Annotated in this window: 45 protein-coding genes (2 of these 45 only partly in view); 26 read left to right on the top strand and 19 right to left on the bottom strand. The window is 62.4% G+C overall.

What is annotated here, in order from left to right; genetic code table 11:
• The 3 genes from H5P29_RS02215 to hisC all read right to left on the bottom strand — a co-directional run.
• Positions 1-67 carry the 5' end (the start) of a LuxR family transcriptional regulator gene (locus tag H5P29_RS02215; RefSeq protein WP_154385816.1) on the bottom strand. 635 nt of this gene lie to the left of the window's left edge, so only the first 67 of its 702 coding nucleotides appear in the window; it begins with the start codon at positions 65-67; its stop codon lies off the left edge, out of view.
• A 310-nt stretch (positions 68-377) separates the two neighbouring features.
• A complete protein-coding gene (locus tag H5P29_RS02210; protein ID WP_182575125.1) occupies positions 378-1,115 on the bottom strand; it encodes a TetR/AcrR family transcriptional regulator in 738 nt (245 codons plus the stop codon).
• A complete protein-coding gene (gene hisC / locus H5P29_RS02205) occupies positions 1,108-2,283 on the bottom strand; it encodes a histidinol-phosphate transaminase (RefSeq protein WP_154385818.1) in 1,176 nt (391 codons plus the stop codon). Before hisC ends, H5P29_RS02210 begins: the two co-directional genes overlap by 8 nt.
• Positions 2,284-2,656: 373 nt before the next feature.
• On the opposite strand from hisC, the gene H5P29_RS02200 reads away from it, so the two are divergent.
• The 7 genes from H5P29_RS02200 to H5P29_RS02170 all read left to right on the top strand — a co-directional run bounded on the left by H5P29_RS02200 (position 2,657) and on the right by H5P29_RS02170 (position 10,440).
• Entirely contained in the window at positions 2,657-4,297 is a 1,641-nt protein-coding gene (locus tag H5P29_RS02200; RefSeq protein ID WP_371818649.1) for an ABC transporter substrate-binding protein, read from the top strand.
• Between the two features lie 18 nt (positions 4,298-4,315).
• Positions 4,316-5,377, top strand: a complete 1,062-nt coding sequence (locus H5P29_RS02195) for an ABC transporter permease (RefSeq protein ID WP_246340900.1) — start codon at positions 4,316-4,318, stop codon at positions 5,375-5,377.
• Positions 5,378-5,468: 91 nt separating this feature from the next.
• A complete protein-coding gene (locus tag H5P29_RS02190) occupies positions 5,469-6,395 on the top strand; it encodes an ABC transporter permease (protein WP_154385820.1) in 927 nt (308 codons plus the stop codon).
• A gap of 2 nt (positions 6,396-6,397) precedes the next feature.
• Entirely contained in the window at positions 6,398-7,267 is an 870-nt protein-coding gene (locus H5P29_RS02185; RefSeq protein ID WP_246340905.1) for an ABC transporter ATP-binding protein, read from the top strand.
• A complete protein-coding gene (locus tag H5P29_RS02180; protein WP_154385821.1) occupies positions 7,264-8,127 on the top strand; it encodes an ABC transporter ATP-binding protein in 864 nt (287 codons plus the stop codon). The genes H5P29_RS02185 and H5P29_RS02180 overlap by 4 nt, the downstream gene beginning before the upstream one ends.
• Complete coding sequence (locus tag H5P29_RS02175; protein ID WP_154385822.1) at positions 8,078-9,112, top strand: porin; 1,035 nt, start codon at positions 8,078-8,080, stop codon at positions 9,110-9,112. Before H5P29_RS02180 ends, H5P29_RS02175 begins: the two co-directional genes overlap by 50 nt.
• Before the next feature lie 155 nt (positions 9,113-9,267).
• Entirely contained in the window at positions 9,268-10,440 is a 1,173-nt protein-coding gene (locus tag H5P29_RS02170; RefSeq protein WP_154385823.1) for a serine hydrolase, read from the top strand.
• A 149-nt stretch (positions 10,441-10,589) separates the two neighbouring features.
• Here the strand turns inward: H5P29_RS02170 and istA are convergent, their stop codons facing one another.
• A complete protein-coding gene (gene istA / locus H5P29_RS02165) occupies positions 10,590-11,243 on the bottom strand; it encodes an IS21 family transposase (protein ID WP_246340901.1) in 654 nt (217 codons plus the stop codon).
• Between the two features lie 189 nt (positions 11,244-11,432).
• Positions 11,433-12,461 (bottom strand): LacI family DNA-binding transcriptional regulator, encoded by a 1,029-nt coding sequence (locus tag H5P29_RS02160; RefSeq protein WP_182575126.1) that lies wholly within the window; start codon positions 12,459-12,461, stop codon positions 11,433-11,435.
• Between the two features lie 329 nt (positions 12,462-12,790).
• On the opposite strand from H5P29_RS02160, the gene H5P29_RS02155 reads away from it, so the two are divergent.
• The 10 genes from H5P29_RS02155 (at position 12,791) to H5P29_RS02110 (ending at position 23,771) form a co-directional block, all read left to right on the top strand.
• Positions 12,791-13,948, top strand: a complete 1,158-nt coding sequence (locus H5P29_RS02155) for a mandelate racemase/muconate lactonizing enzyme family protein (RefSeq protein ID WP_154385825.1) — start codon at positions 12,791-12,793, stop codon at positions 13,946-13,948.
• Positions 13,949-14,093: 145 nt separating this feature from the next.
• Positions 14,094-14,954: a branched-chain amino acid ABC transporter permease gene (locus H5P29_RS02150; protein ID WP_154385826.1), complete on the top strand. Its 861-nt coding sequence runs from the start codon at positions 14,094-14,096 to the stop codon at positions 14,952-14,954.
• Positions 14,954-15,943: a branched-chain amino acid ABC transporter permease gene (locus tag H5P29_RS02145; protein WP_154385827.1), complete on the top strand. Its 990-nt coding sequence runs from the start codon at positions 14,954-14,956 to the stop codon at positions 15,941-15,943. The genes H5P29_RS02150 and H5P29_RS02145 overlap by 1 nt, the downstream gene beginning before the upstream one ends.
• Positions 15,940-16,665, top strand: a complete 726-nt coding sequence (locus H5P29_RS02140) for an ABC transporter ATP-binding protein (protein ID WP_154385828.1) — start codon at positions 15,940-15,942, stop codon at positions 16,663-16,665. The genes H5P29_RS02145 and H5P29_RS02140 overlap by 4 nt, the downstream gene beginning before the upstream one ends.
• A complete protein-coding gene (locus H5P29_RS02135; protein ID WP_246340902.1) occupies positions 16,655-17,413 on the top strand; it encodes an ABC transporter ATP-binding protein in 759 nt (252 codons plus the stop codon). Before H5P29_RS02140 ends, H5P29_RS02135 begins: the two co-directional genes overlap by 11 nt.
• A 54-nt stretch (positions 17,414-17,467) precedes the next feature.
• A complete protein-coding gene (locus tag H5P29_RS02130; protein ID WP_154385829.1) occupies positions 17,468-18,676 on the top strand; it encodes an ABC transporter substrate-binding protein in 1,209 nt (402 codons plus the stop codon).
• Between the two features lie 59 nt (positions 18,677-18,735).
• A complete protein-coding gene (locus H5P29_RS02125) occupies positions 18,736-19,536 on the top strand; it encodes an enoyl-CoA hydratase/isomerase family protein (protein ID WP_182575127.1) in 801 nt (266 codons plus the stop codon).
• A 98-nt stretch (positions 19,537-19,634) separates the two neighbouring features.
• On the top strand, positions 19,635-20,942 hold the full coding sequence (gene hisD / locus H5P29_RS02120; RefSeq protein ID WP_154385831.1) for a histidinol dehydrogenase: 1,308 nt from the start codon (positions 19,635-19,637) through the stop codon (positions 20,940-20,942).
• Complete coding sequence (locus H5P29_RS02115) at positions 20,939-21,706, top strand: SDR family NAD(P)-dependent oxidoreductase (protein ID WP_154385832.1); 768 nt, start codon at positions 20,939-20,941, stop codon at positions 21,704-21,706. The genes hisD and H5P29_RS02115 overlap by 4 nt, the downstream gene beginning before the upstream one ends.
• A gap of 115 nt (positions 21,707-21,821) precedes the next feature.
• Positions 21,822-23,771, top strand: a complete 1,950-nt coding sequence (locus H5P29_RS02110) for an acetoacetate--CoA ligase (RefSeq protein ID WP_154385833.1) — start codon at positions 21,822-21,824, stop codon at positions 23,769-23,771.
• Between the two features lie 721 nt (positions 23,772-24,492).
• Here the strand turns inward: H5P29_RS02110 and H5P29_RS02105 are convergent.
• The 6 genes from H5P29_RS02105 to H5P29_RS02080 all read right to left on the bottom strand — a co-directional run bounded on the left by H5P29_RS02105 (position 24,493) and on the right by H5P29_RS02080 (position 38,938).
• A complete protein-coding gene (locus H5P29_RS02105; RefSeq protein WP_154385834.1) occupies positions 24,493-25,839 on the bottom strand; it encodes a site-specific integrase in 1,347 nt (448 codons plus the stop codon).
• Between the two features lie 271 nt (positions 25,840-26,110).
• Entirely contained in the window at positions 26,111-27,298 is a 1,188-nt protein-coding gene (locus H5P29_RS02100; protein ID WP_067956582.1) for an IS481 family transposase, read from the bottom strand.
• A 108-nt stretch (positions 27,299-27,406) separates the two neighbouring features.
• A complete protein-coding gene (locus tag H5P29_RS02095; protein WP_067955064.1) occupies positions 27,407-27,883 on the bottom strand; it encodes a pyridoxamine 5'-phosphate oxidase family protein in 477 nt (158 codons plus the stop codon).
• 173 nt (positions 27,884-28,056) lie between these two features.
• Positions 28,057-31,998, bottom strand: a complete 3,942-nt coding sequence (locus H5P29_RS02090) for an autotransporter domain-containing protein (RefSeq protein ID WP_154384513.1) — start codon at positions 31,996-31,998, stop codon at positions 28,057-28,059.
• Positions 31,995-37,808, bottom strand: a complete 5,814-nt coding sequence (locus H5P29_RS02085; RefSeq protein ID WP_185910229.1) for an autotransporter-associated beta strand repeat-containing protein — start codon at positions 37,806-37,808, stop codon at positions 31,995-31,997. Before H5P29_RS02085 ends, H5P29_RS02090 begins: the two co-directional genes overlap by 4 nt.
• 236 nt (positions 37,809-38,044) lie before the next feature.
• Entirely contained in the window at positions 38,045-38,938 is an 894-nt protein-coding gene (locus H5P29_RS02080) for a hypothetical protein (RefSeq protein ID WP_246340573.1), read from the bottom strand.
• A 323-nt stretch (positions 38,939-39,261) separates the two neighbouring features.
• Here H5P29_RS02080 and H5P29_RS02075 point away from each other — a divergent pair, with 323 nt between their 5' ends.
• The 4 genes from H5P29_RS02075 to H5P29_RS02060 all read left to right on the top strand — a co-directional run bounded on the left by H5P29_RS02075 (position 39,262) and on the right by H5P29_RS02060 (position 46,080).
• The gene (locus tag H5P29_RS02075) at positions 39,262-40,428 is read left to right on the top strand and encodes an efflux RND transporter periplasmic adaptor subunit (protein ID WP_067955059.1); all 1,167 of its coding nucleotides are present in this window, start codon (positions 39,262-39,264) and stop codon (positions 40,426-40,428) included.
• A complete protein-coding gene (locus H5P29_RS02070) occupies positions 40,425-43,508 on the top strand; it encodes an efflux RND transporter permease subunit (protein WP_154384515.1) in 3,084 nt (1,027 codons plus the stop codon). Before H5P29_RS02075 ends, H5P29_RS02070 begins: the two co-directional genes overlap by 4 nt.
• A gap of 227 nt (positions 43,509-43,735) precedes the next feature.
• Positions 43,736-44,797, top strand: coding sequence for a GNAT family N-acetyltransferase (locus tag H5P29_RS02065; RefSeq protein ID WP_185910228.1), 1,062 nt, complete (start codon positions 43,736-43,738; stop codon positions 44,795-44,797).
• A gap of 152 nt (positions 44,798-44,949) precedes the next feature.
• On the top strand, positions 44,950-46,080 hold the full coding sequence (locus H5P29_RS02060; RefSeq protein WP_154384517.1) for a glycoside hydrolase family 3 protein: 1,131 nt from the start codon (positions 44,950-44,952) through the stop codon (positions 46,078-46,080).
• A 15-nt stretch (positions 46,081-46,095) separates the two neighbouring features.
• On the opposite strand, the gene H5P29_RS02055 is transcribed toward H5P29_RS02060, so the two are convergent.
• Positions 46,096-47,067: a bile acid:sodium symporter family protein gene (locus tag H5P29_RS02055; protein WP_067965796.1), complete on the bottom strand. Its 972-nt coding sequence runs from the start codon at positions 47,065-47,067 to the stop codon at positions 46,096-46,098.
• A gap of 152 nt (positions 47,068-47,219) precedes the next feature.
• Here H5P29_RS02055 and H5P29_RS02050 point away from each other — a divergent pair, with 152 nt between their 5' ends.
• The 4 genes from H5P29_RS02050 (at position 47,220) to H5P29_RS02035 (ending at position 51,183) form a co-directional block, all read left to right on the top strand.
• Positions 47,220-48,116 carry a LysR substrate-binding domain-containing protein gene (locus H5P29_RS02050; protein ID WP_067955049.1) on the top strand — a complete coding sequence of 299 codons (897 nt, stop codon included), beginning with the start codon at positions 47,220-47,222 and terminating at the stop codon, positions 48,114-48,116.
• Positions 48,117-48,191: 75 nt separating this feature from the next.
• Positions 48,192-49,439 carry a flavin-dependent oxidoreductase gene (locus tag H5P29_RS02045; RefSeq protein WP_154384518.1) on the top strand — a complete coding sequence of 416 codons (1,248 nt, stop codon included), beginning with the start codon at positions 48,192-48,194 and terminating at the stop codon, positions 49,437-49,439.
• 603 nt (positions 49,440-50,042) lie between these two features.
• The gene (locus tag H5P29_RS02040; protein ID WP_154384519.1) at positions 50,043-50,321 is read left to right on the top strand and encodes a hypothetical protein; all 279 of its coding nucleotides are present in this window, start codon (positions 50,043-50,045) and stop codon (positions 50,319-50,321) included.
• Between the two features lie 223 nt (positions 50,322-50,544).
• Complete coding sequence (locus H5P29_RS02035; RefSeq protein WP_154384520.1) at positions 50,545-51,183, top strand: bifunctional 2-polyprenyl-6-hydroxyphenol methylase/3-demethylubiquinol 3-O-methyltransferase UbiG; 639 nt, start codon at positions 50,545-50,547, stop codon at positions 51,181-51,183.
• 22 nt (positions 51,184-51,205) lie between these two features.
• Here the strand turns inward: H5P29_RS02035 and maiA are convergent, their stop codons facing one another.
• Both maiA and H5P29_RS02025 read right to left on the bottom strand, forming a co-directional pair.
• Positions 51,206-51,847 carry a maleylacetoacetate isomerase gene (maiA, locus tag H5P29_RS02030; protein WP_154384521.1) on the bottom strand — a complete coding sequence of 214 codons (642 nt, stop codon included), beginning with the start codon at positions 51,845-51,847 and terminating at the stop codon, positions 51,206-51,208.
• A gap of 11 nt (positions 51,848-51,858) precedes the next feature.
• Complete coding sequence (locus tag H5P29_RS02025) at positions 51,859-52,227, bottom strand: hypothetical protein (protein WP_067955042.1); 369 nt, start codon at positions 52,225-52,227, stop codon at positions 51,859-51,861.
• Positions 52,228-52,437: 210 nt separating this feature from the next.
• Between H5P29_RS02025 and H5P29_RS02020 the strand changes: the two genes are divergently transcribed.
• Positions 52,438-52,989: a MarR family winged helix-turn-helix transcriptional regulator gene (locus tag H5P29_RS02020; RefSeq protein ID WP_246787013.1), complete on the top strand. Its 552-nt coding sequence runs from the start codon at positions 52,438-52,440 to the stop codon at positions 52,987-52,989.
• Between the two features lie 28 nt (positions 52,990-53,017).
• Here H5P29_RS02020 and H5P29_RS02015 read toward each other — a convergent pair whose 3' ends face one another.
• The 5 genes from H5P29_RS02015 to H5P29_RS01995 form a co-directional block, all read right to left on the bottom strand.
• A complete protein-coding gene (locus H5P29_RS02015; RefSeq protein ID WP_067955038.1) occupies positions 53,018-54,019 on the bottom strand; it encodes an ABC transporter ATP-binding protein in 1,002 nt (333 codons plus the stop codon).
• A 13-nt stretch (positions 54,020-54,032) separates the two neighbouring features.
• Positions 54,033-55,061 (bottom strand): ABC transporter ATP-binding protein, encoded by a 1,029-nt coding sequence (locus H5P29_RS02010; protein WP_154384522.1) that lies wholly within the window; start codon positions 55,059-55,061, stop codon positions 54,033-54,035.
• Positions 55,058-56,083, bottom strand: coding sequence for an ABC transporter permease (locus tag H5P29_RS02005; RefSeq protein ID WP_246340571.1), 1,026 nt, complete (start codon positions 56,081-56,083; stop codon positions 55,058-55,060). The genes H5P29_RS02010 and H5P29_RS02005 overlap by 4 nt, the downstream gene beginning before the upstream one ends.
• 1 nt (position 56,084) lies before the next feature.
• Positions 56,085-57,005 carry an ABC transporter permease gene (locus H5P29_RS02000; RefSeq protein ID WP_067955034.1) on the bottom strand — a complete coding sequence of 307 codons (921 nt, stop codon included), beginning with the start codon at positions 57,003-57,005 and terminating at the stop codon, positions 56,085-56,087.
• Between the two features lie 100 nt (positions 57,006-57,105).
• Positions 57,106-57,671 carry the 3' portion of an ABC transporter substrate-binding protein gene (locus tag H5P29_RS01995; RefSeq protein WP_067955032.1) on the bottom strand. Its footprint extends 919 nt past the window's final position, so only the last 566 of its 1,485 coding nucleotides appear in the window; the start codon falls outside the window, past its right edge; the stop codon is at positions 57,106-57,108.

The following is a 57,671-nucleotide window of genomic DNA, read 5'->3' as shown; positions in this document are numbered from 1 at the left end:
CAACATAGGCTAGCAATAAATTGCAGATCCTTTCCGCACTACTGCACTGCCGCATCTCATCGATCATTACGCAAGTTTCGTCGAATCTCTGGCGCCAATTGCCTGAGACCAGTTCCGACTTTGTTAAATTGGCTCTCTTGTTCACTGCTTTGCGCACCAGGCGACGAGGAGGTTCAGCAGATGGGCCAATTCATGGCGAAGCCGCCGGCGCCGGACTGGCGCGGGTAACATTGATCCCAAGCCTGCCTCTTCAGGTGAAGTTTAGGTCCTGCATTTTGGGCGTGACGTCCAGACGCCCCGATTGCCGTTCAGGCCGACGCAAGCGCGCGATTCATGGATCTGGACGCGCAGGGCAAGGACTCGGACCCCGTCTGCCGTCACCCAGTCGTGGCTGGCGTGGCCGGTTCGACCTCCCTGCTCCGGCCACGTTTGGCCTGTGCCTCAAGACCCAGAATGAGGGTCTCGATCAGGAAGTTGTAGCCGTCATCAAGTGGGGCGACATCCCCGCTTTTCCAGCGCATCACGAAGGACCGGTTGTACATCTGCGGCAGGTGGCGCTTGACCAACGGAAAGCGCGCGGCGTCAAGCGCATCGAGACCCGCGTCGAAGCCCTCTACCCACTCCGAGCCCTCGGTCGCGCCGTCGGCGGCCAGTTCCAGGGTGATATACCCTTCCAGAGCGCCGACTACCGAGTTGAAAGCATCGATCAGGGCCTGGCCTTCAAATCCGGCTTCGGTCAGCGCCTTCAGGATGATCTCGACCCAGGGCGCGTTCGGGGCGCCGTTTGAGCGGATATGAGGGCCGAGCAGGGGCGCGGCGTGCGGATGCTCGTGCACGCGTGCGCGAAAGCGCCGAAAGAGAATCCGGATCGTTTCGCGCCAGTCATCGGAAAGGTCCTCGGGCGTCATCAGACTGGCAATCAGCGCGCCCGAGATTTCGGCGAGCAAATCCGTTTTGGCGCCACCGGCATGCCAATATAGAGCGGCCGGATAGACATTGAGGCGGCGCGCGAGGGCACGGACGGAAAATCCGACGAGGCCCTTATCGTCAATCAGGGCAATGGCGGCTTCGACGACGCGCTCGCGGGTCAGGCCGATGGCGGCGGCTCTACCCACGAAGCGCTTTCCTGACGCCGGCCTTTTGGTCAAAGTTGCCTCTCGTTTCGGCTAGGCAAGGACCGAGGGCACGCCCGAGTTCCTGTGCAAATCGCTCATTGTCCCCTGCTGTTCCGATACTCACCCTGAGGAAGTTTGTATAGCCGGCCTCCATCCATGGTTTGACAATTATGCCCTTTTGAAGCAAGGCCCTAGCCACGGGTGCGGCTTTGGCGTTCAGATCGAGGAACAGGAAATTCGCCTGCGACGGGACAACGCGGACACGCATTTCGCGCAGGTGATCGGCAAGGACGCTACGGTCGTACCGGATCTTCGCGGTGGCCTCGTGCATCCAGTCGTCATCCTGCAAAGCGGCGACAGCAGCTGCTTGCGCGGCGGCGTTGACATTGAAGGGCGTCAGGGTCGCGCGCATGGCTCGGGCGATGCCCTCGTCCGACGAAATGCCGTAGCCCACGCGTAAGCCGGCGAGACCGTAGGCCTTGGAGAAGGTGCGCAGCACGACCCAGGACAGGTTCGGGCGAAGGGGCATTACCTTCAGTCCATCGGGATAACCGGGGTCGACCAGTTCGAAATAGGCCTCATCCAGCACGAACAGCGTTCCGGGCTGCACCGCGTCCAGCAGCCGGTCGAGTTCAGGCCGCGACATGGCCGTTCCGACGGGATTCGAGGGTGAGGAGATGAAGACGATCTTCGGCTTGCGCGCGAGCTCGTGCATCAGCGCATCGGCGTCATAGTCGAATGCGTTGGTCATCGGCACTTTGATCACCTGCGCACCGGCTGCTAAGGGCTCGATCTCGTGCAGGCCGAAGCAGGGCGAAATGGTCAGGACGGTATCGCCTTTTTGCAAATAGGCACGGCAGAGGGCAGCGATAAGCTCCTCCGAGCCATTCCCGCAGACGATCCGATTGGGGACAGTGCCGAGCTTCTCCGAAAGCGCTTGCCGCAGTGCGCCAGACGCCGGATCGCTGTAGCGCGACGGCACGAGTGCCCCCAGCGCCGCAGCTACTACCGGGGATGCGCCATAGGGATTTTCGTTGCTCGCCAATGCCGCAATGTCTTCCCGCCCGCTGATCCGCCGTGCGACGGCGGCGGAAATGCCCGCGTTGTAGGTGGGGAGTGCGGCGACTTCCTGCCGCGGGCTGAGGACGTTCTGCTGAACTGATTGCATGTTCCAACCTTCTGATATGGCTCGCTTCTTGTGACGTTTCCCGACGTCACTCTTCCACCGCGGGCAGTCTCCGGGGCTGCGCGCGAACGCTGATTTCCCGACGCGTTCATCCTTCGCAACGCGCACCGAGCGGCCTGTAACTCTGGCAGAAAAATGTCGTTGACACAGGAAAAGTATATACATAATCTTTTATTGTCCACTGAACAAAAAAACTCAATGAAGCGGACAAGGGGTACTCGTTGCTGTGTCGAAAACGTTGGATGCGGTTGGGAGCATCGAGCGGACGCATTGGCCTGGAGGGTCCTCGGCACAAACGGATATCGAAGCCGCGCGGAGTGGGGAACTCCGGCAACCGAAGGGAAGAATTCACATGATGATGGAAAATATCGCCTTTCGCTCCCGCCGCTGGCTCGCCGGCACGGCCCTGTCAGCAATGCTCATGGCTGCGGCTCCCGCATTCGCGGTGACGCCGGCCGATACGCTGGTCGAAGGCTTCGCCATCGACGACATCATCACCATGGATCCTGGCGAGGCGTTCGAATTGTCCGCCGCCGAGGTGAGCGCGAACATCTACGACCTTCTGGTGCGGTCCGACCTTGCCGACACCTCCAAGTTCAAAGGCGACTTGGCCGAGAGCTGGACCATTTCCGACGACAGGCTGACCTACACTTTCAAGCTGAAGCCAGACCTCAAATTCGCCTCGGGCAACCCAGTCACCGCCGAGGACGTGGCCTGGTCGTTCGAGCGTCTTGTCAAGCTCGACAAGAGCCCGGCCTTCATCCTCGGTCAGTTTGGACTGAATGGCGACAATGTTGCCGAAAAGGCCAAGGCCGCCGCTCCCGACACTTTCGTCTTCACGGTCGACAAGCCCTATGCGCCTAGCTTCGTGCTGAACTGCCTGTCGTCGACGGTGGCCGCCGTGGTCGACAAGCAGGTGGTGCTGGAGCACATCAAGCCGGTCACGCCGAGCGTCGACTACAAATACGACAATGACTTCGGCAACGACTGGCTAAAGACGCATACGGCTGGTTCGGGACCGTTCAAGCTGCGTGAATGGCGCGCCAACGAGGCGGTCGTCATTGATCGCAACGACAGCTACTGGGGCGAGAAGGCCAAGCTCGCGCGCGTCGTCTATCGCCATATGAAGGAAAGCTCGGCCCAACGGCTGGCGCTTGAAGTCGGCGACATCGACGTCGCTCGCAACCTCGAGCCGAACGATCTCGACGCCATGGCCGAGAACGTCAACATTACCATCGCCAGCGCGCCGAAAGGCACGGTGTACTACATCAGCCTCAACCAGAAGAACCCCAATCTGGCCAAGCCCGAGGTGCGGCAGGCGTTCAAGTATCTCATCGACTACGATGCCATCGGCTCGACCCTGATCAAGGGCATCGGCGAGATCCACCAGACCTTCCTGCCCAAAGGCGTGCTGGGTGAGTTGGACGAGAATCCCTTCAAGCTCGACGTCGCCAAGGCCAAAGGGCTTCTAGAGAAGGCCGGGTTGAAGGATGGGCTCTCCGTGACCATGGACGTGCGCAATAGTCAGCCGGTGACGGGTATCGCTGAATCCATCCAGCAGACGGCCGGCGAGGCGGGTATCAAGATTGAGATCATCCCCGGCGACGACAAGCAGACGCTGACCAAATACCGCGCCCGCAACCACGACATCTATATTGGTCAGTGGGGGCAGGACTACTTCGATCCGAACTCCAATTCCCAGACCTTTGCCTCAAATCCCGACAATTCGGATGACGGCAGGGTCCAGACTCTGGCCTGGCGCAACGCCTGGGATCTGCCGGACCTGACGAAGGAGACGGAGGCCGCGCTCCTGGAGAAGGATTCCGCCAAGCGCTCCGAGATGTACCGGCATCTTCAAAAAGAAGTGCTCGACAACAGCCCGTTCGCCCTCATCTACCAGCAGATCGAGGTTGCCGGTGTGCGCAGCAACGTGAACGGCTTCAAGCTCGGGCCGAGCTTCGACACCAATTTTGTTGGCAACATCACAAAGGAATAGCCGGTGGAACCGCATCGCTTGAGCGTAGCCGAAGCGCAGGCGGAGGCTGGCGGAAGCAATGCCGCTGCGCATTTTGCATTCGTCGCCCGCTTCCTCGTCATCGCCATTATGACCTATCTAGGTCTCCTGGCTGTGACTTTCTTCATCGGTCGGGTCATCCCCATCGATCCTGTGCTGGCGGTGCTCGGCGATCGCGCGCCGGCCAGTGTCGTCGAGCGCACCCGGCGCGAAATGGGGTTGGATCTGCCACTGATCCAGCAGTTCTACATCTACATCAAGGGCGTGCTTTCCGGCGATTTCGGCCGATCCGTGCTGACCACCAATACGGTCATGGACGATATTCGCCGTGTCTTCCCGGCCACGATCGAACTGGCAACGTTCGGAACGCTGATCGGCTCCGTGGTCGGCATTCCGCTCGGCGTTCTGGCGGCGGTCAAGCGCGGCAGCCTGTTCGACCAGATCGTGCGTGTCATCGGCCTGATCGGCTACTCGATGCCAATCTTCTGGCTGGGCCTACTGTCGCTGGTGCTGTTCTACGCCAAGCTGCAATGGGCGGCATTCCCCGGTCGCCTCGACGTCGCCTACGAATACTCGTTCACGCCCATCACCGGTTTCTTGCTGCTGGATTCGGCCATTCAAGGGCAGTGGGACGTCTTCAAAGACGTCTTGCGTCATATCCTCTTGCCGGCCTCGTTGCTCGGCTATTTCTCGCTGGCCTATATCAGCAGCTTGACACGCTCCTTCATACTGAACGAGCTCTCCCAGGAATATGTTGTGGCCGCCCGCGCCAAGGGCCTTTCGGAAACGCGTATCATCTGGGGCCATGCGCTGCGCAACGCGGCCGTGCCGCTGGTGACTGTGATCGCGCTGTCTTATGCCGGACTGCTCGAGGGCTCCGTGCTGACGGAGATGGTGTTCTCCTGGCCCGGCATCGGCCTCTATGTCACCAACTCGCTGCAGAACGCGGACATGAACGCAGTGCTGGGCGGCACCGTCGTCATCGGCTCAGTGTTCATCGCCATCAATCTATTTGCGGACCTGCTCTACCGGCTGCTCGATCCGAGGACAAAGGCGCAATGAGCTGGATGGTCGCCTGTGTCAGCTCAATCCCCGACCATCGCCCGCAAGGGGGAGAAGGTCTCGTTCACACCATTTTCTGGAGCGACCAATCATGAGCGCGGTAGAACAACCGACGATGTCCCGTCGCGGATGGTTGCTTTCTGAGCGGCCAGCATCGCGCTGGCAAGCTAGTCTGGGTCGCGCCTATGCGACGTGGCGACGCTTTCTGGCCAACCGGTTGGGGGTGTTCGGGCTTTTTATCATTATAGTCTTGCTGTCTATTGCCGCCTTCGCCGATCAGCTCGCGACCTACTCGCCGGTGGCAGGTGACTTGAAGAACGCCCGGCTGTTGCCACCGTCCGCTCAGCATTGGCTCGGCACGGACGATCTCGGCCGCGATATCTATTCGCGTATCATCTACGGTTCGCGCCTGACGCTGGTAGTGGTGATGCTGGTTGCCGTCATCGCGGCACCTGTCGGTCTCTTGGTCGGCACGGTAGCCGGTTATGCCGGTGGCTGGACCGATTCGGTGCTGATGCGTGTCACCGATATCTTCCTGGCCTTTCCGAAGCTGATCCTGGCACTGTCCTTCGTCGCGGCACTCGGTCCCGGCATTGAGAACGCGGTTCTGGCCATCGCCATCACTGCTTGGCCTCCCTATGCGCGCATCGCGCGCGCCGAAACACTGACGGTGCGCAGCTCCGACTACATCAAGGTGGTGCAACAGATGGGCGCCTCGCCCTTCCGCATCGTGCTGCGCCACATCATGCCTATGTGCAACTCATCGTTGATCGTGCGCGTCACGCTCGACATGGCCGGCATCATCCTGACCGCAGCCGGCCTGGGCTTCGTCGGGCTTGGCGCGCAGCCGCCGCTGCCGGAATGGGGTGCCATGATCGCTTCGGGACGCCGCTTCATCCTCGACCAGTGGTGGGTGGCCGCTATGCCCGGCATGGCGATCCTCATTGTCAGCCTCGGCTTCAATCTTCTGGGCGAGGGCCTGCGCGATGCGCTCGATCCGCGGAGCAGCGACCAATGAACATGAGGGCCACGAACATGGGGACAGCTGGGGCAGCGGGCGGAAATCTGCTCGAAGTGAACGACCTGCGCGTCACTTATCCGACACGCACAAACGTTGTGCATGCGTTGCGCGGAGTCTCCTTCTTGCTCGGTCGCGAGCGGCTGGGCATCGTTGGCGAATCTGGCTCGGGCAAGTCGCAGACCGGCCGCGCTATCATGGGCCTGACCGCTCCGCGCGCAGAAGTGACGGCGCGGCGGCTTGAGTTCGATGGCATCGATCTCTTCGCCGCCTCGCCGCGCCAGCGCCGCAAACTGCGTGGCAAGCGCATCGCCATGATCCTGCAAGATCCGAAATATTCGCTCGACCCGGTCATGACCATCGGCCGGCAGATTCTGGAGACACTGCGCACGCACGAAAAGGTCTCCAAGGCCGAGGCGCGCGAGCGCGTGCTCGACATGCTGGCGGCGGTGCAGATCCGCGATCCCAAGCGCGTCTACGGCCTCCATCCGCACGAAGTATCGGGTGGCATGGGCCAGCGCGCCATGATCGCCATGATGCTGGTCGCCGGCCCGGAACTTTTGATTGCGGACGAGCCGACCTCGGCGCTCGACGTCACCGTGCAACTCGAAGTACTCGGCATCCTCGACCAGCTGGTGGCCGAACGCGGCATGGGGCTGATCTTCATCTCGCACGACCTGCGCTTGGTCTCGACATTCTGCGACCGGGTGATCGTCATGTATGCCGGCAAGGTCGTCGAGGAACTCAAGGCCTCCGAACTGTCGCAGGCCAAGCATCCCTACACGCAAGGCCTGCTCAACTGCATGCCCAAGATCGGCTCCGACCGGCACCCGCTGCCGGTGCTGGCGCGCAAGGCGGAGTGGGCGGCATGACGGCAGCGCTTTACGTCGAGGGGCTGGAGGTCGTCTTCAACCTTTTCCGTGCGCTGAAGGGCGTCAGCGTCACGGTCGAACCCGGTGAATCCTTCGGCCTGGTCGGCGAATCCGGATCCGGCAAATCGACGCTGCTGCGCGCCATCGCAGGGCTTGCGTCGGTGGCTTCGGGTAGCATTGTGGTGAACGGCAAGACGCTTGGCCGCCGCCGCGACCGCGACTTCTATCGCCAAGTTCAGATGGTGTTCCAGGATCCTTATGGCTCGTTGCATCCGCGCCAGACTGTCGATCGGCTGCTGCAGGAACCGCTTGCCATCCACAGCATCGGCGACAGCGAGAACCGTATCCGGCGCGCGCTGGACGAGGTGGGGCTCGGGAATGGCTTCCGCTTCCGTTACTCGCACCAGCTCTCCGGCGGCCAGCGTCAGCGCGTGGCGATTGCACGCGCGCTGATCCTCGAACCCTCGATCCTTCTGCTCGACGAGCCGACCTCGGCGCTCGACGCTTCGGTGCAAGCGGAGGTGCTGAACCTGCTCGAACAGGTCCGCCGCGATCGAAAGCTCACCTTCCTGATGGTCTCCCACGACCTCGCCGTCATCAACCATATGTGCGAGCGGCTGATGGTCATGCAGAACGGCGATGCGGTTGAGCAACTGGCAGCTAGCGATCTCGCCTCCGGTCGCGTCGGGCAGGACTACACCCGCCGACTTCTCAAGGCGAGCGAGGGATTTGCGCGCGGACGGCAAAGCCCTTCTGAACGGAATTTTCCGGAATTGAAAATAAAATCAATAACTAAACAACAAGGGGAACATGATGAAACAAGGCCTGGTCCTGGGAGGATTGAGCGCCCTTCTGCTTGAAGTGCCGTACGTTTATGCAGCGGGTACAGCGGCAAATAGCGATGAGGAACCAGCTCAATATGTTCGCGCTTGTGACGCGATGGGCGCTGGTTTTTACCAGCTTCCGCAAAGCGAAGTCTGCCTCAAGATCGGCGGGTCTGTCGGCTATGACGTCACTGGGGGTGCCGACGTCTATTCGGGCGAGCGGCTAAGGTCATTGAGCCAGACTGTGACTGCAACGTTGTATGCGGAGACCCGGTCCCAAACCGAATTGGGAATGCTGAGCTCTTATATCGAGTTCGAAGATAGCGTCGTTGACGGTATTGATGAAGGCATGACCCTTGGAGACCTAACTATTGACCTGAATGGGTTGAAAGTCGGCGCTTCAGGTTCGCAATTCGACAGTTGGCTGGATTCTGCGGGCAATGTTCTTAGTGACGATGTCATTGCCTATGCGGGCGGCATGACCAATCAGATCAACTACACTGCAAATGTCGGCGACGGATTGTCCGCGATGTTTGGTGTTGAAGAGGGGTCTAATGATGATGAGCACGACTATAGGATTGGCAGCTATGTGCCGCACCTCGTCGGTGGACTAAAACTCGACAGACCCTGGGGAGCAATCGCGACAGTCATTGGCTATGACTCGGTGATCGAAGAAGCCGCGGCAAAGGTACGGCTGGACTTGAAGCTGAGCGATACCTTGTCAGTCTTCATCATGGGTGGCTATCAATCGGATCCTGAAAAGCCAAACTACTTTGGGGCGTGGAACGGTACATACGCCGCATGGGGCGGCGCTTCTGTAAGCCTTTCGCCGACGGTTACCTTCAATAGCCAAGCCGCCTACGAAAGTTCAGGAAAATACGCTTTGGCGCTCAACCTGGACTACGAAGTTGTTCCGGGGTTCATGATCACTCCCGAACTGAATTACACATCATTCGGCAGCGACCCGTCGAAACCCGATGCCGCATTTGCCGGCACGGTCAGCATTGGGTGCGATTTCTGAAACGAGAGCGGTCATGGCGCGCACTGCTGTAGGTACGCCTGTCATCCGGTGACAACCTGCATGCACCGTCCCAATTCTGGTCGCGGTGCAACAAATCCCTCATCCAAATTCCAAATTCAACCGGCGGAACGACCGCCACAAAAGGGAGATTGATTATGACCTCCACACGACGCTCATTGCTCAAGATGGGATTGGCTGGGCTCTTCGTCCCCCAGGGGCCATTTGCTTTGGCTAGCGAAAAGCAAAGCCGGTCGTTCGAAACCTGGCGCCGCGATTTCGAGGCGGGAGTTCCGGCGCGCATGACGGCTGCCAAGGTAGCGGGCACGTCCGTTGCAATCAGTTCCAACGACAAGGCGGTACGCTATGCCGCGTCTTTCGGCTATGCCGACCTGAAACAACAGCGAAAGCTCACCGTCGACACGCCTATCCATCTGGCGTCTATCAGCAAGCTATTCACTGCTTCGGCCCTGATCCAGCTGTTTGAGCGCCAGGGGCACAACCTGCACGATGACATCAACGGTTTCATCGATTTTCCCATTAGAAACCCTCACCATCCGGAAGTTCCGATCACCGCGCATCACCTCTTGACGCACACGTCCAGCATCTCGGATGAGGGCTATGGCGACGTTTCTTCAGAGGGTGATCCGAAGCAAAGCTTGTCGAGCTTTCTCTTGGATTACCTTGTGAAAGGCGGTAGCACCTATTCGCCCAAGACGTCCTTTCTCAAATCGAAGCCCGGCACGAAGTGGGACTATAGCAATGTTGCCGTTGCGTTGGCCGGCTACGTGGTCGAGAAGGTCAGCAAGCAGAGCTTTTCGTCCTATGTTGAGGCCAACCTTTTCGAACCGCTCGGCATCCAAAATGCCCATTGGTACCTGAAGGAGTTCGCGCCAGACGTGCTTGCCAAGCCTTATAGGTTTGAGAATGGCGCGTTCACCGAACTGCCGCAGGAAGGATATCCGGACGTTCCCGCCGGCATGCTGCGCTGTTCAGTTGCCGATCTTGCAAAATCGCTGCATGCCATGCTGGGACGAGAAACCGGCAAGAAGGAAATCTTGTCCGCACGGTTGGTCGCTGAGACATTGCGCGGCCAGGTCGATCCGAAGATCGCATCTTACCAGGGACTTGGCTGGGTTTCGGAGGAAATCAACGGGCGTGAGTTCGTAGGGCATTCCGGCAGCGATTTTGGCGCTTCCAATATGGTGGTTCTGTCGCAAGACCAAAGCCACGCAGTGGCCGTGCTGATGAATATTGATGGGACGGCGGAAACGAACAAATTCAGGGCTTCGATAATTGAAGATCTCATCGCGGGGGCGAAGCTTGCGTGATGAGCCCTCGCGGGTTCGGAATTCGTTGAACCATACTCACATTTGTCCTCGAAGGAGGTGCCTCGTGTTAGACGGGACGTGGGGTGTGGCGTCGTAGGTCGCGTCATGACCGAACGTCCTCCCGCCCTTGCCAGTCACCTATACGAACGTCAGGTCGCACGGATATCGACCTGCTGGCGGATGAGACTATGCGGCACGGAATAGAAGAAGGACTTGAACTCGACATGGTAGTCGGTGGCGACACGGGCCAGGCGCCATTCGGCAAACTCGAAGAGATGGCGGCGGCTGACGCCAAGGCGGCGAATGACATGATCGTTGATGCGCTCCAGCGCTTGCGCTATCGCAGCGTTGGCCTCGGCCAGCGAGAAGAAGGTCTGCCGCTGCCGCCGGCCGAGAATGCAGGTCTGGGCGAATCGCACGCCGCTCTCGACCTTGGCCTTGTCCTTCGGGCGTCGTGGTCGGACTGGCAGGATACCGACGGCATAGTGCGAAGCCATCATGCCGTAGCTGCCGTTGATCTCTGGGTCGTAGAAGGATGCATGGTTGACGCCGGACTTCAGGTTGTCGGGCACGATCAGGCGCGGAACGCCACCGAAGAAGCCGAACATGCGCACATGCGCGCCGATCCAGTCCGAGAGTGTCTGCGTCCAGGTCGCTTCCGCATAGGTGTAGCCCGATGCTTCGAGAACGGCGACCAAGATCTCCGCCTCACGGATCTCGCCGGTCAGGAGATCGGCGATGGCGATCTTCTTGCCGGAATAATCCACGAGGACCTTGTCGCCGGCGACATGCTCCTGTCGCATCGTCGGTGAAAACCGCTTATCCGAAGCTGCGGAAACAGGTCGCAGAAGCGGCTGTAGCCATAGCCTCCGGGATGGACGGCACGATACTCCTCCCACAGGATCATCAGCGTGACGCCCGGCTTCTTCAGCTTATGCGCTCAGAGCGTGGCATATCGCCCTCATGGCAGCAAAGGCGGTACGCGAGAATTGTTAAGGGACCTTTTCGTCCGAAGTAGCCTTCGTTGAAGCTCGCTCCACCAGTTGTACGGGATGAACGACCCTCAGTTCATCGACCCCACTCTGATCCGAAACAAGATCCACTGCGCTCTCCACCATCGCATCCAATGGTTGGCGGATGGTTGTTAGGGAGTAAGTTGGCCACGCGGCCATAGGAATATCATCAAAGCCAATTACTGCGATGTCGTCAGGCACGTTCAGGCCCAGTTCCTTTCGGATCGCTTCGATTCCACCTAGGGCCATAACATCGTTTGCGAAAAAGATGGCGTCAGGCTTATGTGCCGCGAGCTTTAGGGCCGCATTGTATCCATCTTGAAAACTACAGTGGGGATTGTCCGCCTTTGCTGCGAAGGGCTTGCCGAGTTCCGCCAGACGGCTGATGAAGCCGAGTTCGCGTTCTGCATTGGTCGAGGTGTCACGTCTGCCTGCGGCAAATGCGAGCCGCCGCCGCCCTCTTTCAACAAAATGATCAACGGCGAGCTTTGCACCTGTGAAGTTGTCACAGCAGACGCTGGGAATCGAAGCATCGGGCAGTGTGCGATTGAACAGGATGACTTTCCGCCCGCTTCTAGTCCAATCATTGGCAATGCCGGAGGAGATACTTGCGGATACGATCACGACGGCATCAACGTTGTACTGAACCAGAAACGGAAGTTGGCTATCGACGTCCTGGCCCGGGGCGAGGCTAAAGAGAAGCGATTGATACCCGGCAAGCTGCAGTTCGCGGCTTAGCTTCTCAAGAACTTGCGCATAAAACGGGTTTTCCAAAGTACCAACGATGATCGCCACGATCTTGCTGCTGCGGGTCGAGAGGCTTCGGGCAATAACGTTAGGGCGATAGCCGAGCGCCGCGGAAGCTTCCATTATCCGCTTACGCATTGTGGGGGATATGCTTGCCTCTGGATTGAATGCGCGGGAAATCATCGAGGTCGACACGCCCATGAGTTGGGCGACGTCACGCGCCGTCAGGACTTGCTTTGGATCTTTCGAGCCGTTGGTCATGACTTTCTCGACAGCCCTGTAAGTTACACTTTCCGTTGCGTTGACGCCGCTTGCATTGGAATCGCAGTGCATCGCTGATTGTTATCTACACCTATCACAGCAATCCAGCAAAAGCGCGCGCCGCAAGACCGTCCCAACACAAGGGATTTATATAGGCGTTCATTTCCACTCGCCCCAGAACATTTTGGGAGCCGTTTTCATCGCGTCGCTCAGATGGCAAGCGGGTGCATAGCAAAATTATAAAACAAAATCAATTATATATAAGATTTTTGAGATTGTTATTGCAAGCGGTTGCAATTCGGGTTAATTAGGGTGCAACGGAGGAACTCATGAAGATTACAGCTATCCATGCATATGCCGTCGCCGCGCCAATGCGTGTCCCTTACATCACGGCCCTGGTCGACAGGCGGATCGCCACTTCGGTGATCACTGTCATAGAGACTGACGAAGGGGTAGCGGGTTACGGACAAAGCACCACCAGTGCGGCGCTCTATTCTCCCTTTGAAGAATACCAGGAATCCATCGTCGATGTCGTCGAGCGAAAACTCGCCCCCGCGTTACTGGGCTGCGACCCGTTCGATCTGGAATCGTTGCACGAAAGAATGAACCGCGTCGCGCGGGGGCATCTTTATTCTCACTGCACCGTCGATCTTGCCTGCCATGACATCATCGGCAAGGCAGCAGGTCGACCCGTGGTGGGCGTTATCGGCGGCGCAGTCAGGGACCGTATCCCGCTGTGTGCGCCGCATCTCGGCATTCTTCCATCCGAAGAGCTTGCCCAGCAGGCGCTTGGGTATGTGCAGCAGGGCTATCGGTTCATCAACCTGCGGGTTGGGGCGGATCCGGTGCAAGACGTAGCCAACGTCTCGGCGGTCCGTGCCGCTGTTGGCGATGACATCGGGATCGCCGTTGACTTCAGCCAGTCTCTGCACCTTGTTGGATTTCGCAGTGACACGGCGATCGCCCAGATCCGGGCGCTGGAAAAGGCGGGGGCGACCGCATTCGAACAGCCGCTGGCTGATTGGGACGTTGAGGGGTTGGCCAGAGTGGCTGCCGCTATCGATTCCCCGATCATCGCGGATGAGGCGGTGCGCACTCCCCAGGACGCGCTGCGGATCATTGATCGCCGTGCAGCCGACGCGGTCAAGATCAAGCTTATGAAGGTTGGCGGTATTTTCCCTGCGCGGAAAATAGCAACTATCCTTCAGGCTGCCGGCATTCCCATGACAGTCGGGAATGGCTTGGCGGGCTATATCGCAAATTCGGCGGAGGCGCATTTTGCTTTCTCGTTGCCGAACCTGAAGTTGCCTGGCGAGATGAACGGTTTCCTGCGCCTGGAAGACGACCTGATGTCTGGTGACCTAAAGTCCGAGAACGGGATGCTGCTTCTGCCGCAGAGCCCTGGTCTTGGGGTCAAGCTTGATCTCGCTCGTTTGCGGCATAGCGCGGGCCGGGCGGTTCAACAATCCGAAGACGCATTGATCTAGGCTATCCGGCTTTGGGAGGAGAAGGAGCCATGACAGCGTATTTGTACGCCGGAACTTGCGCGTGGGGCGGCGCGATAACGCGCAGCGTCAGCGTTGTGACAAGCTTGGTCGAGTATCGATGCGGCGGATCGGGGAGGCTCTGCACATGACCAGTCTTGTGCAAGCGATCATCGACGGCCTGATGGTGGGCGGCGTCTACGCGGTTATCTCCATCGGGCTGACCTTGGTGTTCGGCGTGCTTGGCATCGTCAACTTTGCTCAGGCCGAGTTTCTGATGCTGGGGATGTACATCGCCTATTTCGCATGGGCGGCGCTGGGCCTGGATCCACTGGCCGGGGCTTTCCTGGCTTTCGGCATTGTTTTCGCCTTGGGGTACGGACTGCAGCGGACGATTATCCAGCGGGTGCTGAAAGCCCCCGCGGTATCGCAAGTGTTTCTAACCGTCGGCTTGCTCATCGTCATGGAGAACGGGGCATTGCTCGCGTTCGGTTCGCAAATCCGATCCGTGACAACGGCCTACCAGACGAAATCGCTGCAGATCGGCCCTTTCTTCGTCAGTCTGCCGTATCTCGCAGCATTTCTGATGTCGATCGCCAGTGGTGTGTCACTCTGGTGGGTACTTAACCGCAGCTGGCTCGGCATGGCCATTCGCGCTACCGCTATCGACCCGATGGCCGGGCGCCTGATTGGCATCAACATCGATCGGGTGATGGCAATTGCATTTGGTCTTGGCGTGGGCCTCACGGCGTTCGGTGGCGCAGTGGTCCTGCCTTATCTTTCGGTGTTTCCAACAGCTGGCAGCCAATTCGTGGTGCTCATGTTCACCGTCGCGGTGCTGGGCGGACTCGGAAGCGTAGCCGGAGCTGTGGTCGGCGGGCTAGCTGTCGGCGTCATCACGTCGGTCTCGGCACTGATGTTTCCGATCCAACTGCAAAATCTGGTTCTGTTCCTTGTTTTCATTGCCATCCTTGCGCTTCGGCCGGATGGGTTGATGGGGCGTGCGTGATGACTATGCGACAGACTTTCCTTTTGATCTGCTTCGCGACACTTATCCCCCTCGCGTTGGAGCCCAACGGCTACTACATCCGGATCCTCACGCTCGCGCTTTTGTTTGCCGCCCTGGGCCAGGCCTGGAACATCGTGGGCGGACTCGCCGGGCAGATGTCACTTGGCCATGCCGCCTTCTTTGGACTTGGCGCCTACACCTCCACGCTGCTTCTCATTCATTTCGGGATATCGCCTTGGATCGGGATGCTCGCCGGAGGAGTGCTCGGCGGAATCGCCGCCTTCCTGCTCAGCCTGCCAACGATGAGACTAAAGGGGCATTATTTCGCGCTTGGGACTCTGGCCTTTGCCGAGGTCTTTCGGGTGATTGCAAACACCTGGTCTTCTCTGACCGGGGGGCCTGTTGGCCTATCCGTTCCCTTCAGTGAGCCGTCACTGGCAATGCTTCAATTTAATGAAACGCGGTCGTACTACTATCTTATGCTCGCCGCCTTCGTGGCGGTCAGCATGATCTTCGTGATAATTGTGCAAGGCAGGCTCGGCTACCGACTGCGTGCCGTAAAAGAAGGGCCGGATGCTGCCGAGGTAATCGGTGTAAACACCACCCGCGTTAAGATCCATGCTGCCGTGATATCCGGGTCGCTAACGGCGATGCTTGGCACCCTTTACGCCCAGCTGAACTTTTTCTTCGACCCAGACACCGTGTTTGGCGCGCTTCAGATATCAATCCGCATTGCGCTGATCGTAATCGTTGGCGGCATCGGCACGCTCTTTGGTCCTCTTTTGGGTGCGCTGCTGATCATTCCCCTCGAGGAGTTCGCCAATGTAATGCTTGCCGATCGAGCGGCCGGCCTGTCACAGCTGACTTACGGCGCGTTACTGATGGCGATTGTCTTGCTCCAGCCACAGGGCCTCGCCGAATTCGCGAAGAAACTGGCCGCGCGTATTTCCGGAAAGGTGATGTCATCCAAGACGGAGGCGCGGACATGAATACCCCGCTCTTGTCTGTCGAGGGCCTTTCGAAACGGTTTGGCGGCCTGCAGGCACTCTCGGATGTGACCTTCGCAGTCAACACGGGAGAGATCGTAGGCCTGATCGGTCCCAACGGCGCCGGAAAATCCACCTTGTTTTCTACGCTGGTCGGTCTGCATCGTCCTAGCGCAGGGAAAGTGGCCTTGAACGGCCGGGATGTAACGGGATTGCGGCCGCACGTGATCGCCGCAAACGGCCTCACCAAAACATTCCAGAACGTGTCGCTTTTCGCAGGATCTAGCGTACTCGACAATGTCCTGATTGGCGGCCTTGTGCACTCGAGGGTTGCGAGCGCCCGCGGCTTCGCCATGGACTGCCTTAAGCGAGTTGGGATTTCCGACATCGCGCAACGCAGCGCCGGGAGTCTTTCCTTCCCGGAGCGGGCAAGGGTCGAGGTGGCTCGCGCCCTTTGCACGAGGCCGAAGGTGCTGCTGCTTGATGAGGTCATGGCGGCACTGAATACCGCGGAGATGGACGAGGTCATCGGCCTGATCCGCGACCTGCGGAAGGATGGGCTGACTGTGGTCATCGTCGAACATCACATGCGCGCCATCATGTCGGTCTGCGATCGGATTTTCGTCCTTAACTTTGGCCAGCTCATCGCCGACGGACCGCCGGCGCATATCGCGCGCCATCCCGAGGTGGTTGAAGCGTATTTGGGACGCGAACATGATGTTTGATAAGCCTTCAGATCGGCTTGGTCCGCCATCGTCCGCCGCCAGACTTCTGGTACTTCGCGATGTCCATGCAGGATACGATAATCGCGACGTGCTGCACGGCGTAACGATGGAAGTTGGCGACGGCGAATTTGTCTGCGTCATCGGCGCGAACACGGCAGGCAAGAGCACGCTGCTGCGGGCAATTTCTCGCATCGTTCCGCGCGGCAAGGGGCAGATCGCCTTCGCCGGGCAGGATTTGTCGACCCTGAAGCCTCACGAAATCCCAACGCTTGGCATAGCTCATGTGCCCGAGGGAAGACATGTGTTCACCGACATGTCCGTTGAAGAAAATCTTCTTCTCGGCGGCTATTGCAGACGGCGTGAGGCATCCTTCATGGCGCCGATGGATCGCGTGTTTCAACTGTTTCCGCGACTTGCCGAGCGCCGTCGCCAACGCGCCGGTACCATGTCCGGCGGGGAACAGCAGATGGTGGCGATTGGGCGCGCGCTGATGCTGTCACCACGGCTTCTCATTCTCGACGAGCCCAGCCACGGACTGGCGCCGCTGATGGTGGAGGAACTGCACCGTGCCGTCGTCGAGATCAACCGTGCGGGGACTGCGATCCTGTTGGTCGAACAGAATACCGCACTGGCCCTAAGCGTCGCCAGGCGGGGGTATGTGCTGCAGTCCGGGCGCGTCGTCCTTGAAGGGACGAGCGCAGATCTGGCGACGAATGACGATCTGCGCGCTGCCTATCTTGGGATCTAGCGAGAAAGCACGAGCCAAACACGGCGAACGTGCAGAGTTGAAAGGGAGGAACCTATGGACATTTTTGTAAACAGAAGGCGCGTGCTTGGCATGGGCGGAGCTGCTCTCGCAACTGCGCTGATGCCGCGGCTGGCGAAGGCCCAACAAGGCCAGGACATCAACGTGGGTGTGGTGCTCCCGCTTTCCGGTCCCAGCGCTCAGTTTGGCATCAATTCGAAGAACGGACTTGAACTGGCGGTGGAAGAACTCAACGCGGCCGGAGGCATCAAAGCTTTGGGTGGTGCCCAAATCCGGTTGATTGTTGCAGATTCGACCTCTGCTCCGACTGCGGCGGCAACGGCCGCGCAACGCCTGATCGCGCAGAATGAAGTCGTCGCGGTAATAGGTGCCTATGTGTCCTCGCTTACATTGGCGGTCTCCGAAGTCATGGAGCGCCGTGGCATTCCATTGCTCACGATCTCCTATGCCGATCAGCTAACCGAACGCGGCTTCAAGACGGTGTTCCGTCTCAATCCTAAGGCGTCAACGCTTGGCCAAGCCCAGGTAACTGGCAGCATCGAAATTGCTGCTGCCTCTGGCGCGAAGCTCGAGCGCGCAGCTATCCTTTACGAGGATACGGCATATGGGACATCGCAATCGGCAGGTTTGCGGAAGGCAAGCCAGGCTGCCGGTCTCTCGCTCGTCATGGACGAAGCCTACCCGCAGGGAATTACAGACGTCACTCCGCTCATCAACAAGCTTCGGGCATCTGAGGCACAGGTCGTGTTCGCTGTGTCCTACCTGAACGATACTTTGCAGATCGTGCGAACAATGCGGCAGCAAAAGGTTCTCCTTCCGGTGGTAGGCGGAGCGGGCGGTTTCATCCTTCCAGAATTCGCCAGTGCGCTTGGCGAGCTTTCTGAAGGCGTGCTGTCGGTCAACTCCTCGAACTACGATTTGGACGAGGCGCACGCGAAACGCTACCGCGACCGTTTCAACTATCCGATGGTGCATGATGCGATCGAACATGCGGCGTTGATCGAGGTTCTCGGCCAGTCGCTCGAAACAGCAGCGGCGACAACGTCGGAAGCACTTCGTGGCGCAGTTGCCGCGAAACGCTTCGAAGGAGGGTGGCTTGATGGGATGCCAGGCGGCGCTGCCGACTTCGACGATACTGGTCACAATGTGCTCGCCGAGCCTATCATGATCCAATGGCGGTCCGGCGAAATGGCTACCGTCTGGCCAACCGAACGCCAGAAAATGAAGCCCGTGTGGGTTAGCTGATGTCAGGCTGCGTGTTGCCAGCCACTCAGCGCCGGCAACACGCAGCCGCCGAGGTGCGCATGAACAAGAACGAAGCGATCGGTCCGGGTGTCAGCATGACACTAGGGCAGGGAATAGCGAGCATTGTCATTGACAATCAGGCAGAGGACAACCTCCTCAATCCTGAAGTGCTTAAGGCGCTTCTGTCCGCCTGCGAAAGGTTGAGAGACGATGCCACGACCCATGTGGTTACTATACGGGGAGAAGGGGACCTCTATTTTTCCAAAGGTATCCTTACTCCCAGCATAAAACTCCGTCTCGGCAAAGAAGGCGTGTTGGACGTGGTGCGCCTTGCCAACAGGACGTTCGACGCTGTCGAGGCGCTGCCGCAGGTAGTGATCGCTGGCATTAACGGGTTCGTTCGGGCCGGTGCGGTGGAGCTGGTGCTCGCTTGCGATATCCGAATTGCGGCTGATCATAGCCGTATGTCGATGCCGGAGGCGAAATGGGGAGGGTTCCCAGGAGCTGGTGCCCCGGTTCGGCTGCCCCTCATCGTCGGAAGCGCTCGGGCGCTTGAACTGATCTGTTCTGCTCGAGAAATCGATGCTGCCGAGATGGAGAAGATCGGCTTTGTGCAGGCGATTGTTCCGCAGTCGACTGTCCCACGAGCACTCGACGAAATGGCTTGTGCCTTTGTCGCGAATGGACCGTTCGCACTGCGCGGTGCGAAAAAGATCATGCAGATGCGCCTGGAAACAGGGTTCAAAGCCGCACGCGCGCTGTCGGATGAACTGCGCACCGCTTTCGAATGGACCAGTGATGCAGACGAGGGAATTGCCGCTCACATGGAAAAAAGGGCCGCGCACTTCACCGGCACGTAAACAGCACCGCTGACGTTAACAACAACCGACATAGCCACCTTCATTTTGTTGTCAGTCATAACGCTGCAGCAACCAACAGCTGTGGCAAGGAGCGAAAAATGCCCCGTCATTTGAAGACCGCCAAGAGCGAAGCAGCGCGCGCCGAAGATGATGCACGTGTCCGTGCGACCGTCGAGGCGATACTTTCTGACATCGAAACACGCGGCGATGCGGCAGTGCGTGAACTGTCGGAGAGGTTCGACAAATATACCCCTGGCCATTTCCGGCTAAGCGATTGGGAGATTGAAGAGGCACTGTCGCAGGTCGCCAAGCGCGATCTCGAAGACATCAAGTTTGCCCAGGAACAGGTGCGCAAATTCGCGGAAGCCCAGAAGGCCTCGATGCGTGATATAGAGGTTGAAACGCTACCAGGCGTGATCCTCGGACATCGCAATATCCCAGTCAATTCGGTCGGCTGCTACGTTCCGGGCGGCAAGTACCCGATGGTCGCGTCGGCCCACATGAGCGTGGTTACCGCCAAAGTGGCCGGGGTGAAACGGGTGGTCGCCTCGGCACCACCGCAGGGCGGCGCGCCGCACCCGGCGATCGTGGCGGCCATGCATCTCGGCGGCGCCGACGAGATCTATTGTCTCGGCGGGATCCAGGCGATCGGCGCGATGGCGCTGGGAACCAAGTCGATCGCGCCCGTCGACATGCTGGTTGGGCCAGGCAACGCCTTCGTTGCCGAAGCCAAGCGTCAGCTGTTCGGACGGGTCGGAATCGACCTTTTTGCGGGCCCCACCGAAACGATGGTGATCGCCGACGAAACCGTCGACGCCGAAATCTGCGCCACCGACCTGCTCGGCCAGGCCGAACATGGGGTGAATTCACCTTCGGTGCTGTTGACCATATCGGAGAAGCTGGCGCGCGAGACGATGAGCGAAATTGAACGCCTGCTCAAGATCTTGCCGACCGGAGCCACGGCGGCGAAATCCTGGGAGGATTACGGCGAGGTGATTGTCTGCGACAGCTATGAGGAGATGCTCGAGCAGGCCGATTTCATAGCTTCCGAGCACGTCCAGGTGATGACGGACCGCGACGACTGGTTCCTTGAGAACATGACGAGCTACGGCGCGCTGTTTCTCGGCCCGCGCACCAACGTGGCCTATGGCGACAAAGTGATAGGCACCAACCACACATTGCCGACCAAGAAGGCTGGGCGATATACGGGCGGTCTGTGGGTCGGCAAGTTCCTCAAGACGCACAGCTACCAGAAAGTGCTCACCGACGAAGCGTCGGCCCTGATTGGCGAGTACTGCTCGCGGCTCTGCATGCTGGAAGGCTTCGTCGGCCATGCCGAGCAGGCCAACGTGCGCGTTCGCCGTTATGGTCACCGTAATGTGCCCTACGCGGAGGCGGCAGAATGACGAAGTTGCCGTGCACTCCATCGTTCAGGCTTGATGGTCGCAGGGCGCTGGTAAGCGGCGCCTCGCGTGGCATCGGGTTGGGGTGCGCGGTGGCCCTGGCCGAAGCGGGCGCGCACGTGGTGTGCGCTGCCCGCGGGCTGGAGGCAGTGGAGGAGGCGGTGCGAGCTCTCACTGCCGCAGGGCTTTCGGCAGGAGCTTTGCAGCTCGACGTCGACGATCCCGCAGCCGCTGCCGCGGTGATCGGCGAAGCGGGACCGTTCGACATTTTTGTCAGCAACGCCGGCGCTGCCCGGCATGCTCCCATGGTAGACACGACAGTGCCGGACTTCGACGCTGTCGTGGGCGTGAATCTTCGCGGAGCCTACTTCGCCACGCAGGCCGTGGCGCGCGGCATGGTTCGGGCGGGGAAGGGCGGCTCGATCATCTCGATTTCCTCCCAGATGGGCCACGTCGGCGGCATCGACCGCACGGTTTACGCCGCCACCAAGCACGCAATCGAGGGCATGACCAAATCCGCAGCGATTGAGCTCGGGCCGCACAACATCCGCGTCAACACCATCTGCCCGACCTTCATTCGCACGCCGCTGTCTGAGCCGACGTTCAGCGATCCCGAGAGGGCTGCCTGGATCACTTCGAAGATCAAGCTGGGGCGGGCGGGCGAAATCGAGGACATCATGGGTGCTGTCGTTTTCCTCGCGGGTGACGCCGCCTCGATGATCACGGGAACCTCCCTTCTGATCGATGGTGGATGGACTGCAGGCTAAGGCCCTCTGCAAAGGGGTGAAAAGCGCCCTTCCCACCGCCTCTATTTCAAATAGCGAACCGGCCCCGGGGCATGCGTCGCACTCCATTCGCGTCACCGACAGCGGAGCTTCCCGCATGAACGATACCCAACCGATCTGGACGCCTTCGGCGTCGTCTGCTGCCGCAGCTCCAATGGCTGCCTTCATGGAGAGTTGCAACTCCAAGTATGGCATGGAAATGCACTGCTACGCCGACCTGCATGCTTGGTCGACTGACAATCGAGAGGAATTCTGGAGTGAGGTTTGGGATTTCTGCAACGTCAAGGGTGAGCGCGGTGCTCGCGCCTTGGTCGATGTAGGTGAGATGCGAGAGGCGCAGTTCTTCCCAGATGCAAGGTTGAACTTCGCGGAAAACCTGCTGGCGAGCGCAAGCAGCGCCGACGCGATCGTTTTTCGTGGCGAGGATAAGGCTGCCGATCGCTGGTCGTGGGATCGGCTGCGCGCTGCGGTTTCGCAGCTTCAGCAAGCATATACAGCGATGGGCATCGGGGAAGGCGATTGCATAGCCGCGATGATGCCTAACATGCCAGAAACGGTCGCGTGCATGCTGGCCGCCGCATCGATAGGCGCCATATGGTCATCCTGCTCACCAGATTTCGGGGAACAGGGAGTCCTAGATCGCTTCAGCCAGATTGGCCCGAAGCTTTTTGTGGCGTGTGACGCCTACTGGTATGGCGGCAAGAAACAGGACTTGTCGGAAAAAGTACCCGCAATCGCGGCGCGGCTAGGCGCTCCATCCGTGATTGTGCACTACGCAGGCGATGCAAAGGACGTGGCACGTAAGATAGCGGACTCACGGACGCTCGAAGATTTCATCGCGCCATATCGCGCCGAGGCGCCGACATTCACGCGCTTACCATTCTCCCACCCGCTCTACGTCCTGTTCTCCTCTGGCACGACCGGAGTACCAAAATGCATAGTGCATTCCGCTGGCGGCACGCTGTTGCAGCACCTGAAAGAGCACAGACTGCATTGCGGGCTACAACTTGGTGAAAAGCTCTTTTACTTCACCACCTGCGGCTGGATGATGTGGAATTGGCTTGTGAGTGGCCTTGCGTCAGGTGCAACGCTTTGTCTCTACGACGGGTCTCCCTTCGCGCCGGATGCAAAAGTCCTTTTCGAGTATGCAGAGGCCGAGCACTTCGCCATTTTTGGCACCTCCGCGAAGTACATCGACGCGCTGCGCGTGAGCGGGCTCAAGCCTGCGACCCACGATCTTGCGAGCCTACGCCTGATCGCCTCGACAGGGTCGCCACTATCTCCGGACAGCTTCAGCTTCGTTCATGAATGTATCAAGGAGGACGTGCATCTCGCGTCGATCGCTGGCGGCACCGACATCATTTCCTGCTTTGTACTCGGTAATCCACTTCAGCCGGTGTGGCGCGGCGAAATCCAGGGGGCGGGCTTGGGCCTTGCAGTGGACGTATGGGACGACGCTGGTCGTCCCATACGTCACGGGAAAGGGGAGCTTGTCTGCGCCAAAGCTTTTCCGTCCATGCCAATCATGTTTTGGAATGACCCCAACGGAGCGAAGTACCGAGCGGCGTACTTCGAACGGTTCGATAAGGTCTGGTGTCATGGTGACTTCGCTGAATGGACGGAGCATGGAGGCATGGTCATCCATGGCCGTTCAGACGCCACGCTTAACCCCGGCGGGGTTCGCATAGGCACGGCCGAGATCTACAATCAGATTGAAAACATGGAAGAGGTCGTTGAGGCACTGTGTATCGGGCAGGAATGGCAGGGCGACGAACGTATTATTCTCTTTGTCCGCCTGGCGTCCGGTATAGCGCTTGACGACGAGTTAATCCTACAGATGAAGGCGCGCATCCGTCACCAAGCATCGCCGCGTCACGTACCTGCCAAGATTATCGCGGTGAATGATATTCCCCGCACTAGATCAGGCAAAGTGGTTGAGCTTGCAGTCCGCGAGGTCGTTCATGGCCGAACGGTCAGGAATAGGGAGGCTCTGTCGAATCCGGAGGCGTTGGCACTGTTCACGGGTTTGGAGGCGCTCTCCACGTAGACGAGACCGGTTGCGCGAGGTCGAATGACTGTTGTCGGCTACGGAATCCATTTGTCGTAGTCACCGAGCTGACCGATGGGCTTCGTCGCAAATCGGTGGCGTGGACGCGAAAAGCTCCGCATCGCGCAATCAGATTGCCTCGTCATCGGTTTGCCATCAATGATGCGAACGGGTCGCCCGTGGCAAAGGCCAGAAGCCGCATAAGCAGTGTGTTCTCGTCCTCGACACCTTGAGGTACTTCGCCTCGGACACCTACATGCCACCGAATTTGGCCTTTCACTGGTAGATCAAGGAATCGCATCACATGATGCCTGTCACACAGATCGGCGGCCCGACATTACGACGTCGTGCTCTTCCAATCCCAATGATCTGCTCATCATGTGCTCATTGGAACGAACTTCAAATCGGATTAGGCTGCAGGGGCAACGTCGAGTTGAGCGCGGGTCGAAGTCATTACCTCAGTGGAGCGCCGCCGTCTTCGATCGGGCCGACGCTCTGTAAGGATGATTGCGTGTGCTCTAGCAAGGTCTGATCGGCCCGTGGGGGCGCAGAGGCAACCCCTACGATCTCGACTTTAGGGAACTGGGCTCTCTGCGCCCACCAACTGGATGTTGCCTATGACGATTCAGCAATTCAGGCGTTGTATATCTGTAGAAGATGACGAGTTTGAATTATTTTGAGGTAGGCAGTTATATATTGCACAACAGAAAATCATTATTGGCTACGCTGCACGCGCTTCGACGTCGGCAGTCTCGTTTGTCACGACCTCAGAAAACAAGCGTGAGAGAGCGGCCTGTCTTGCCGTCCGATCGAGAGCGTAGGAAGTTCGCTTAAACTGCACGCCGTCCAGCAGTCCATCGATGTAGCCCGCGATTGTGTCAGCCGCCATGATCAGTGCAGTATCAATGGTGTGGATGTAGCGGCTCGTGACTGTGCTGCGAGAATGACCGAGCAACGCGGCAACTGTGGCTTCCGTAAATCCAAGATCGTTGGCGATGCTGGCGAAGCTGTGGCGGAGCACGTGGGGTGTTATGCCCTCAAGCGTCGTCCCCTTGAGAACCTTTTTCCAATATTTTGGAAAGCCACCCAGCGATTTGCCCTCGGCCGTTCCTGGAAAAACGAACGTGCCCGGTTCATCAGTCCTAAGACCATCAGTCAAATCCAGAACGGACAGCCCGACCGGCCTTACGGAGGTTCCTTCCTTGCTGTCTTCAAATCGAAGGCAGCTATTTTCCTCATCCACCTCCGCCCATTTCAGGCTCAGCACTTCGCCTCTCCGACATCCCGTAAGGGCGAGAAACCGTATCACTGCGACGGAAGTGCCCAAGGCGACATTCTTTCGAGCCCTCTGCAAAATCACTCCGAGTTCGCGATACTCCTGCTCTGTCAGATGGCGATCTTTGATACGATCGGCCTGCTTCTTGACGCCGTGGGCTGGGTTCTTCTCAATAATCCCTTGTTCAATTGCGTATGTGAAAATGCCGCCGAGCAACCCTAGTGCACGGGCGGCTGTTCCGGCTCCACCACGAACAATTGCGCGACCTCGCGCCTTCGTTTTCACATTGGCCTTGGTCCGTCCGGCCGTGACGTCCCGGACGAAGCGGTTGACGTCGGTGGAAGCGATGTCCTTGACGCGACGGGTGCCCAGAAGTGGGACGATGTGACGGCGAATCCGGCTCTTGTCGATCGTCAGCGTAGATATCTTCTTAGGTCGGCGCGCTTTGCCTAGGATCAAGCCATTGTCAGCATCTTCGAGATATCGCTCACAAAGTTCCTTCACAGTGATGGCTTGGTGATCGAGGCGCCGTTCCTCGGATGGGTTTTCGCCCTGGGCGATTCTTCCGAGAAGCATTCGAGCTTCACGACGGGCGGTCTCGGGCGTCCATACGCCGTGAATCCCAATCGTATAGCGGCGGGTACGGCCGGCGGCGCGGTACTGGACGAGGTAGCTTCGTTTTCCTGACCGAAATATGCGTAGTCCAAACCCGGGCAACTCGTCGTCCCAGATGAAATAATCCACACCACGTGTTTCGGTGGCATCGACAACGCGCTTTGTCAGTCTGGCCATATGTCGCCTTCTTGCACCTTCCCGCCTGCTTCCGCGGAAGCGCCACGGAAGCAGGCAGGAGAAAATCTCGACCTGTCATAGCCTACAAAATTCGGCGCTGGTGTCAAAATAAATACGTAGAATCAAAGTGATAGAGAGCTACGGCGTGCAAAGAGAAACGTTGATGAAAGCTGTAAAATTTTCCTCCGAAGGCAGAGGTCACAGGTTCGAATCCTGTCGGGTGCGCCAGCTTATTTCTGTACAGCCCGAAGACATAGGTAACAGTTTGTACCTAAGACATGGGTGACAACCTCGTGCCGAACGGGTTGTCGATGGTCTGCAGGGTCCTCTGTTCGAGGTCGATATAGCCAAGATCATAGTGCATGAAGGAGACGAGCCAAATGGCGTCGTCGACTTCAGTGATTCCGAGCCTCTGGCCGGCGAGCACGGTCGAGATATTGATCTTCTTGCGGTGCATGCAGATGCGGCCACAGGCGGTGACGAGGATGTCGCGGTCATGGAAGGGGTAATGCAGGTCTGGCAGCCCCTCATAGGCTCTTGAAGAGGGCTTATAGAGTTCGTCCGGCACCTTCATGCCGATCGCTTGGTGCGGTCGTTCGGCATTGAATTCGCTGACGAATGCATCGAACCTGGCCTGCTGCTGTAGAATGTTCATGCCCGGCGGCCGGGTCGTCTCCTGCTTGAGGGTCCGGTGCATACGCTCATGCCTGCCGTTCTGCTGCGGGTTGCCGGGTTTGATGCGCTCGATGTCGATGCCCAGCCGCAGCCAGAAGACCGAGAGCCTGGACAGATTGTAGAGCCCGTTGGGAGAGGCGAAGGGCAGCCCGTTGTCGCTTCTGATCGCCGCCGGCAGACCGCGCTGCTTGAACAACCTCACGAAGGCTTCGACGACGGGCACCTCCCGCGTTGATTCGAGGGCTTCGCACAGAAGGATCATGCGCGAGGCCTGGTCAGTCACCGTCAAAGGGTAACAGTACTGGCGATTGCCGAGCCTGAACTCGCCCTTGAAATCGACACACCACAGATCGTTGGGGCAGCATGCCGCCGACAGCGGCGTGCCCTCGGCCTTGCAGCGCCGCCTCTGACGGGCGCGCGTGACAAGGCCGTGGCGGTCGAGCACGGCATGGACCGTGCTCGTCGACGGCAGCCGAACGTCGCCGGCCAGCTTGCGCACCAGAAGCTCACGGATCTTCCTGGCGCCCCAGTGCGGCTTGTCCTTCTTGGCCTTCACAATCGCCTGCTCGATCTGACAGGGCAGTTGGTTGGCATAGCGGACCGGCCGCCGTGACCGGTCGGTCAGCGCCTCCAGGCCGTCGTCCTTGTAGCGGTTGAGGATCTTGTAGCCGGTCTTGCGGGAAATCCCGAACTCTCGGCACACATCACTCATGCCCTCGCCATCCAGAAGCCGCGCAACAAAACGAAGACGTTCCTCCATCACCGAACTCTCCTTCCACGGCATCAACACCTCCGGCCAAAAGCCAAAAGTGTTACCCATGTGTCCGGTACGAAACGTCACCTATGTCTCGGGTCGCTCATTCAACCACGTCCGAGCTCGCTCGCCTTTTGGCTAAAGGGGCACTTTCGCCACGCTGTCCTTGTAGTCCTGCTTGGGGTCGCCCAGGCCCAGGAACATCTTGACGCCGGCAACGAGGCTGGAAGCGTCGAGCCAGATCTGGGCGTCCGCCGGTTCGAACCGCAGCAGCCTGAGCTTCGGATCATCCTTGCCCTTCTCGAACCACGCGGCGACGAAGCGGTTCCACAACCGATCGATCGTGCTACGGTCGCCGTCGATCCTGAGGGTGCCATGGACGGTGGCAAACAGGTCATGTTTCTTGGCCGCGTAGACCAGCGTTGCTTTTCTGGCGCGCGCTAGCTTGCCTGCAAGCTCCGTGTCGCTTGCCGTGAAGAAGTAGATGGTCTTACGTTCGCCATCGAACTGCGCGGTCATCGGGCGCGGGTCGAAGCCTGAGACGCTTACCATCACGGTCATGTCTGAACGTATCGACTTCCAGAACTTCGCTTCGAACTCTCGCTTGTCGGCCATTGTGAATCTCCTTGAAGGAGGTTCAACCCCTGGCGTCTCGGGAGGTTCCATCTGAGGGGCGGCGAAGGGAGTTCCCGAGCGTCTCGGTCTGGCCAACTGTTCGTAAGCGGCGGGGGAGTGTCTGGGGCCCTGACTGCGGACAGACCGGAGCGGCGTCTCCGTCGCCCCCTTGATCAGAAATTGACGCCGAGACTAGCCCGGAAGCTCTGGTCGACGACGCCGGAGCCGAACTGGCCGGTATAGGCTATGCCGAGCTTGGCATCGGGGCTCAGCGCGAGGTCGAGACCGGCCTCGACTATCGCCACGTCCTTCGCGACGGGCGCGCCGGCGATCTGGAAGGCGCTGCCGCCTGAGAAGGCGACCGAGCTCAGCGGGGTGACGTCGCCGAAGGCGTGGCGCCAGCCGGCCATCCCGCGCAGCGTGGCGTCCATGCCGCGGATGGCAATGTCGGTGCTGGCCCTGACGCCGAGCGTCGTGAACGTCGTCTCGGTGGTCGAGGCGTTGGCCGTCAGCGCTGCCTGGCCGCCCTTCTCGGTGAAGCTGTCGGTCCTGACATTGATATAGGCAAGCGCTGCGAAGGGCTCGACGATCGCGTCGCCCGTCTGCAGGCGATAGCTCGCCTCGCCGAAGACCTGGGCGATGCCGGCGTCATAGCTGGCGGTCAGCCTGTCCTTGAAGTTGGCAAAGGCAACGGTGCGGCTGGTCTCGATATCCGTCCAGCTGTAGGCGGCGCCGGCGCGCAGGCCGAACGCCTGCCACCGGCCGCCCGCGAAGACACCGGCATGGTAGGCCCTGCTGTCACCCGAGGACGCGCGGTCGTCGGCATCGAAGCTGCCATTGCTGTAACCGGCGAAGGCACCGATGCGAAGGTTGTCGCCGATGCCGGCATCGAGACCGCCGATGAAGCCGCCGGTGCTGCGGCCGAAGGCTGCCGCGTTGCCGTCGCTGCCGGTCTTGCCCCAGGAGCCATAGGCCTGACCCCAGAAGGCCATACGCTCGGTCGTCGCCTCGGCGATCTCGGGGCCGTCGAGGCCATAGGCCATGACGGGCGGGGCTTGCGTGCCGATGTCACCGAAGGCAGCGCGGATACGGTCGTTGGCGGCACTTGCGAGGAAGCGGCTGTCGTCGACGAGCATGCCGCCGACCGAGGCGTGGACCTCGCCCGACAGTGCGTCGAAGGCCTTGCGCGCGGCGTCCTTGTCGAGATTGACGATGGCCTTGTAGATCGCGTGCTTGTTGCCCAGCTTGTCGGCTGCCCCGCCGGCGGCGAACTGGTTGCGGGTCGCGGCGATGTCGGTGAACTTGATGTCGTTGCGGTCGAGCGACAGGCCGACGGCGTTGCTGGTATAGGTCAGCGTCGGCGTCAGGAAGGCGAGGTTGCTGGTGACGGAAGCGAACTGGCCGAGCACGCCGGTTGCCGCGGTCAGGATGGTGTACTGCGTCGACGGTGCGTAGTTGCCGCTGCCGGCCAGCACCTGGACTGTGCCGCCCGAGAGCGTCGCCTTGCCGGCGACGGAGAGCCTGTCGGACTTGGTCGTGTCGACATCGACCTGGAAGGTCGAGCCGGCGGCGAAGCTGGCGTCGCCGGTGACGCTGAGCGTGCCGATCGAGCTGCCGGTGTTGACGATCGAGCCGGACTGGGCGGTCAGCTTGCCGATGATGCCGGTGCCGCCGAGGGTCGCGCCCGAAGCAACCGTCACCGCCGACTTGGCGAGCGAGCCGTTCACCGAGAGCTTGCCGGTGCTGACGGTCGTGTCACCCGAGAGCAGGCTGGTACCGGTCAGGGTGAGCGCGCCGTTGCCCGACTTGGTGAAGCTGCCGGTGCCGTTGATGGCATTGGCGAAGCTGGCATCGGTGGACTGGTCAATGATGAAGGCGGCGTCGTTGAGGATCGCGCCGCTGCCGAAGCTGGTGGCCGAGCCGGAGAGCGTGCCGGCGGCGATGGTCGTGCCGCCGGTGTAGCCGTTGGTGCCGGTGAGGACCGTCTTGCCCGAGCCGATCTGCTTGATCGCGCCGCTGCCCGAAATCGCGCCGGCGAAGGTCAGAAGGGCGGAGCGGTTGAAGGCCAGTGTGCCGGAATTGGCGACGTCGCCGGTGATCGAGCCGCTCGTGGCGCCATTGCCGATCTGCAGCGTGCCGGAGCCGATCTTCGTGCCGCCGGCATAGGTGTTGGTGCCGGTCAGCGTCAGCGTGCCGCTGCCCGTCTTGGTCAGCTTGCCCTGGCCGGAGATCGTGCCCGACGCTGTGAGGTCCGCCTGGGTGTCGAACGTGCCGCCTGCCAGGCGCAGCTCGATGTCGCGTTCGGTGGTCATGGCGGCGGTGTTGGTCAGGATGCCACCGATGAAGGTGAGCCCGCCCGAGGTCCCGCCGAGATTGCCGTCGGAGGAGATCGACAGCGTGCCGCCTTTGATCGTGGTGCCGCCGGTGTAGCTGTTGGCGCCGCTGAGCACGAGCGTGCCGTAGTCGTCCTTGACCAGTCCGCCGGCGCCGGTGAGCTCGGATTCGATCGATGCAACGGTGCCGGCGCTCGACACCGTGCCGTCGCCGACGCGGATGGTGGTGGCGGTATCATGCAGGCCGATCGCGTCGCCCTTGAGCACGTAGCCGCTGGTCGCGAACTGCATGCCGGTGACCGACATGCGGCCCTGGCTCGAGTCGACGGTCACCGTACCGGCTGTGCCCTGGAAGATGGCGTAGCCGGGCTGGGGCGCCATCGGTGCGTTGAAGGCGCCATCCTGGCGGGTCCAGTTGCCGCCTTGGGCGCTCCATGTGCCGTCGCCGCCGTCGACGCTGCCGTTATTGAGATTGCCGCTGGCGCCGCCATCCCAGAAGGCAAGTGCCGTGCCGCCGGTGTTGATCAGGTTGATCTGCTTGGCCACCTGCGTCTGGATGGAGAGGTCGCTGGCCTGGAAGGCACCGGGTACGGTGCCGATGACCAGGCCGTTGTCGGTCAGCGTGCCGCCATAGTCGATCAGCCGGTAGACGCCGGCGCCGAAGTCGTTGCCGCCGCTGACATTGAGCTTGCCGTCCAGCACGAGGTCGCCCTTGACGTCGATGCGGTCGCTCTGGGCGCCGAGCTCGAAGTCGAGATTGGCACCGTTGGACAGGTTGAGCGAACCGACCGTCAGCGTGCCCTTGCCGGCGCCAGGCGCGATATGGCCGCCGTCGGAGACGGTGACGCTGCCCGAGACCGTACCCGAGCCGGACAGCGTCGCGCCGCTGTCGACGCTGACGGCGGTATTGCCAAGCTTGCCGTTGACCTGAAGCTCGCCGGCCTTGACCGCGGTCGCGCCGGTGTAGGTGCTTTCGCCCGACATGGTCTGCTTGCCGCTGCCCTGCTTGGTGAAGCCGCCGCCCGACATGACGCCTGAGAATTCGGTGTCGTCGCCATTGCCCGATGTCAGCGTGCCTGCCCCAAGCTTGACGTTGCCGGCGCCGGCCAGCGAGGCGATGGTCTGGTTGTGACCGTCGAGGTCGAAGGTGGCGCCTGAGCCGACGCTGACCGCGCTGGACGAAGCAAGCGTGTTGGCGGCGCCCGCGGTCAGCGTGCCTGCATCGATTTTGGTTGCGCCTGTGTAGGTGTTCGCGCCGGACAGGGTGAAGCTACCCGTGCCCTTCTTGGTCAGGCTGCCGGTGCCGGTGATGATGCCGGAAAATTCGGTCGAGCCGTTGTTGCCGCCCGCGGTCAGCGTGCCGGCTCCAAGCGAAACCGTGCCCGCGCCTGCGAGAGAGCCGATGACCTGGTCGAAGCCGTCGAGATCGAGCTCGGTACCGCTGGCGACTTCGACCGCGCTGGCTGAAGAAAAGCTATTGGCAGCACCCGCTTTGAGCGTGCCGCCATCAAGCCAGGTCTTGCCCGTGTAGCTGTTGCTGCCGCTCAGGGTGAAGACGCCGGTGCCGATCTTCGACAGGTTGCCGGCCCCGGAAATCGAGCCGGAGAACGTGGTCGAGGCGTCGTTGCCACCCGTCGTCAGCGTGACCTCTTGCGGCGAACCCCAGAGCGGCCTGGCCACGCCGAGCGTGACTGAGCCAGCGCCTGCCGGCGAGCCGATACGCTGGTCGTAGCCGTCGAGGTCGAGCGTTGCATCGGCCTTGACGGTCATCGCGCCAGTCATGTCGAATGCATCCGCATTGCCCGCTTTGAGTTGCCTCCGCTGACCGTGGTCGGACCACCGTGTTGCATGGCGTTGACGACAAGCGCGCCGGCGCCGGTCTTCTCCACGGCGCGCGGTTCGCCGCCACCGCTGAGAATGTAGCCCGAATGCGTGGCCGTGCCCGACGCGACCGACAGCACGGTGTTTTCCTGCTGCAGGGTCATTATGTTGGCGAGGTCGACACCGGCGCCATAGTCGAGGCCGCCGCCGAACATCATGATGTAGCCGGTGCCTGCCGCGAGGCTGTTTTCGAGCCGCAACGTTCCGGCAAGCGAATAGACGATGCCGTCGAAACCGCTGCTGTCGCCCGACAGGGTGAGCTTGCCTGCGCCATATTTCTTGAAGTCGCCCGAGCCTGACATGTCGCCGTCGAAGGAGCTGTCGTCCGACCTGTCGAAAGCAAGCGTGCCGGAATTGCTGACCTTGCCCGACAGCGTGCCGCTCGTCTCGGATTTGCCGATCTGCAGCACGCTGCCGCTGTCGATGGTGGTGCCGCCGGAGTGGCTGATGTCGCCGCTCATCAGGACGGTGCTGTTACCGGTCAGCGTCATCGCGCCGGTGCCGGTGATGTCGCCGGCAAATTCGCCATTGGCCTCCGTGTTGTTGAAGACCAGCCTGCTGTTGTTGAGCACGTCGCCCTTGATCGAGCCGCCATTGCCGATCTGCAGCGTGCCGGCGCTGATCGTGGTGCCGCCGGTGTAATAGTTGGCGGAGGTCAGGGTTGTCGTGCCGGTGCCGTTCTGCTCGACGCGCCCGGTGCCGCCGATGTAGCCGCTGATCACGAGTGCGTCGTCGGAGCGGTTGAAGGCCAGCACGCTGTTGTTGACGATATCGCCGGCGACCGAGCCCGACGTGCCGCCATTGCCGAGCTGCAGGGTGCCTGCGGAAATGGTGGTCTTGCCGGTGTAGGTGTTGTCGCCGGTCAGGATCAGCGTGCCGAGGCCGAGCTTGTCGAGTTCGGTCATGTCGCCGTCGGCGATCATCGAGCCGATTGTCGCCGTGACACCGTTGTCGGTGTTGATGAAGCTCGCTTTTTCGTTGCCGTGGGGATTGCCGGACAGGGCGAGGATGCCGCCGGTGAGCTCATAGCCGTCGGTCGAGAACTGCAGGCCCTGGAAGGCCAGCGAACCGGTGACGGTGACCGTTCCGGCCGTGCCGGCAAAGACGCCGACCTCGCCACGCCAGCCGTCGTTGATGGTGGCCTCCCCAGGTGCCCCGGTCCAGTTGCCATTGCCGGCGCTCCAGGTGCCGCTGCCGCCGTCGACGGTGCCGTTGCCGGCGAGGTCGCTGCCGTCCCAGAACTGCAGCAACTGGTCGTTGTTGCGGATCATCAGGTTGACCTGGTTGGCGACGGCGGTGCTGATGATGGCATCGGTGGGCAGCGTGTGGAACGAGCCGGTGACGCTGCCCGAGACGTTGAACAGCCGGTAGTAGCCGGTCACCGCATTGGGCGTATCAAGCGTGCCCCCGAGCGTCAGGTCGCCATTGACGATGACGAGATCGTTGGTCGGGCCGCCAACGACGCCTGACGTGCCGAGCTCGAAGATGCTGGTTGAGCCGCTGTTGAGGGTGAGGTCGCCGTCGACGGTCAGAGTGCCAGGGCTGTTGCCCGCCGACAGCGTGCCGTTGACGATGGTGGTGGCGATGGTGCCGCTGCCGCCGATGGTCGCGCCGGCATCGACCGTGACGCTGGAGGACGACGCGATCGAGCCGTTGACCACCAGCTTGCCGGCGGAAACCCTGGTTGCGCCGGTGTAGCTGCTGGTGCCTGTGAGGATGGTGGTGCCGGTGCCGGCCTGATCGAACGTTCCGGCGCCCGAGATGGCATTGGCGACGGTGACGATGTCGGAGCGGTTGAAGGCGAGCGTGCCGGCGTTCTCGACGCTGCCCGAGCCCAGCTTGCCTGACGTGGCGCCGTCGCCGACCTGCAGCGTGCCGGCGGTGATCTTCGTCGTGCCAGCGTAGATGTTCTCGCCCGACAGCACAGTGGTGCCGTTGCCCTTCTGCGTCAGCCCGCCGGTACCGGACAGGATGCCACCGAAGGTCACCAGGCTCGACCTGTTGAAGGCAAGCGTGCTGTCGTTCAGGGCGACGACAGAGCTGCTGCCGATGCCGCCGCCCGAAGTGCCGTCGCCGATCTGCAACGTGCCGCCGACAAGCGAGGTGGTGCCGGACATGGTGTTGGCGCCGCTCAGCGTCAACGTGCCGTAGCCCTGCTTCTCGATGGTGCCCGTGCCGGAGAAGCTGTTGGCGAGGGTGTAGTCGCCGTCCCGGTTGAGGACCAGCATCGCGTTGTTGACGACCGCGCCGCTGCCGAGCGTGGCGGGGTCGCCATTGCCAAGGGTAAGCCTGCCTGCCGAGATGGTCGTTCCGCCGGAGTAGCTGTTGACGCCGTTGAGGACCAGATCGCCCGACCCGGTCTTGACCAGGCTGCCCGCGCCGCTGATCGCGCCGTTGAGGACGATCGAGGTGTCGGTATCGAGCGTGGCGGCGGCATCGAGATCGAAGGCATTGTCGAGCCAGCCGTTGGTGCCGCGCAAGGTTGCCGCGCCGCCGAAGGCCACGGTGCCGGTGCCGAGCCCCCCGGACCCGTCGACCTCGACGGTGCCGCCGCCGATGTAGGTGCCGCCGGTATAGGTGCTTGGCCCGCGCAGCAGGAGCTTGCCGGAGCCGGCTTTCACAAGTTCGGAGCCGGCACCGCTCAGGCCCGTGATGCCGGTCCGGCCGCTGCCGTCGATGGTCAGCCGGTGACCGTCGCCGTCCACGCCGCCGAGGAACTCGAAGCCGGTGCCCGCTTCCGTCAGCACCAGCGCGGTGCCGCTCAGGGTGGCCTGGGCCATCGCGCTGCTTTCGCCCGAGACCGTGTGCAGGGCGCCCTTGCCGTTGGCGCCGGTGCCCTTGAGCCTCAGCGCGCGCGTGTCGATCGACATGTCACCGTCGATCTCGAGCGTTGCATTGGCCGCGACATCGATGGCGCTCGAACCGTTGCCGAGCGCACCAGCATTGCGGACACTGAGCGTGCCGGCATTGACGGCGATGCCACCTGAGAAGGTGTTCGCGCCGGTCAGGATCGTCTTGCCCGTGCCGCGCTGGCTGAAGCCGCCATTGCCGTTGATGCTGTTGGCGAGCGTATAGGTGTTGGAACGGTTGACGGCGACCGTGCCGTTATAGTTGTCGATCGCGCCGAGAACAGAGCCGCTGGTCCCGCCATTGCCGAGCTGGAGCGTGCCAGAGTAAATTTCGGTACCGTTGGAATGGGTGTTGTTGCCGCTTAGGATCGTGGTGCCACCGCCCAGAATTGTCACCCTGCCGCCACCGGAGATGACGTCAGCGAAGGTCAGCGTGTTCGAGCGATTGAACGTCAGCGCAGTGCCGCTGGCCAGCGCGACGTTGCCGGCTAGCGAACCTGACGTGCCGCCATCGCCGATCTGCAATTGACCGCCGCTCACCGTGGTGCCACCGCTGTGCGTGTTGGCGCCCGTGAGCGTGAGCATGCCGCTGCCGACCTTGGTCAGCGAGCCGGTGCCCGAGGTCGCACCGGCGAAAGTCGAGGACACGTCGCCGTGGCCGACGGTCAGGGCGCCCGCGCCGAGCGCCACCGCGCCGGCGCCGGTCAGCCTGCCGATGGTCTGGGCCTTGCCGTTGAGGTCAAAGGTGGCGCCGCCGGCGACGGAGAGATCCTTGCCGAACAGCAGGCTGCCGCCGGCGCCGAGCCTGAGCGTGCCGGCATTGACCGCGGTGCCGCCGGCATAGGTGTTGGTGGCGCCAAGCACCACCGTGCCGGCGCCCGACTTGGACAGCGCGCCGGTGCCGCTGAGCAGGCCGTTATAGGTCAGCGTCATGCCGGCGTCGGCCGAAAGCCCCCCGCCGCTGGCGCCAAGGGTGGCGTCGCGGCCGGTGGCGAAGGATGCGGTGGCATTCAGCGTGCCGCCGTTGAAGCTCAGCACGCCGTTGCCGAGGCTGGCGTCGGACGCGACCGACAGCGTACCGCCCGAAATGTCTGTGCCGCCGGTGTAGGTGTTGGTGCCGGTCAGCGTGACCGTGCCAGGGCCGATCTTGTTGAGCCCTGCCGTCCCAGTGAGTTTTGTCGCGTAGGAGCCGGCCTCGAGGTTGAAGGCGGTCGATGCCTCGATGGTCCCGGCGCCCGTGGTGCTACCGCCGGTTCCGGCGAACGTTGCGACGGAGAGCTTTCGTCCGGCGGCGATGTCGACCGTGGCGCCGGTGCGGTTGAACAGCTGGTCGATGCCGGACAGGCTGCCGCCCGACAGCGACAGCGTGCCGCCATCGTTGTAGAACGCGCCGGCGCTGACCACGTCGCCGTTCTTGACGTTGAACTGCCCCAGATTGGTCACCGCCCCGTAGGTGGCCTTGACCGTCGCGGTGCCGTTGAGATTGAGAACCGCACCGGCATAGTTGAGAAAGGCGGTTCCCGCGTCGATGATGCCCTGATCGGCGACGTTGATCGTGCCTCGGTTGTTGAACTCGGCATAGGTGGTTTCGAGTTTTGCAGCAGAGCCGATGTTGATCGTCGCGTAGTTGGTGCCGGCGCCGAGGCTCAGCCACCTCGATGCCCCGAGCGTGACCAGGCCATAGTTTTGCAGGTCGTGGATCGCCTTGGCATCGTTGGCAGCGGTGCTGCCTTCGACCTTCATCTCCGCCCCGCCGTCTACCAGTATCCAGGTCGGCCTGACGCCGCCCGAATAGTTGCCTGCGATGGTGGTGACGCCGGCGCCGAGATGGATCGCGCCCTGGACGGTGCCCTGATTGGGGGCGGTGCCCAGACTGGTGACCCGGTTGGTTCCGCCTGTGATGTAGATCGCGTCCTGCCCGTTTTGCGAGCGTCGGATCGCGCCTGCGGTGCCGATGGTGATGTTCAGGTTCTGGCCGCGGATGCCGACACCCGCAGCGCCGCTCGGCGCCCGAGCACCCGCCCAGCCACCGCCCGCACCGCCATCGAGGCCGGAGACATCGCCATTGACGATGATCGTCGCGCCGTTCGGATCGGTGACCGAAATGCCATGGCCGCCATTGCCGCCGGCGCCCATGTCACTGGCTCGCAATGCACCGCCCGGTCCACCATTGGTATGACCCTCGGTGCCGTCACCGCCGAACCCGCCGCGCACAAAAACACCGGCGCCCACGGTTACTGTGGTGGAGCCGCTCGTACCGCCGACGAGAATACCGCTGCCGCCACCGCCACCGCCACCGCCGCCGCCGATCGAGGTGCCGCCAATCTGAACACCGGCGTAACCGCCCTTGCCGCCCTTGCCGCCATACGAGTTCTGATTGACGTTGACGATACCGGAGTTGACGACCAGGCCGGCGCCGCCGCCACCACCGCCACCACCGCCGCCTGCGCCGTTGTAGCCCCTGCCACCACCACCGCCGTTGTCAGAAACACCACCGCCGCCACCGCCAAAGCCGCCATCGGCGCCGCCGTTGCCGCCATTGCCTCCAGAAGGCTGGCCGTTGCCCGACTGGCCGCCGCCGCCGCCGTTGCCGCCGGCCGCGTTGACAGCGGGCATGCCGAACGAGCCGGCTCTGGTGCCACTACCGTTGCCGCCATTGCCACCGTCGTTGCCGATAGTATCGGCCGCCGCCGCCTGGATCGCCGGGCCAAGCGCCAACGGCGCAATCAGCGCCGAGCAGGCAAGCAGCGCCATGCGGTAGCGGCCGTGCCGGGATGATTGCGACGACACCGGCACGACGGTCTTCGCATCCGTCGCGGCATTGTCACGAATGGCTTCAAGGTCGCCGCTGGTGCTGCTCACGTGATATTCCCTGTATCGCGGACGCAAACCGGCAGCCGGCGGCGCGCAAGGCTCCGCCAGCGCCGCGACAGGTGTGCTGTCGGCGCAGTTCACATCGGCTGCTAAGTTCAGCTCCGGCGCCCGCCCCAAAAACCCCAAGCGCCGGGATGAGCGGGACCCTATGCCCGCCAAAAAAAGGGGTCAATTGTTAGAGACTGACTATTATTGGGGGGAATTTCGGCCGTTATTGCAGGTGTTTAGCCGATTTCGGGGGCGAGCGAGGCCTCGTATGCCGCGTCGATCACGGCGAGCTTCGCTGCCTGTGCGGCGGCGATTTCGCCGAGGAACCCCCTGGAAACCCACATCACCGAACTGCCGCGCTTGCCGCGCCAGCCGATGCTGCCGAGTGCTTCCGCTTCGCGCAACTTGCGGGCGAGATGCGAGCGCGAAAGCTGCAGCCACAGGCCCATTTCGGCGATCGAGGTGATGCTTGTCGACAACTGTTCGGCACCGCTGCTGGCGTCTTCCAGCCCGACGATCAGCCGTTCCATGATGATGCCGCCATTGTTGAGCCAGGTGAACAACGAAAACGTGTTGGCCGGCTCGCGGATGGCCTGCGAAGACAGCAGCCCTTCGCAGATCAGCGGCTCGATGCGGTCCATGCCGTCCGAAGTCGCCAGATAGGTGGCGAGGCGCTGGCCACCGTCGAGGCCGTCGAGCGTCGCCAGATGCACCATGATCCAGCCATGTATGGCATCGAACGTCGATTGCGACGGACGCACCGGCCGTGCCCGGCGGTCGTCGCTCTCGGGGCAATATTCGATGTAGCCGTAGTTGAGCAGTTCCTTGAGGAAGGCGTCGGCAGTGTTGCGGCTCGCCACCGCGTAGGCCTGGGTCATGTCGAGGAAGCGCGACGTCAGGAGTCCTGGCTCGCCGGCGTCTCGATTGAAATAGACGGCGAAGCCGATGTGGCCCATCAGCCAGCGTTGCTGGGTGGCGAAGATGGAAGACTGCCGCGGATTGGCCTCGTAGGCGATCAGCAATGCCTGCGACTGCCGCCGGATCAGCTCCTGCAGCGCGGGGTGGCTGGCGATTTCATCCGCAGTTATCGGCAAGAATCGGCCCTCGAACTGCTCGCTATATCCACGCATCAGCCGTGATCTGTCCAGCCCCGACGAAGTAGTCCGGCGTGCTCTTCTTGGGGTGATGGTCATCGCAGCCACGCCGGCAAATCTATCTCGGCAAATGACCTTTCGATCGGCCTTGCCCGAGGAAAATCAAGTTGCCACCGCAAAAATGGCCGGCCGCCGGCGCGACGACAGATTGCTGCAATGGTGCCCTGTCATTTGGCTGATCATGAAAACGGGTTTGGCTCAATTAATAGATTGATCAATCGAATAATAGTATGTTGGCTTGGAGGGCGCCGGCGGCCGCCATTCTTCGGAGACATCGGACTGTGGAAAGTTTGTACCAAATGACGCACCACCTTCACCCCCGGGCGCGGATCGCGGCGATAGCCGCGGCGCTGCTGGTAAGCGCGGTCATGCCTGCGGCGGCTGATACTGCCGCCAATGCTGCCGCGCAGGGCGAAACCGCCAAGCGCCTGGTGTCGACCTTCGTCGTTGCCAGCGACATGACCGAATGGACGCTGTCGTTCACCGGCGTGCTTGCGGCCCGCGAGGAAGTTGCCGTCGGCGCGCCGTTTCAGGAGCAGCGCATATCAAGCGTCGAGGTCGAGGTCGGCGATCGCGTCGAAGCCGGCCAGATCCTGGTTCGGCTCGACACCGCGATGCGCGAGAACCAACTGCATGAGAGCCAAGGCCGGCTGGCACGGGCCAAGGCAGCGCTGGCCCAGCAGCAGGCCAAGGCGGCGCAGGCGCTGGCAGCCCTGCAGCGCGCGATGCCGCTCAGGCAGTCGGGGGCCCTTTCCGCCCAGGGTTACGCCGACCGTGCCTCGACCGAGGCTGTCGAGCGCGAGGGTGTCGCTCTCGCCCAGGCAGAGGTCGACCAGGCAGAGGCCCAACTCACCGAATCCCGCCGGCTGGTCGAGCGCAACGTCGTCGTGGCGCCGGTTGCCGGTGTGGTGTCCGAACGCCACGCCAATGCCGGCGCGCTGACCGGCGGGGAGCCGCTGATCAGGTTGATCCGCGACGGCGAGGTCGAGCTGGCAGCCGAGATCCCGGAACGCGAGCTGCCGCAGTTGGCCGTCGGCCAGACCGCCTCGGTCACCCTGCCGGGCGTCGCAGGCAGGATCCCGGGCAAAGTCCGGCTGATCTCGCCGAAGATCGACCGCGAGACCCGTCTCGGCGTGGCCCGCATCGCCTTCAAGACAGATACCGCCCTGTTCTCCGGCGCCTTTGCCCGCGCTGCCATCGTCGTGGCCAAGCGCAAGGCGATCGTCATTGCCGACTCGGCACTGGTCTATGGCGGCAAGGACAAGACATCAGTCTTCGTGGTCGAGGACGGAAAGGTCGACCTCAGGCCGGTCCAGACCGGCATGCGCAACAACGGCAGGCTGGAGATCCGGGCCGGCCTCAAGGATGGCGACGTCGTCGTCGCCAAATCCGGTGCTTCGCTGCGCGACGGTGATGAGGTGGCTACCACCGACATCGGCGCCAAGACCGGAAGCGTCCGGCCATGATAAGCAACATTTCCGCCTGGGCGATCCGCAAGCCGGTGCCCACAATCGTGCTGTTCGTGGTGGCGACGCTGGCCGGCATCGCTGCCTTCATGCGCCTGCCGGTCAACGCCAATCCCAGCCTGTCGTTTCCGATCGTCACCGTCGCGGTGACGCAGCCGAGCGCTGCGCCCGCCGAGATGGAGAGCCAGATCACCCGCCGAGTCGAGGGATCGATCTCCGGCCTCGCCGGCGTCAAGAACATCCGCTCGACGATCAAGGACGGCGTGTCGACGACGACGGTCGAGTTCAAGATCGGCGTCGATCCCGACCGGGCGACCAACGATGTCCGCGAGTCGGTCGGCCAGATCCGCTCCGACCTGCCGCAGTCGATCCAGGAGCCGATCATCTCGCGCGTCGACGTCGAAGGCGGCGCCATTCTCTACTTCACCATGCAGGCGCCGCAGATGTCGGCGCTGGACGCCTCGTGGTTCGTCGAGGACATGGTCAGCCGCGAGCTTCTTGCCGCGCCCGGCGTCCAGAAGGTCGAGCGTTTCGGCGGCGTCAACCGCGAGATCACTGTTTCACTCGACCCCGACAGGCTGCTTGCACTCGGCGTCACCGCCGACCAGGTCAACACCGCGCTGCGCGGCATCAACGTCAACGTGCCGGGCGGACGCGGCGAGGTCGGCGACCGCGAGCAGTCGATCCGCACGCTCGGCAGCGTCACCTCGTTCGACCAACTGCTCAACCTCTCGGTGTCGCTGCCGGGCAAGCGCTGGGTGCAGCTCAGCGACATCGCCGCCATCACCGATGGACCGACCGAGGCGCGCAGCTTCGCCCGTTACAATGGCGATGCCGTTGTCGGCTTCTCGGTCTATCGCGCCAAGGGCTACAGCGACACTGCCGTTGCCGACGCGGTGACCAAGCGGCTTGGCGAGATCACAGCGCGGACACCTGACGTCGCCTTCGTCGAGGTGATCTCGAACGTCGAATACACGCTCGAAAGCTACAATGCCGCCGTGACCGCGCTGCTCGAGGGCGCCGGTCTGACAGTGCTCGTGGTGTTTCTGTTCCTGCGCAACTGGCGCGCCACGCTGATCGCCGCGGTTGCCATGCCATTGTCGATCCTGCCCACCTTCGCCGTCATGGACCTGCTCGGCTACACGCTGAACGGCGTCAGCCTGCTGGCGTTGACGCTGGTCATCGGCATCCTCGTCGACGACGCCATCGTCGAGATCGAGAATATCGAGCGCCATGTCGACATGGGCAAGCGGCCCTACCTCGCCTCGATCGAGGCGGCCGACGCGATCGGCCTTGCGGTTGTCGCCACGACCCTGACCATCGTTGCCGTATTTGCGCCGGTCAGTTTCATCGGCGGTGCCGTCGGCCAGTATTTCAGGCAGTTCGGCATCACGGTTGCCGTTGCCGTGATGATCTCGCTGGTCGTCGCGCGCCTGCTGACGCCGTTGATGGCGGCCTATCTGCTGCAGCCGAAAGGGGCCGGTCATCACGCCGCCGAACCGTCGCGGCTGTCGCGCCGCTATCTCGCGCTTCTCGGCTGGACGCTCGATCATCGCAAGACGACGTTTGCGCTGGTCTTCGTATTCTTTGCCGGCTCGGTGTTCCTTTTGTCGCAGCTTTCGACCGGCTTCGTGCCCGGCACCGACAGCAACATCTCCGACGCCAGCATCACCCTGCCCCCGGGCACCAGGCTCGACGAGACGACGCGCGTTTCCGACCACATCGTCAAGCAATTGCTGCAGCGCAAGGAGGTGGCGAGCGTCCTGGCCATCACCGGCGACGTCAACAGGGTATCGCTGATCATCAGGCTGAAGCCGCGCGGCGAAAGGCAGCTCTCGCGCAAGGAGTTCGAGCTTTCCGTGTTGCCCATCCTGGCCGGCGTGCCGGACATTCAGTTCAGCTTTGCCAGCGACTCCGGCGGCAAGGAGCTGTCCATCTTCCTCGCCGGCAACAATCCGGAGGAGCTGAACCTGGCCGCGCGCCAGCTCGAGGACGAGATGCGCAAGCTGCCGCAACTGGTCAATGTGCTGTCCAATCAACCTCCCGCAGCACCCGAGCTGCTGGTCAGGCCGCGCATGGACGAGGCGGCACGCCTTGGTGTGTCGGTGGTCTCGCTCGGCACCGTGGCGCGTATCGCCACGCTTGGCGAAACCGATGCCAATTCGGCGCAGTTCAACCTGGGCGACCGGCTGGTGCCGATCCGCGTGCTGCTCGACAAGTCGGCGCGCGGCGACCTCGAGACGTTGCGCAACCTCAGGGTCGGCACCGATAGTGGCGCCGTGGTGCCGCTGACCTCGGTGGCCGACATCGACTTCGGCGCCGAGGAAGGCAAGGTTGAGCGGCTCGACCGCAAGCGCATGGTGGCCGTCGAAGCCAATCTGAACGGGGTGACGATCGGCGACGCGATGGCGGCCGTCGAAGCGCTGCCGCTGCTGAAGAACCTTCCCGCCAGTGTCCAGCATGTGAAGTACGGCGCCTCGGAAGAAATGGGCGAGATGTTCCGCGGCTTCGCGCTGGCGTTGGTGGCGGGCATCCTGATGGTGATGGCGGTGCTGGTGCTGCTGTTCAGGAACTTCCTGCAGCCGATCACCATCTTGATCGCCTTGCCTTTGTCGCTCGGGGGTGCCGCACTGGCCCTGCTGCTCTATGGCGCGGCGCTCGACCTGTCGTCGACCATCGGCATCCTGATGCTGATGGGCATCGTCTGCAAGAACTCGATCCTGCTCGTCGACTACGCCATCGACTGCCGTGCCCAGGGCATGGCGCGTCGCGAGGCGCTGATGCAGGCGGGCATGACCCGTGCCCGGCCGATCATCATGACGACGATCGCCATGGTCGCCGGCATGGTGCCGGCGGCGGCCGGCATTGGTGCAGACGCAAGCTTCCGTGCGCCGATGGCGGTAGCGGTGATCGGCGGCCTGATCACGTCGACGCTGCTCAGCCTTGTCGTGGTGCCGGTCATGTTCACCTCGATGGACGACCTCAATGCCTGGTTCGCCCGCCGCCTCAAGCGGCTGACATCGGTGACCGAGGCGGACCGCGCAGAAGGCGAGCTGATCGCCGAACGGGCGAGGGGCTGACAGGCCTGAGATTTGCGGGAGGCTGGCTGCCGGTCTCTTGCCCCAAGAGTTTCCAGCGTGGCGGCGGCGAGCAGCCACGTTTCATTTCAAAACGACGGAGAGACAGATGACAGCGACCTTTTACGCGACAGAACGGGCAGGTGGCCGGGACAAGCCGGCCGCCGCCTTTGAAACCATCGATCTTTGTGCCCGCGCTGAGGCGCGTGGCCGACCAAGGACATATGCCTATGTACAAACTCGACCCGGCACGCTTTGCCGTCGCCGAACCTCTGCTTGATCGTCTTACTGCCACACACGCCAGCATCGAGGCGGTGGCCTCCGGCGTGCTTGACGGCGATATCTGGGTGGATGATCCAACCCGGCCCAGGGTGGCGCTGCTTTGCGAAGGTGGCGACGGCTACTATCTCGCCGGCGACGTCGACCACCAGCCGTCCTATGCGGCCTTGAAACGGACGATCCCGCATACCGCCTATCTGATCCCCGACCGCGTGGAATGGGGTGAGGTGCTGGCCGACATCTGGGACAATCCATATGCCCGGCTGCATCGCCGCAAGGCCTTTCGGCATATCGGCGGAATGGGGAACGTTGCACGGCAGTTGCCCGACGGCTTCGAGCTCGCGCTCGTCGACCAGACACTGCTCGACCGCGGTGTATCAATCGATATCGAGACGATCACCGACCACCTCGAAAGCTGGACCTCGCCCGACCTCTTCCTTCAGCACGCCATCGGCTATTGCGTCATCCATGACGGCACTGTTGTCAGCCATTGCATGGCCGACAGCGTGGTGGGCGACCGCTGCGAACTCGGCGTCGGCACCGAGGAGGCCTATCGCGGACGCGGGTTCGGCGCGCTGGTGACCCGCCAGACCGTCGCCCGTTGCCTCGACCGCGGCATCCGGCGGATTGGCTGGCATTGTCATGCCTCGAACGCTGCCTCGATGCGGATCGCCGAAACAAACGGCCTTGTCGAGGCGACAACCTATGTGGCGTTCAGCTCGACCTTTCCGGCCGAGAATGTCGGCGACCTGCCAGCAGAGGAGTGCCTGGACTGGGCTCGTCACTACGCGGCGGCCAGCGACGACATCTCCTGGTATGCCTTCCATGCCGCGGGTTCGTTCGCACTTGGCGGCGACCTCGATCGCGCCTTGGTCCATCTCGGGCGGCTGGTCGACGGCGACTGGGAGGGGCAGCCGGAATGGCTGGAGAGCTACTGGACCTTCACCGCGCTGCGCGGCCACCCCGAATTGCCTGACATCGTCGCCAGGCAGTCACGGAAGTTCGGGGACTAACATAAACTGACGTTGCCGGCACGCCGCCTCGCATCTTTTGCGGGGCGGCGGATCCGAAAGCGATTCCGAATCCTTCGCTCATGTTCTAAGGACTTTGTTTGCATCGGTCTGCCACATGATGGCAGCGGACAGCGGCGGAGTTTGGCACGGCAATGGATCTCTCATTCGATCTCGGGCGCGGTCCTGCGTCCTATGGACACCGATTTCTGATCGGCCTGCAGCCCGGCCATGTGCTCGGCGACAAGGACAAGCGGCTGCTGTCGTTGCTCAGGCCTGCCGGCGTCGTTCTGTTCCGCGCCAACTTCCTGCCCGACGCGCCTTATGAGGACTGGCTCGACAATCACAGCAGGCTGCTGTCGGACGTGCGCGAATACATCGAACGTGACGAGGTGATCGTCTCGATCGACCATGAGGGCGGCGGCGTGCTGCGTCCGCCGGCGCCGATCACCGCCTTTGCCTATGCGCGTGAGTGGCCGAAGCAGGCCGCCGACGTCGGCAAGGCGATGGGCGTCGAATTGCGCTCGCTCGGCTTCAACGTCAATTTCGCGCCCGTCGTCGACGTCAATTCCAACCCGGCCAATCCCGTCATCGGCCAGCGCTCGTTCGGCACGACGCCTGACGATGTGGTGCCGGCTGCCAGGGCGTTTCTCGATGCGATGCAGGCCGAAGGCGTCCTCGGTTGCCCCAAGCATTTCCCCGGCCATGGCGATACGGCGGTGGATTCGCACTATTCGCTGCCGGTCATCGACGTCGACCCCAGGACGTTCCGCAGCCGCGAGCTCGAGGCGTTCCGTCATTTCAACGATGCGCGGACGCGCATGATCATGACCGCACACATCGTCATCTCGCAGATCGACCCAGGCGTTCCTGCGACGATGTCGAAGGTGATCCTGCAGGATATCTTGCGCAAGGAACTGGGCTATGAGGGCGTCGTCGTCAGCGACGATCTCGGCATGAAGGCGATCTCCGACCGGCTCGACAAGCCCGAAACCACGATCCGCATCATCAATGCCGGCTGTGACCTTTTGTGCATGTGCGCCTACTGGGCCGACACCGAGATCATCACGCGCATGATCGACTACATGGCGGCCGGCCTGAAGGCCGGCGAGATCAAGGAGCGCGCGCTCGAACAGTCGTTCACCCGCGTTGCCGGCCTGCTAAAGGACCTGCCCAGCCACAAGGTCGAGCGCCTCGGTGAGGAGACTTTCGAGCAGCACGCCTCGGTCGCCCCGCTGCGCGCCCGCTCGCTGCCGGCCAACCACGGCGGCGCCACCAAGATCTAGGTCTTTCCGGCGCGGCTATTGCGCCGCGCCTTGGGCTTCCGCTGCCGTCGCGTGTTCGGCGGCGGTGCGCTCGGCATAACGCCTGGCCATCCAGGCGCAGACCATCAGCTGCAGCTGGTGATAGAGCATCAAGGGCAAGACGATCGCGCCGATCTCCTGGCCGGCGAAGATGACGTTGGCCATCGGTACGCCCGAGGCCAGGCTCTTGTGCGAGCCGCAGAAGGCGACGGTGATTTCGTCCTGCCTGGAAAAGCCGAGGAAGCGGCTGGCGAAGATGGTGACTGCCAGCACCGTCGACAGCAGGAAGGCGGCGATCAGCAGCAGCACCACCAGCGACTGCAGCGGCAACTGCTGCCACAGGCCTGCGACCATCGCCTTGGAGAAGGCGAGATAGATCACCATCAGGATCGAGCCGCGGTCGACGACAGTCACCAGCCATTTGTGCCGGCCGAGCCAGCCGGCAAGCCAGGGCTGGACGAGCTGGCCGGCGATGAAGGGCGCCAGAAGCTGCAGCATGATGCCTTCGATCGCCGACAGCGACACGCCGCCACCGCCGGTCTTGGCGAACAGCAGCCCGACCAGAAGCGGCGTCAGGAACATGCCGATGATGTTTGAGGCCGAGGCCGAGCACACGGCGGCCGGCACGTTGCCGCCGGCAAGGGCGGTGAAGGCGATGGACGACTGCACGGTCGACGGCAGCACGCACAAAAACAGTACGCCCGCATAGAGCGCTGCTGGCAGCACCGTCGGCACCAGCAGGCCGAGCCCAAGCCCGATGATCGGGAACAGCACGAAGGTGGTCGAGAACACCAGAAGGTGCAGTCGCCAATGTGTCATGCCGGCAATCACCGTCGCCCGCGACAGCCGCGCGCCGTGGAGGAAGAACAGCAGTGCGATGGCGATGTTGGTCGCGGTGCCGAAATGGCCGGCGAAGCTGCCCTGTGCCGGCAGAAGCGATGCCAGCACGATGCAGGCGATCATCAGCATGATGAAGGTGTCGGGGCGAAAACGTGCGAACAAGGCGTGTGATCCCTTGGCAATGAGCTAATTTTGTATACAGTATGCCAAATGCCGGCGGTATTGTGAATGGCGCATACAGGAATGATGCTCATTTCGTTTCGTGAACACAGGGAGGGATCATGTTCGATCCGATACTCCTCCAGACCTTCGTAGCGGTTGCCGGCTCGCGCAGCTTCACCGGGGCGGCGGTGCATCTGCGCCTCGGCCAGTCGACGGTTAGCCAGCACATCCGGCGGCTCGAAGTCAGCGTCGGCCGGCGGCTTCTCGTCCGCGACACCCATTCGGTGATGCTGACGCCGGACGGCGAGGCGATGCTCGGTTTCGCCCGCTCGATCCTCGACGCCAACGAACGTGCCCGCAGCTATCTGCAGGGGGCCAGGCTCAGCGGCCGCATCCGCTTTGGTGCCTCCGAGGATTTCGTCACCACCCGCCTGGCCGACGTGCTGCACAAGTTCACCGAGCGCCACCCGTCGGTCGAGCTCGAGCTGACGGTGGCGCTGTCGAGCACGCTGTTCGACTTGCTCGACGAAGGTGCGCTCGACCTCGTCATCGCCAAACGCCGCGTCGGGCTCAACCAGCAGCGCGAGGCGCGCAGCGGTGTTGCCGTGCGCACAGAGCGGCTGGTCTGGGCGGCGCGCGACCCATCGGTCGTCGAAGCCGGCAAGCCCTTGCCGCTGATCCTGTTCTCGCGTCCCGGCATCACCCGCGTCGCGGCGATCGAGGCGCTCGACCGCAAGGGCATCCCCTGGCGCATCGTCTGCACCAGCGGCAGCCTGAGCGGCTTGCAGGCAGCGGCGCGCGCTGGGCTCGGCATCATGGTTCAGCCGCGCAGCATGGTGTCGTCGGGGCTGATGGTGCTGCCGACCAGCCCGCAACTGCCGCAGCTCGAGGAGGTCGAGTTCATCCTGACCAGCGCCGCCAACGAGCCGACGGGCGTCGCCGCAGCACTTGCGAAGGAAATCCTCGACCGCAACGCCCGCCAGGAATTCGAGCTGCCGTTCCGCGAGGCGGTCTAGGCCCGGCACCCGGCGGGTCGCACCTTTCGAGCAAAAAAATAGTCAGTATACTGCTTAAATTGATCGGAGAGCCATATGGACGTGATGATCATCGGCGCAGGCATCGGCGGGCTGACATTGGCCCTGATGCTGCACAAGGCGGGCATTGCCTTCCGCGTCTACGAAAGCGCGCAGGAGATCAGGCCGATCGGCGTCGGCATCTCGATCCTGCCGCATGCCAGCCGCGAGTTGACCGAGCTCGGCCTGCAGCCAGCACTCGCCGAGGTGGCGGTCACGGCGCGAGAATCCTGCTTCTTCAACCGTTTCGGCCAGCTGATCTACAAGGAACCGGTCGGTACATTTGCCGGCTATGATTACCCGCAGTTCCAGATCCATCGCGGCGACCTGCAGCAGATCCTCTACGCAGCACTCGTCGAGAGGGCCGGCCCGGATTGCGTCGTTACCGGCTGGAAATGCATCGATGTCGAACAGACGGCGGATGCGGCGATCGCCCGTTTCGTCGACGGCCGCACCGGCGAAGACCGGCCCGTCCAGACCGGTGCCGCAATCGTCGGCTGCGACGGCATCCACTCCGTCGTGCGCCGCAAGCTTGTGCCCGACGATGGCGGCCCGATCTATTCCGGCGTCAACATGTGGCGCGGCACGACCTGGTGGAGGCCCTATCTCGGCGGCGCGAGCTACGTCCGCGCCGGCTGGCTGACGCATGGCAAGATGGTCATCTACCCGATCCGCAACAAGCTCGACGCTGACGGTCGCCAGCTGATCAACTGGGTCGCCGAGATCGAGACGCCTGATTATCACCAGCAGGACTGGAACCGCCGCGGCCGGCTCGACGACTTCATCCATGCCTTCGCCGACTGGAGCTTCGATTTCCTCGATGTGCCCGGCCTGATCCGAGGTGCCGAGGCGATCCTCGAATATCCGATGGTCGACAAGGATCCGCTCGCCCGATGGAGCTTTGGCCGGCTGACGCTGCTCGGCGATGCCGCCCACCCGATGTATCCGCGCGGCTCCAACGGTGCCGGCCAGGCGATCCTTGATGCGCGTGCGCTTGCCGACTGCTTTGCATCGGGGGGCGATGTCGCGGCTGTGCTCAAGGCGTATGAGGACAAGCGGCTGCAGGCGACCGCGGCCGTCGTGCGCACCAACCGCTCCACTCCGCCCGATGTCATCCTCAAGGAGGTCCATGAGCGCACCGGGGACCGCCCTTTCGCCCGGCTCGACGACGTCATCACCCAGGACGAACTGGCAGCGCTGTCGAACAGCTACAAGAAGGTCGCCGGCTACGACAAGGCAACGGTAGCCGAGCGGCGAAGGGCGTGAGGGGTGGGCGCGCTCAGGCCAGATAGCCGACTATTCTGGTCCTGCCGTCACGCAGCTCGATCGAACATCTGCCGATCGGGCCGAGCAGGTCCGTGAGGTCGGCATCGAATTCCATCCATACAATGGACCGAAGTTCGACCGGCCCGAATTCGATGGTGTCGATGTAAGGCCAAGGGCAGGCTTAGTCCAGGTGGAAAGCGCATCTGTCGGACATTGGCGGCATCGATGAATTGAACCGTCATGCATCTTACATCCTTGCGCGTGGCGCGCACTGCGGCAATCAGTTTCCGCCACTTGGTGTCTGACATGAAGGCGCGCGAGAAGGTGGCTCTTGCCAAACGGCCGGCGGCACCCGGGTCGAGGATCTCCGGTCGTTTCATGGCCCGCTGCATGACCCCAAGATTTGACCCGTTGCAACAGGCCGAGACTTGCGGTTGTTGAGTGGAGCGGTTGAACCGGGAGCGATGCAGGCCTTGTCACGCATCTTTCATGGCTGATCGAGAACAAGGCAGTTTTGCCGAAGCGCCAGGGCGTGGGCCTATTGGCGCCAATATTGGTAAATTGCTTTGCCGCCTTATCATCTCGTGACGTAGGGTGTTCTTCATGAACCGTGGCATCTCGGCAGCTTTGACGCTTGCACTACCGCTGTGCGCATTTCCCGGCCACTCGGCGGCGGCTGAACGCCCCTCAAGCAACGATTTGCTGCGACAAGGATACCAGCCCGTTGCCGCAGGCCGGCTGACGATGAAGCGGATTTTTGTCGTCGTGCCACGGTGGACGGGCTTCACAACTCTGGATGATCAGATCGTATCGATGGCGGGAGAAGGCAAGGTTCCCGGAGGGAGCTTGAAGCCATATTGGGCCGCCATGGTGCTTTCCTGAGGGTGGCGCGGGGCACGGAAGAATATGTCTGTGTTCTCTACAAGACAGATACGTGCCGCCGCGTAAGAAGTGGAGATAGATAAAGGTGCGCGCGCGTTGCGCATCTGCTTCTCGCAATGTTGCTGCAAGACTCTCCGATTATTCATCACTGCGACATGCCATTTCGATTGGATCGTGGTTTCGACATTGTACCGGTTCGTATGACTGTGAAGGAGCATCCTTGATGAGCATTGCGAGCGACGCCCGCTTCTGGGACCGGTCTTCACGCAGATATGCCAAGGCGGCGGTGGCCGACCAAAGCGGCTACGCCCGCACGCTGGACCGGACGCGCGGGCTGCTGCGGGCCGGCGACCAGGTGCTGGAACTGGGATGCGGCACCGGGTCGACGGCGATGCTGCTGGCCGGTGACGTAAAATCCTATCTCGGGACGGATTTCTCGCCAGCGATGATCGAGATTGCCGAGGAAAAGCGCTTGGTTTGCCCGATCAGGGGTCTCGACTTCCTGACCGCTACAGCCGAGGCGCACCAGCTCGGGTCCGGGCAATTCGAGATAGTTCTCGGTTTCAACTACCTGCATCTGGTGCGCGACCTGCCCGGCACCTTGCGGCGCATCCACACGCTGCTGGCCAGCGACGGTCTGTTCGTCTCCAAGACGCCGTGCCTCGGCGACATGAACCCGCTGATCCGGCTGGCGCTGTTGCCAGTCATGCGCGCGACAGGACTTGCGCCGCATGCCGGTGCCTTCAGTACAGAAGAACTGGTCCGGATGATTTCTGCCGCGGGCTTCGAGGTCGTCGCGACCGAAAACCACGCGACAAAGGGCAACGACAACAGGCCCTATATCGTCGCGCGCAAGCGCTGACCGGGACGGCCGCGCCGACAGTTCAAAACGCGTCCGGCTGAAGGCTTGGATGTGCCTCGGCGAAAGCGGGCAGAGCGGCAGCGGCGCCCGCGATCTCGACCGACAGCGGGAATGCGGAAAGGTCGCAGTCGAAGCGGCGGGCATTGGCCACCTGCGGCACCAGGCAGATGTCGGCGATGGTGATCGTGTCGCCAAGGCAATAGCGGCCATGCCGGCAGCCGGCGCGAAGTGTCGCCTCGAACGACCTGAAGCCTTCCTCGATCCAGTGCCGGTACCATTCGTTGGTGTCGTCGTCGGACAGCTGCCAGCGCGCCTTCAGGTACTTCAGCACGCGCACATTGTTGAGCGGGTGGATGTCGCAGCCGATGATCTGGGCGAGGCCCCTGACATAAGCGCGCCCGGCGGGGTCAGTGGGCAGCAGCGGCGGCTCGGGGTGGGTTTCGTCGAGATATTCGAGCACGGCGAGGCTTTGCGCGAAGACCTGGCCGTCGTCCACAAGCGCCGGCACCAGGCCCTGCGGGTTGAGAGCCATATAGTCGGCGGTGCGGTGATCCATCCTGGGCAGGCTGATGAAGCGGGGCTCCCAGTCGAGCCCCTTGAGCGCGAGCGCGATGCGCAGCCGATACGAGGTCGACGATCTGAAGAAGGTGTAGAGCGTGCGCATCGCCCCGGCAGTCAGTGCGACGCAGCGTTGAGGATCTCGTCGGGCGTCGACGAGACGACCTCGACATATTTCGGCACGAATTTGCGGCCCTCGATCAGGCCGACAAAGGCCGGCTTGAGCTCTTCCGCCAGCACCTTGCGGATCTTGGCGTGCTCGACGATGTCGGACCACTCGGCGATGAGGAAGAAGCGCTGCGGATCCTCGGTGTCGCGGCACAACACGCCGTCCTTCACCTGGGCCCAGGACTTGTGCATCGGATTGCCGTCCGAATAGTCGAACTCCTCGAACAGTTGGACGAATTCGTCTTCGCGTCCGACTTCCACGCGGAAGTCGTAGATGTGAAGGAAGTTGCCTTTCGTGGCCAGCGGTTCCTGCGCCATGCTGCTCTCCTTTTCCGGTGTTCCCAATAATCATCAGTATACTTCCTTTTATTGCGTGCGCAAGGCGCAACGCCTTGCCAGGCAAAGGTTCCAGAGCGGCGGGCGTCCCGCGATTGCCGTTTCGAGGGCCGGAAGTATGCGGTGGTACCGCTCTTTCCCGCCGGTCCGGCAAGGGATAGAGATGGGCAGTGACAGGCAAGGGGAATGAGCGTGGCCAAGTCGGTTAGGACGGACGGGACGCAGAACAAAAAAGCAACGGCCGCCGCGCCTAATCCCGAACTGCAGCAGCTCATCGAGCGGCTGCCGCTGTGGAAGCGGCCGGGCTATCTCATCCGCCGGCTGCACCAGGTCCACTACGCCCTGTTCTTTGAGGAGTGCGAGGGTTTCGGCATTACGCCGGTGCAATATGGGCTGCTGACCATCCTTTCGGGCAATCCCGATTCCGACCAGATCTCACTTGCCCAGGCGCTCGGCATCGACCGCACCAACGTCGCCGACGTGCTGTCGCGGCTGGCCCAGCGCGGGCTGGTCGAGCGCACCCGCAGCACCGAGGACAAGCGCATGGTACTGGCGCGCCTTACCGGCGAGGGCGAGAAGCTGGTCGCGGCCATGCATCCGGCGATGAGCCGCGCCCAGGACAGGCTGCTCGACACGCTCGGCGACAAGGAACGCGATGCGTTCCTGGCAACGTTGATCAGGCTGCTCGAGGCCAACAACAAATACGGCCGGGCGGCGCTCGCCACCGGCAAGTTCGGCGAATGACCGAAGGCCGTCAGGCCGATAGCGGGGGCTATCTGTTCCAGCAGGCGACGAGATGGCCGGCGGAACGCTCCGACAATTTCGGCGCTTCCTTGTGGCACTGCTCCGTCGCCAGCGGGCAGCGTGTCGAGAAGCGGCAGCCGGCCGGCGGGTTGACCAGGTCGGGGATCTCGCCGCCATAGACGATACGCTTGCGCTGGCGCTGGGTACGCGGGTCGGGCACCGGCACCGCCGACAGCAGCGCCTCGGTATAGGGGTGGATCGGATGGTCGTAGAGATCGTCGCGATCGGCGATCTCGACCATGCGCCCGGCATAGAGGATCGCCACGCGATGCGAGATGTGGCGCACCACCGAGAGGTCGTGGGCGATGAACAGGTAGCTCAGCCCCAACTCACGCTGCAGGTCCTGCATCAGGTTCACCACCTGCGCCCGCACCGAGACGTCGAGCGCCGACACCGGCTCGTCGGCGACGATGAACTCGGGCTGCAACGCCAGCGCCCGGGCAATGCCGATACGCTGACGCTGCCCCCCGGAAAAGGCGTGCGGAAAACGGTCATGCGCGTCCGCCGGCAGACCGACGATGCGCAGCAATTCGGTGATGCGGTCGCGGGCTTCGTCGACATGGCGGATCAGTCCGTGCACCAGGAGCGGCTCGGCGACGAGGTCGATCACCCGCATCCGCGGGTTGAGGCTGGCATAAGGATCCTGGAACACCAGCTGCATGTTGCGGCGGAGCTTGCGCAGCGCCTCGCCCTTGGTGTGGGTGATGTCCTTGCCCTGGAAGACGATCTTGCCCGCCGAGGCCGTGATGCGCCGCAGCACGGCGCGGCCCGTCGTGGTCTTGCCGGAGCCGGATTCGCCGACAAGTCCGAGTGTCTCGCCCGGGTGGAGGTCGAAGGAGATATCTTCCAGCGCCTTGAACGCCTTGGGTCGCCCCCAGAAGCCCTGAGCACCTGTTTCATAGGTGACGTCGAGGCCCTGCACGCTGAGCAGTGGCGGTGCTGGCGGCTGGGCTGGCACGGGGTTGAGCATCGAAAAATTCCTGTCAGGGGAAGGTGGGCGACATCAGCGGCGTTGCCCAGGCCGGTACCGACGGCCGCCAGCAGGCGGCCTCGGCGTCCGGGCGGATATGTTCGAGCTTGGGCGCCTTGCGGCAGGCCTCGCCCGACAGCGGACAGCGCTGCTGGAACGAGCAACCCTCCGGCGGCGTCACCAGGTTCGGGGGCGTGCCCTCGATCGAAACCAGGCGGTCGGACACCTCGTCGAGCCGCGGAGTCGAGCGCAACAGCCCTTGCGTGTAGGGATGCGCCGGACGCTCGAACACGTCCTCGGCCAGTCCGGTCTCGATGATCTGCCCGGCATACATCACCGCCACGCGATGGCAGAGCCCGGCGACGACACCGAGGTCGTGGGTGATCAGCACCACCGACAGGCCGAGCGATTGCTGCAACTCGGCGAGCAGTTCGAGGATCTGCGCCTGGATCGTGACGTCGAGCGCCGTCGTCGGCTCGTCGGCGATCAACAGCTCAGGCTCGCAGGCAATCGCCATGGCGATCATGACGCGCTGGCGCATGCCGCCTGAAAACTCGTGCGGATACTGATCGAGCCGACGCCCGGGGGCGCTGATGCCGACCGCGGCAAGCAGCTCTTCGGCGCGGTTGCGGGCCTGGGCGCGCGTCATGCCGAGATGCCGCTCCAGCACCTCACCGATCTGGGTACCGATCTTGAGCACCGGGTTGAGCGAGGTCATCGGGTCCTGGAAGACCATCGCCACTTCCTTGCCCCTGATGTCGCGGGCGTAACGCTCGCCATCGGAGCCGAGCAGCGAACGGCCTTTCCATCTGATGTCGCCCGAAGCGATGCGGCCGGGCAGGTCGATCAACCCCATCACAGCTTGCGCGGTGACACTCTTGCCCGAGCCGGATTCACCGACAACGCCGAGTGTCTCGCCGCGGCCGATCGACAGGGTCACGCCGCGCAGGCCCTGGACCAGCCCGCGCCTGGTGTCGAACTCGACCTTCAGCTTTTCGACCTCGAGGAGCGGCGTGCCTGTGCTGTTGGCGCTGACACTCATGAGCGGCCTCCTTGGCTTTTGGCTTCCGAGCTTTGGGCTTGCGGGCTGCGGCGGGCCCGCCGGGCGGCCAGCTTGGCGCGCTGGTAGGCGAAGCGCTTCTCGCGCTCCTGCGGGTCGGTGGTGACGCGCACCCAACTGGCGAACAGATTGACCGCAAGCACCGTGGTGGCGATCGACAGGCCGGGGAAGGTGATCAGCCACCAGGCGACGAAGATGTAGTCGCGGCCATTGGCGACATCGAGGCCCCAGCTCGTCGCCGGCGGCTGCACGCCGAGGCCGAGGAAGGACAGAGCCGCTTCCGCCAGCACGATGTTGGTGAATTCGAGGATGCCGAGCGTCAGAAGCGGCGAGGTCAGGTTCGGCAGGATGTGGCGGAAGATGACGCGCGAGGTCTTGCAGCCGATCATTTCGGCTGCCTCGACATAGGGTGTCTGCCGGACCGACAGCACGATGCCGCGGACGACGCGGGCATAGACCATCCAGTTGGTGACGACGAGCACGATGATCATGGTCGCCATGCTCGGGCCGATGACCGAGATGACCAGCAGGATCAGCAGCAGGCCGGGGAATGCCACCTGCACGTCGACGATGCGCATGATGATCGAGTCGGTGCGGCCGCCTCTGAAGCCGGCCCACAGGCCGAGCACGACGCCGAAGCTGCCGGCGAACAGCACCACAAGCACCCCGACCAGCAGCGAGGCGCGGGCGCCGTAGATGACGCGCGAAAGCACGTCGCGGCCGAGATGGTCGGTGCCGAGGATGTGTTCCCAACTGCCCTTTGGCAGCCAGGCCGGCGGCTTGAGACGCGAGATCACCGATTGGGCGGCCGGATCGTAGGGCGCCAGCAGTGGCGCGAGGATCGCCATCAGCAAAAGGGCGACGATGACGGCAAAGCCGAGCGTGCCGAGCTTGTCCTGCCAGAGCTCACGGCCGAACTCGTCGAGCCTGCTCAGCAGAGTCGGACGTTGCGCGGCGTTGCGGGCGGTTGCCACCGGCGTCGTCACAGGCATGGGGATAGCCATCTCAAGCCAACCTTATCCGTGGGTCGATGAGTTTGTAGATGACATCGAGGCCGACATTGATGACCACGATCAGAACGGCGACGGTGAAGACGATGGCCTGGAGCAGGAACAGGTCGCTCTTCTGGATCGCCTGCATTGCCGTCAGCCCGAGGCCGGGCCAGGCAAACACCGTCTCGACAACGACAGTGTAGCCGGCCAGTGCGCTGATCAACTCCCAGCCGGCCAGCGTCACGAATGGAACCAGCGTGTTGCGCATCGCATGCACCATCACCACGCGCTTGAAATGCAGGCCCTTGGCGCGGGCGGTGCGGACATATTGCTGGTTCAGCTCGTCGATCATCGACGAGCGCACCAGCATCACCAGCCGGGCCAGCGAGGGCAGGGCCAGCGTGATTGCCGGCAGAATGTAGTAGCGCGCACCGCCCATGCCCGATGTCGGCAGCCAGCCGAGGGTGACGGCGAAGAACACGATCATCAGCAGGCCGAACCAGAATTGCGGTAGGGACAGGCCGAACAGGCCGACGAAGACAGTAGTCCGGTCGACCCAGCCACCGGGCCGGAGCGCGGCGATGGCGCCGAGCGGCAGCGACAACAGGATCGCCAGGCCGAGGCCGGCGCCGATCAGCTTCAGCGTGTTGGGCAGGCGTTCGAGCACCACGTCGAGGGCCGGCCGGCGCTGCCAAAGGCTGTCGCCGAAATCGAGGCGGGCCATGTCGCTGACGAAATCGACGAATTGCGTGGCGATAGGCCGGTCGAGGCCGATCTGCTGGGCAAAGGCCGCGCGCTGGGCGTCGGTCGCCGACAGCGGCAGCATCACCTTTACCGGATCGCCGACCATGCGTGTGGCGATGAAAACGATCACGGTCACGCCGATGACGACAAGCAGACCTTGTCCAATCCGGCGGAGCAGAAAACCACCCATAGTCCTCTCCATTTGCCGGAACCGGCTCGGCCCTCGTCGAGCCGGCCCCGTATCTGTTGCGGTTCGCTTGTTGTGTTGTTCGAAGCCGCAATCGTTCCGGTTACTCCGTGATCTTCATCTCCTTGACCAGGAGCTTGGAGTCGACGCGAGGCTGCCATTCCAGGCGCTTGGAGAAGCCGTAGATGTCCTGCTGATTGAGCAGCGGGACGAGATAGGACAGATCGTACGCCTTCTTGGTGATGGCGTCATACATGGCCTGGCGCTTCTCGATGTCGGTCTCGGTCCTGGCGGCGCTGATCTGGTCCGACATTTCCTGGTCGCTGTTGGACGCGGAACTCGCCTTGCTTTGTAGCACGGCGGTCATTTCACGGTCGACGTCGAGCAGCTCGTTGGAGTTCGACAGGAAGATCGCATCCGGCCGTGTGTTCTTGTCGAACAACTGGTTCAGGTACTCGCCGAAGTCCTCGATCTTGATGTCGACGTTGAGGCCCGCGTCCTTCCAGTAGGCGCCGACGGCCTCGATCAGTTCGCGGTCCTTGAGCCAGCGCCCGGCCTCGCCGACGAGCTTGATGGTCTTGCCTTCGGCGCCTGCTTCCTTGATCAGCGCCCTGGCCTTGTCCACGTCGAAGACATAGTCGGGCAGCGACTTGTTGTACCCGAAGGCCT

The organism is Aminobacter sp. MDW-2 (genome assembly GCF_014250155.1).
Lineage (GTDB): Bacteria > Pseudomonadota > Alphaproteobacteria > Rhizobiales > Rhizobiaceae > Aminobacter > Aminobacter ciceronei.
Note: the sequence above shows the minus strand (reverse complement) of the source record. Positions and strands in the feature narration are given on the sequence as shown.

Excerpts from the sequence above, each read along its gene's own strand:
- H5P29_RS02070 (WP_154384515.1), top strand. The coding sequence starts at position 40,425 with ATGATAAGCAACATTTCCGCCTGGGCGATCCGCAAGCCGGTGCCCACA.
- H5P29_RS02105 (WP_154385834.1), bottom strand. The coding sequence starts at position 25,839 with ATGGCCAGACTGACAAAGCGCGTTGTCGATGCCACCGAAACACGTGGT.
- H5P29_RS02175 (WP_154385822.1), top strand. The coding sequence starts at position 8,078 with ATGATGAAACAAGGCCTGGTCCTGGGAGGATTGAGCGCCCTTCTGCTT.
- maiA (WP_154384521.1), bottom strand. The coding sequence starts at position 51,847 with ATGCGCACGCTCTACACCTTCTTCAGATCGTCGACCTCGTATCGGCTG.
- H5P29_RS02135 (WP_246340902.1), top strand. The coding sequence starts at position 16,655 with ATGATGTTTGATAAGCCTTCAGATCGGCTTGGTCCGCCATCGTCCGCC.
- H5P29_RS02125 (WP_182575127.1), top strand. The coding sequence starts at position 18,736 with ATGAACAAGAACGAAGCGATCGGTCCGGGTGTCAGCATGACACTAGGG.
- hisC (WP_154385818.1), bottom strand. The coding sequence starts at position 2,283 with ATGCAATCAGTTCAGCAGAACGTCCTCAGCCCGCGGCAGGAAGTCGCC.
- H5P29_RS02005 (WP_246340571.1), bottom strand. The coding sequence starts at position 56,083 with ATGGCTATCCCCATGCCTGTGACGACGCCGGTGGCAACCGCCCGCAAC.
- H5P29_RS02170 (WP_154385823.1), top strand. The coding sequence starts at position 9,268 with ATGACCTCCACACGACGCTCATTGCTCAAGATGGGATTGGCTGGGCTC.
- H5P29_RS02130 (WP_154385829.1), top strand. The coding sequence starts at position 17,468 with ATGGACATTTTTGTAAACAGAAGGCGCGTGCTTGGCATGGGCGGAGCT.
- H5P29_RS02000 (WP_067955034.1), bottom strand. The coding sequence starts at position 57,005 with ATGGGTGGTTTTCTGCTCCGCCGGATTGGACAAGGTCTGCTTGTCGTC.
- H5P29_RS02200 (WP_371818649.1), top strand. The coding sequence starts at position 2,657 with ATGATGGAAAATATCGCCTTTCGCTCCCGCCGCTGGCTCGCCGGCACG.
- H5P29_RS02140 (WP_154385828.1), top strand. The coding sequence starts at position 15,940 with ATGAATACCCCGCTCTTGTCTGTCGAGGGCCTTTCGAAACGGTTTGGC.
- H5P29_RS02190 (WP_154385820.1), top strand. The coding sequence starts at position 5,469 with ATGAGCGCGGTAGAACAACCGACGATGTCCCGTCGCGGATGGTTGCTT.
- H5P29_RS02060 (WP_154384517.1), top strand. The coding sequence starts at position 44,950 with ATGGATCTCTCATTCGATCTCGGGCGCGGTCCTGCGTCCTATGGACAC.
- H5P29_RS02025 (WP_067955042.1), bottom strand. The coding sequence starts at position 52,227 with ATGGCGCAGGAACCGCTGGCCACGAAAGGCAACTTCCTTCACATCTAC.
- hisD (WP_154385831.1), top strand. The coding sequence starts at position 19,635 with ATGCCCCGTCATTTGAAGACCGCCAAGAGCGAAGCAGCGCGCGCCGAA.
- H5P29_RS02065 (WP_185910228.1), top strand. The coding sequence starts at position 43,736 with ATGTACAAACTCGACCCGGCACGCTTTGCCGTCGCCGAACCTCTGCTT.
- H5P29_RS02075 (WP_067955059.1), top strand. The coding sequence starts at position 39,262 with ATGACGCACCACCTTCACCCCCGGGCGCGGATCGCGGCGATAGCCGCG.
- H5P29_RS02115 (WP_154385832.1), top strand. The coding sequence starts at position 20,939 with ATGACGAAGTTGCCGTGCACTCCATCGTTCAGGCTTGATGGTCGCAGG.
- H5P29_RS02160 (WP_182575126.1), bottom strand. The coding sequence starts at position 12,461 with ATGACCAACGGCTCGAAAGATCCAAAGCAAGTCCTGACGGCGCGTGAC.
- H5P29_RS02045 (WP_154384518.1), top strand. The coding sequence starts at position 48,192 with ATGGACGTGATGATCATCGGCGCAGGCATCGGCGGGCTGACATTGGCC.
- H5P29_RS02055 (WP_067965796.1), bottom strand. The coding sequence starts at position 47,067 with ATGCTGATGATCGCCTGCATCGTGCTGGCATCGCTTCTGCCGGCACAG.
- H5P29_RS02015 (WP_067955038.1), bottom strand. The coding sequence starts at position 54,019 with ATGCTCAACCCCGTGCCAGCCCAGCCGCCAGCACCGCCACTGCTCAGC.
- H5P29_RS02035 (WP_154384520.1), top strand. The coding sequence starts at position 50,545 with ATGAGCATTGCGAGCGACGCCCGCTTCTGGGACCGGTCTTCACGCAGA.
- H5P29_RS02185 (WP_246340905.1), top strand. The coding sequence starts at position 6,398 with ATGAGGGCCACGAACATGGGGACAGCTGGGGCAGCGGGCGGAAATCTG.
- H5P29_RS02080 (WP_246340573.1), bottom strand. The coding sequence starts at position 38,938 with ATGCGTGGATATAGCGAGCAGTTCGAGGGCCGATTCTTGCCGATAACT.
- H5P29_RS02050 (WP_067955049.1), top strand. The coding sequence starts at position 47,220 with ATGTTCGATCCGATACTCCTCCAGACCTTCGTAGCGGTTGCCGGCTCG.
- istA (WP_246340901.1), bottom strand. The coding sequence starts at position 11,243 with ATGCGACAGGAGCATGTCGCCGGCGACAAGGTCCTCGTGGATTATTCC.
- H5P29_RS02145 (WP_154385827.1), top strand. The coding sequence starts at position 14,954 with ATGACTATGCGACAGACTTTCCTTTTGATCTGCTTCGCGACACTTATC.
- H5P29_RS02040 (WP_154384519.1), top strand. The coding sequence starts at position 50,043 with ATGAACCGTGGCATCTCGGCAGCTTTGACGCTTGCACTACCGCTGTGC.
- H5P29_RS02090 (WP_154384513.1), bottom strand. The coding sequence starts at position 31,998 with ATGACTGGCGCGATGACCGTCAAGGCCGATGCAACGCTCGACCTCGAC.
- H5P29_RS02095 (WP_067955064.1), bottom strand. The coding sequence starts at position 27,883 with ATGGCCGACAAGCGAGAGTTCGAAGCGAAGTTCTGGAAGTCGATACGT.
- H5P29_RS02155 (WP_154385825.1), top strand. The coding sequence starts at position 12,791 with ATGAAGATTACAGCTATCCATGCATATGCCGTCGCCGCGCCAATGCGT.
- H5P29_RS02180 (WP_154385821.1), top strand. The coding sequence starts at position 7,264 with ATGACGGCAGCGCTTTACGTCGAGGGGCTGGAGGTCGTCTTCAACCTT.
- H5P29_RS02150 (WP_154385826.1), top strand. The coding sequence starts at position 14,094 with ATGACCAGTCTTGTGCAAGCGATCATCGACGGCCTGATGGTGGGCGGC.
- H5P29_RS02110 (WP_154385833.1), top strand. The coding sequence starts at position 21,822 with ATGAACGATACCCAACCGATCTGGACGCCTTCGGCGTCGTCTGCTGCC.
- H5P29_RS02100 (WP_067956582.1), bottom strand. The coding sequence starts at position 27,298 with ATGCCGTGGAAGGAGAGTTCGGTGATGGAGGAACGTCTTCGTTTTGTT.
- H5P29_RS02010 (WP_154384522.1), bottom strand. The coding sequence starts at position 55,061 with ATGAGTGTCAGCGCCAACAGCACAGGCACGCCGCTCCTCGAGGTCGAA.